Origin of the sequence: Streptomyces sp. NPDC060002, assembly GCF_042737245.1 — a bacterium.
GTDB lineage: Bacteria > Actinomycetota > Actinomycetes > Streptomycetales > Streptomycetaceae > Streptomyces.
Map to the genome: position 1 here is coordinate 1 of NZ_JBHWUW010000018.1, position 55,035 is coordinate 55,035.

At 71.1% G+C, this 55,035-nt stretch carries 56 protein-coding genes and 2 pseudogenes (1 of these 58 only partly in view); 20 read left to right on the top strand and 38 right to left on the bottom strand.

The annotated features are described in order from the left end of the window. The first annotated feature begins 186 nt into the window (after positions 1–186). From ACFWBD_RS17930 to ACFWBD_RS17940, 3 genes are all read left to right on the top strand, one after another. A complete protein-coding gene (locus tag ACFWBD_RS17930) occupies positions 187–2,424 on the top strand; it encodes an MMPL family transporter (RefSeq protein ID WP_385667702.1) in 2,238 nt (745 codons plus the stop codon). A 136-nt stretch (positions 2,425–2,560) separates the two neighbouring features. Next, positions 2,561–4,231, top strand: coding sequence for an NAD(P)/FAD-dependent oxidoreductase (locus ACFWBD_RS17935; protein ID WP_385667537.1), 1,671 nt, complete (start codon positions 2,561–2,563; stop codon positions 4,229–4,231). A 29-nt stretch (positions 4,232–4,260) separates the two neighbouring features. Then, positions 4,261–4,707 carry an ester cyclase gene (locus tag ACFWBD_RS17940; RefSeq protein WP_385667538.1) on the top strand — a complete coding sequence of 149 codons (447 nt, stop codon included), beginning with the start codon at positions 4,261–4,263 and terminating at the stop codon, positions 4,705–4,707. On the opposite strand, the gene ACFWBD_RS17945 is transcribed toward ACFWBD_RS17940, so the two are convergent. The 3 genes from ACFWBD_RS17945 to ACFWBD_RS17955 form a co-directional block, all read right to left on the bottom strand. Next, entirely contained in the window at positions 4,685–5,326 is a 642-nt protein-coding gene (locus ACFWBD_RS17945) for a response regulator transcription factor (protein ID WP_385667539.1), read from the bottom strand. The genes ACFWBD_RS17940 and ACFWBD_RS17945 overlap by 23 nt on opposite strands. A 195-nt stretch (positions 5,327–5,521) precedes the next feature. After that, positions 5,522–6,592 (bottom strand): methyltransferase, encoded by a 1,071-nt coding sequence (locus ACFWBD_RS17950; RefSeq protein WP_385667540.1) that lies wholly within the window; start codon positions 6,590–6,592, stop codon positions 5,522–5,524. Positions 6,593–6,603: 11 nt separating this feature from the next. Beyond that, on the bottom strand, positions 6,604–7,869 hold the full coding sequence (locus ACFWBD_RS17955; protein WP_385667541.1) for an acyltransferase family protein: 1,266 nt from the start codon (positions 7,867–7,869) through the stop codon (positions 6,604–6,606). Positions 7,870–8,103: 234 nt separating this feature from the next. Here ACFWBD_RS17955 and ACFWBD_RS17960 point away from each other — a divergent pair, with 234 nt between their 5' ends. Both ACFWBD_RS17960 and ACFWBD_RS17965 read left to right on the top strand, forming a co-directional pair. Further along, positions 8,104–8,898 carry an SDR family NAD(P)-dependent oxidoreductase gene (locus tag ACFWBD_RS17960; protein WP_385667542.1) on the top strand — a complete coding sequence of 265 codons (795 nt, stop codon included), beginning with the start codon at positions 8,104–8,106 and terminating at the stop codon, positions 8,896–8,898. 2 nt (positions 8,899–8,900) lie between these two features. Continuing rightward, positions 8,901–9,350, top strand: a complete 450-nt coding sequence (locus ACFWBD_RS17965; RefSeq protein ID WP_385667543.1) for a nitroreductase family deazaflavin-dependent oxidoreductase — start codon at positions 8,901–8,903, stop codon at positions 9,348–9,350. A 102-nt stretch (positions 9,351–9,452) separates the two neighbouring features. On the opposite strand, the gene ACFWBD_RS17970 is transcribed toward ACFWBD_RS17965, so the two are convergent. The 14 genes and pseudogenes from ACFWBD_RS17970 to ACFWBD_RS18035 form a co-directional block, all read right to left on the bottom strand. Continuing rightward, on the bottom strand, positions 9,453–11,159 hold the full coding sequence (locus ACFWBD_RS17970) for an NAD(P)/FAD-dependent oxidoreductase (RefSeq protein ID WP_385667544.1): 1,707 nt from the start codon (positions 11,157–11,159) through the stop codon (positions 9,453–9,455). A gap of 178 nt (positions 11,160–11,337) precedes the next feature. Continuing rightward, a complete protein-coding gene (locus ACFWBD_RS17975; RefSeq protein ID WP_385667545.1) occupies positions 11,338–11,883 on the bottom strand; it encodes a cupin domain-containing protein in 546 nt (181 codons plus the stop codon). Positions 11,884–12,036: 153 nt separating this feature from the next. Continuing rightward, positions 12,037–12,870, bottom strand: coding sequence for an SDR family NAD(P)-dependent oxidoreductase (locus ACFWBD_RS17980; RefSeq protein WP_385667546.1), 834 nt, complete (start codon positions 12,868–12,870; stop codon positions 12,037–12,039). Between the two features lie 88 nt (positions 12,871–12,958). After that, a complete protein-coding gene (locus tag ACFWBD_RS17985; protein ID WP_385667547.1) occupies positions 12,959–13,423 on the bottom strand; it encodes an anthrone oxygenase family protein in 465 nt (154 codons plus the stop codon). Between the two features lie 9 nt (positions 13,424–13,432). Then, positions 13,433–14,668 (bottom strand): FAD-dependent monooxygenase, encoded by a 1,236-nt coding sequence (locus ACFWBD_RS17990; RefSeq protein WP_385667548.1) that lies wholly within the window; start codon positions 14,666–14,668, stop codon positions 13,433–13,435. A gap of 14 nt (positions 14,669–14,682) precedes the next feature. Next, positions 14,683–15,003, bottom strand: a complete 321-nt coding sequence (locus tag ACFWBD_RS17995) for an antibiotic biosynthesis monooxygenase family protein (RefSeq protein WP_385667549.1) — start codon at positions 15,001–15,003, stop codon at positions 14,683–14,685. Then, a complete protein-coding gene (locus ACFWBD_RS18000; RefSeq protein ID WP_385667550.1) occupies positions 15,000–15,323 on the bottom strand; it encodes an antibiotic biosynthesis monooxygenase family protein in 324 nt (107 codons plus the stop codon). The genes ACFWBD_RS17995 and ACFWBD_RS18000 overlap by 4 nt, the downstream gene beginning before the upstream one ends. A 20-nt stretch (positions 15,324–15,343) precedes the next feature. Further along, on the bottom strand, positions 15,344–16,090 hold the full coding sequence (locus ACFWBD_RS18005) for an SDR family oxidoreductase (protein WP_385667551.1): 747 nt from the start codon (positions 16,088–16,090) through the stop codon (positions 15,344–15,346). Continuing rightward, complete coding sequence (locus ACFWBD_RS18010; RefSeq protein ID WP_385667704.1) at positions 16,087–16,581, bottom strand: SRPBCC family protein; 495 nt, start codon at positions 16,579–16,581, stop codon at positions 16,087–16,089. The genes ACFWBD_RS18005 and ACFWBD_RS18010 overlap by 4 nt, the downstream gene beginning before the upstream one ends. Positions 16,582–16,590: 9 nt before the next feature. After that, positions 16,591–16,803: pseudogene (locus ACFWBD_RS18015) on the bottom strand (acyl carrier protein); the annotation flags it as partial. Between the two features lie 50 nt (positions 16,804–16,853). Then, entirely contained in the window at positions 16,854–18,104 is a 1,251-nt protein-coding gene (locus ACFWBD_RS18020; protein ID WP_385667552.1) for a ketosynthase chain-length factor, read from the bottom strand. Beyond that, positions 18,097–19,374 carry a beta-ketoacyl-[acyl-carrier-protein] synthase family protein gene (locus ACFWBD_RS18025; RefSeq protein WP_385667553.1) on the bottom strand — a complete coding sequence of 426 codons (1,278 nt, stop codon included), beginning with the start codon at positions 19,372–19,374 and terminating at the stop codon, positions 18,097–18,099. The genes ACFWBD_RS18020 and ACFWBD_RS18025 overlap by 8 nt, the downstream gene beginning before the upstream one ends. Beyond that, positions 19,371–19,775 (bottom strand): cupin domain-containing protein, encoded by a 405-nt coding sequence (locus ACFWBD_RS18030; protein ID WP_385667554.1) that lies wholly within the window; start codon positions 19,773–19,775, stop codon positions 19,371–19,373. Before ACFWBD_RS18030 ends, ACFWBD_RS18025 begins: the two co-directional genes overlap by 4 nt. Before the next feature lie 90 nt (positions 19,776–19,865). Then, positions 19,866–20,192, bottom strand: a complete 327-nt coding sequence (locus ACFWBD_RS18035) for a TcmI family type II polyketide cyclase (protein ID WP_385667555.1) — start codon at positions 20,190–20,192, stop codon at positions 19,866–19,868. Between the two features lie 436 nt (positions 20,193–20,628). On the opposite strand from ACFWBD_RS18035, the gene ACFWBD_RS18040 reads away from it, so the two are divergent. The 3 genes from ACFWBD_RS18040 to ACFWBD_RS18050 all read left to right on the top strand — a co-directional run bounded on the left by ACFWBD_RS18040 (position 20,629) and on the right by ACFWBD_RS18050 (position 22,258). Next, positions 20,629–21,159: a flavin reductase family protein gene (locus ACFWBD_RS18040; protein WP_385667556.1), complete on the top strand. Its 531-nt coding sequence runs from the start codon at positions 20,629–20,631 to the stop codon at positions 21,157–21,159. Beyond that, positions 21,156–21,995 (top strand): BTAD domain-containing putative transcriptional regulator, encoded by an 840-nt coding sequence (locus tag ACFWBD_RS18045; protein WP_385667557.1) that lies wholly within the window; start codon positions 21,156–21,158, stop codon positions 21,993–21,995. The genes ACFWBD_RS18040 and ACFWBD_RS18045 overlap by 4 nt, the downstream gene beginning before the upstream one ends. A gap of 104 nt (positions 21,996–22,099) precedes the next feature. Then, positions 22,100–22,258: a DUF6059 family protein gene (locus tag ACFWBD_RS18050; RefSeq protein WP_385667706.1), complete on the top strand. Its 159-nt coding sequence runs from the start codon at positions 22,100–22,102 to the stop codon at positions 22,256–22,258. Between the two features lie 36 nt (positions 22,259–22,294). On the opposite strand, the gene ACFWBD_RS18055 is transcribed toward ACFWBD_RS18050, so the two are convergent. Beyond that, positions 22,295–22,807, bottom strand: a complete 513-nt coding sequence (locus tag ACFWBD_RS18055) for an anthrone oxygenase family protein (RefSeq protein WP_385667558.1) — start codon at positions 22,805–22,807, stop codon at positions 22,295–22,297. Positions 22,808–23,097: 290 nt separating this feature from the next. On the opposite strand from ACFWBD_RS18055, the gene ACFWBD_RS18060 reads away from it, so the two are divergent. Further along, a complete protein-coding gene (locus tag ACFWBD_RS18060; protein WP_385667559.1) occupies positions 23,098–24,537 on the top strand; it encodes an MFS transporter in 1,440 nt (479 codons plus the stop codon). A 102-nt stretch (positions 24,538–24,639) separates the two neighbouring features. On the opposite strand, the gene ACFWBD_RS18065 is transcribed toward ACFWBD_RS18060, so the two are convergent. The 5 genes from ACFWBD_RS18065 to ACFWBD_RS18085 all read right to left on the bottom strand — a co-directional run bounded on the left by ACFWBD_RS18065 (position 24,640) and on the right by ACFWBD_RS18085 (position 31,051). Next, positions 24,640–26,856, bottom strand: coding sequence for a bifunctional serine/threonine-protein kinase/ABC transporter substrate-binding protein (locus ACFWBD_RS18065; protein WP_385667560.1), 2,217 nt, complete (start codon positions 26,854–26,856; stop codon positions 24,640–24,642). Then, positions 26,856–29,087 carry a bifunctional serine/threonine-protein kinase/ABC transporter substrate-binding protein gene (locus ACFWBD_RS18070; RefSeq protein ID WP_385667561.1) on the bottom strand — a complete coding sequence of 744 codons (2,232 nt, stop codon included), beginning with the start codon at positions 29,085–29,087 and terminating at the stop codon, positions 26,856–26,858. The genes ACFWBD_RS18065 and ACFWBD_RS18070 overlap by 1 nt, the downstream gene beginning before the upstream one ends. Then, the gene (locus ACFWBD_RS18075; RefSeq protein ID WP_385667562.1) at positions 29,087–29,941 is read right to left on the bottom strand and encodes a hypothetical protein; all 855 of its coding nucleotides are present in this window, start codon (positions 29,939–29,941) and stop codon (positions 29,087–29,089) included. The genes ACFWBD_RS18070 and ACFWBD_RS18075 overlap by 1 nt, the downstream gene beginning before the upstream one ends. Before the next feature lie 100 nt (positions 29,942–30,041). Then, complete coding sequence (locus ACFWBD_RS18080; protein ID WP_385667563.1) at positions 30,042–30,452, bottom strand: MazG-like family protein; 411 nt, start codon at positions 30,450–30,452, stop codon at positions 30,042–30,044. Positions 30,453–30,505: 53 nt separating this feature from the next. Further along, positions 30,506–31,051 (bottom strand): DoxX family membrane protein, encoded by a 546-nt coding sequence (locus ACFWBD_RS18085; RefSeq protein ID WP_385667564.1) that lies wholly within the window; start codon positions 31,049–31,051, stop codon positions 30,506–30,508. A 197-nt stretch (positions 31,052–31,248) separates the two neighbouring features. Here ACFWBD_RS18085 and ACFWBD_RS18090 point away from each other — a divergent pair, with 197 nt between their 5' ends. Beyond that, positions 31,249–31,575, top strand: coding sequence for a nuclear transport factor 2 family protein (locus tag ACFWBD_RS18090; RefSeq protein WP_385667565.1), 327 nt, complete (start codon positions 31,249–31,251; stop codon positions 31,573–31,575). A 387-nt stretch (positions 31,576–31,962) separates the two neighbouring features. Here ACFWBD_RS18090 and ACFWBD_RS18095 read toward each other — a convergent pair whose 3' ends face one another. Beyond that, a complete protein-coding gene (locus tag ACFWBD_RS18095) occupies positions 31,963–32,655 on the bottom strand; it encodes an ABC transporter ATP-binding protein (protein WP_385667566.1) in 693 nt (230 codons plus the stop codon). A 59-nt stretch (positions 32,656–32,714) separates the two neighbouring features. Next, on the bottom strand, positions 32,715–34,190 hold the full coding sequence (locus tag ACFWBD_RS18100; protein ID WP_385667567.1) for an ABC transporter permease: 1,476 nt from the start codon (positions 34,188–34,190) through the stop codon (positions 32,715–32,717). Positions 34,191–34,413: 223 nt separating this feature from the next. On the opposite strand from ACFWBD_RS18100, the gene ACFWBD_RS18105 reads away from it, so the two are divergent. After that, positions 34,414–35,601: a D-alanyl-D-alanine carboxypeptidase family protein gene (locus ACFWBD_RS18105; RefSeq protein WP_385667568.1), complete on the top strand. Its 1,188-nt coding sequence runs from the start codon at positions 34,414–34,416 to the stop codon at positions 35,599–35,601. Positions 35,602–35,910: 309 nt separating this feature from the next. Here the strand turns inward: ACFWBD_RS18105 and ACFWBD_RS18110 are convergent, their stop codons facing one another. Beyond that, positions 35,911–36,726, bottom strand: coding sequence for an SDR family oxidoreductase (locus ACFWBD_RS18110; RefSeq protein ID WP_385667569.1), 816 nt, complete (start codon positions 36,724–36,726; stop codon positions 35,911–35,913). 158 nt (positions 36,727–36,884) lie between these two features. Between ACFWBD_RS18110 and ACFWBD_RS18115 the strand changes: the two genes are divergently transcribed. Further along, a complete protein-coding gene (locus tag ACFWBD_RS18115; RefSeq protein WP_385667570.1) occupies positions 36,885–38,525 on the top strand; it encodes an alkaline phosphatase D family protein in 1,641 nt (546 codons plus the stop codon). A gap of 21 nt (positions 38,526–38,546) precedes the next feature. Here ACFWBD_RS18115 and ACFWBD_RS18120 read toward each other — a convergent pair whose 3' ends face one another. From ACFWBD_RS18120 to ACFWBD_RS18130, 3 genes are all read right to left on the bottom strand, one after another. Next, positions 38,547–39,533: a small ribosomal subunit Rsm22 family protein gene (locus ACFWBD_RS18120; RefSeq protein ID WP_385667571.1), complete on the bottom strand. Its 987-nt coding sequence runs from the start codon at positions 39,531–39,533 to the stop codon at positions 38,547–38,549. 262 nt (positions 39,534–39,795) lie between these two features. Continuing rightward, positions 39,796–40,962 carry a serine hydrolase domain-containing protein gene (locus ACFWBD_RS18125; protein WP_385667572.1) on the bottom strand — a complete coding sequence of 389 codons (1,167 nt, stop codon included), beginning with the start codon at positions 40,960–40,962 and terminating at the stop codon, positions 39,796–39,798. Continuing rightward, on the bottom strand, positions 40,917–42,224 hold the full coding sequence (locus ACFWBD_RS18130) for a multidrug effflux MFS transporter (protein WP_385667573.1): 1,308 nt from the start codon (positions 42,222–42,224) through the stop codon (positions 40,917–40,919). The genes ACFWBD_RS18125 and ACFWBD_RS18130 overlap by 46 nt, the downstream gene beginning before the upstream one ends. 87 nt (positions 42,225–42,311) lie before the next feature. Between ACFWBD_RS18130 and ACFWBD_RS18135 the strand changes: the two genes are divergently transcribed. The 3 genes from ACFWBD_RS18135 to ACFWBD_RS18145 all read left to right on the top strand — a co-directional run bounded on the left by ACFWBD_RS18135 (position 42,312) and on the right by ACFWBD_RS18145 (position 44,859). After that, entirely contained in the window at positions 42,312–43,313 is a 1,002-nt protein-coding gene (locus ACFWBD_RS18135; RefSeq protein WP_385667574.1) for a Gfo/Idh/MocA family protein, read from the top strand. Between the two features lie 45 nt (positions 43,314–43,358). Further along, positions 43,359–43,991, top strand: a complete 633-nt coding sequence (locus ACFWBD_RS18140; protein ID WP_385667575.1) for a TetR/AcrR family transcriptional regulator — start codon at positions 43,359–43,361, stop codon at positions 43,989–43,991. A 130-nt stretch (positions 43,992–44,121) separates the two neighbouring features. Further along, positions 44,122–44,859: a bifunctional DNA primase/polymerase gene (locus ACFWBD_RS18145; RefSeq protein ID WP_385667576.1), complete on the top strand. Its 738-nt coding sequence runs from the start codon at positions 44,122–44,124 to the stop codon at positions 44,857–44,859. Between the two features lie 143 nt (positions 44,860–45,002). Here ACFWBD_RS18145 and ACFWBD_RS18150 read toward each other — a convergent pair whose 3' ends face one another. The 6 genes and pseudogenes from ACFWBD_RS18150 to ACFWBD_RS18175 all read right to left on the bottom strand — a co-directional run. Next, entirely contained in the window at positions 45,003–46,028 is a 1,026-nt protein-coding gene (locus ACFWBD_RS18150) for a hypothetical protein (RefSeq protein WP_385667577.1), read from the bottom strand. After that, positions 45,967–46,860, bottom strand: coding sequence for an iron uptake transporter permease EfeU (gene efeU / locus ACFWBD_RS18155; protein WP_385667578.1), 894 nt, complete (start codon positions 46,858–46,860; stop codon positions 45,967–45,969). Before efeU ends, ACFWBD_RS18150 begins: the two co-directional genes overlap by 62 nt. A 3-nt stretch (positions 46,861–46,863) precedes the next feature. Then, on the bottom strand, positions 46,864–48,111 hold the full coding sequence (gene efeB, locus ACFWBD_RS18160; RefSeq protein WP_385667579.1) for an iron uptake transporter deferrochelatase/peroxidase subunit: 1,248 nt from the start codon (positions 48,109–48,111) through the stop codon (positions 46,864–46,866). Between the two features lie 15 nt (positions 48,112–48,126). Next, complete coding sequence (efeO, locus tag ACFWBD_RS18165; RefSeq protein WP_385667580.1) at positions 48,127–49,266, bottom strand: iron uptake system protein EfeO; 1,140 nt, start codon at positions 49,264–49,266, stop codon at positions 48,127–48,129. 189 nt (positions 49,267–49,455) lie between these two features. Continuing rightward, positions 49,456–49,779: a hypothetical protein gene (locus ACFWBD_RS18170; RefSeq protein WP_385667581.1), complete on the bottom strand. Its 324-nt coding sequence runs from the start codon at positions 49,777–49,779 to the stop codon at positions 49,456–49,458. Between the two features lie 169 nt (positions 49,780–49,948). After that, a pseudogene (locus ACFWBD_RS18175) lies at positions 49,949–50,143 on the bottom strand (iron chelate uptake ABC transporter family permease subunit); the annotation flags it as partial. A gap of 45 nt (positions 50,144–50,188) precedes the next feature. Here ACFWBD_RS18175 and ACFWBD_RS18180 point away from each other — a divergent pair. Further along, the gene (locus ACFWBD_RS18180; protein WP_385667582.1) at positions 50,189–50,833 is read left to right on the top strand and encodes a PhzF family phenazine biosynthesis protein; all 645 of its coding nucleotides are present in this window, start codon (positions 50,189–50,191) and stop codon (positions 50,831–50,833) included. A 123-nt stretch (positions 50,834–50,956) separates the two neighbouring features. Beyond that, on the top strand, positions 50,957–51,181 hold the full coding sequence (locus ACFWBD_RS18185; protein ID WP_351753031.1) for a hypothetical protein: 225 nt from the start codon (positions 50,957–50,959) through the stop codon (positions 51,179–51,181). Between the two features lie 68 nt (positions 51,182–51,249). Here the strand turns inward: ACFWBD_RS18185 and ACFWBD_RS18190 are convergent, their stop codons facing one another. Then, a complete protein-coding gene (locus ACFWBD_RS18190) occupies positions 51,250–51,897 on the bottom strand; it encodes a heme oxygenase (biliverdin-producing) (protein WP_385667583.1) in 648 nt (215 codons plus the stop codon). 113 nt (positions 51,898–52,010) lie between these two features. After that, on the bottom strand, positions 52,011–52,868 hold the full coding sequence (gene map / locus ACFWBD_RS18195; protein ID WP_385667584.1) for a type I methionyl aminopeptidase: 858 nt from the start codon (positions 52,866–52,868) through the stop codon (positions 52,011–52,013). 57 nt (positions 52,869–52,925) lie between these two features. On the opposite strand from map, the gene ACFWBD_RS18200 reads away from it, so the two are divergent. Next, on the top strand, positions 52,926–53,159 hold the full coding sequence (locus ACFWBD_RS18200; protein ID WP_385667585.1) for a hypothetical protein: 234 nt from the start codon (positions 52,926–52,928) through the stop codon (positions 53,157–53,159). A 190-nt stretch (positions 53,160–53,349) separates the two neighbouring features. Here ACFWBD_RS18200 and ACFWBD_RS18205 read toward each other — a convergent pair whose 3' ends face one another. Further along, positions 53,350–53,946 (bottom strand): hypothetical protein, encoded by a 597-nt coding sequence (locus ACFWBD_RS18205; RefSeq protein WP_385667586.1) that lies wholly within the window; start codon positions 53,944–53,946, stop codon positions 53,350–53,352. Positions 53,947–54,049: 103 nt separating this feature from the next. Between ACFWBD_RS18205 and npdG the strand changes: the two genes are divergently transcribed. Continuing rightward, positions 54,050–54,778, top strand: a complete 729-nt coding sequence (gene npdG / locus ACFWBD_RS18210) for an NADPH-dependent F420 reductase (protein ID WP_385667587.1) — start codon at positions 54,050–54,052, stop codon at positions 54,776–54,778. A gap of 77 nt (positions 54,779–54,855) precedes the next feature. Continuing rightward, on the top strand, positions 54,856–55,035 hold the 5' portion of the coding sequence (locus tag ACFWBD_RS18215; protein WP_351753012.1) for a hypothetical protein. 39 nt of this gene lie beyond the right edge of the window; 180 of the gene's 219 nt are visible here — the first part of the coding sequence; the start codon lies at positions 54,856–54,858; its stop codon lies beyond the right edge, outside the window.

Genomic DNA, 55,035 nt, shown 5'->3' on the forward strand with positions numbered 1-55,035 from the left:
CTCCTTCTACGGGTGTCACCCCCGCCGGGGGCTCGCGGCGTTCCCGCAGTTTGTTCCGCGCCAACTTCCCTTTACGGAAGCCGGTTTGGTGTTGCGGTCGCCGTGGCGGGAGGCTACGTTGGCGTTCAATATGTAGCGTGGCTACATAGTAGCGTGTCTACAGGAGGAGGAGTTGACGTGGAGCGCATGACGCGATGGGTGCTCGCCCATCGGCTGCCCGTGGTCCTGGTCTGGGTGGTGCTCACCTTGGCCGGGGGTGCCATGTCCGGCAGCACGATCGACAAGCTCTCCTTCGAGTCACGGCTCCCGGACAAGTCCTCCCAGGCGGCGAACGACTCGCTGGCCCAGCGGTTCTCGCAGACCGGCGGCAAGAACGCCCCCCTGCTGCTCGTGGTGACCGTGCCCGAGGGCACGACCCTCGACAGCGACGACGTACGCAAGCAGTGGGGCGACCTGATCACCAAGATCACCCCGCAGGGCGGCCGCAGCGTCTCGTACGCGACCAACGGCGGCGACTCGCTGGTCTCCGAGGACAAGCGCACCACCGTCGCACTGGTCTACCCGCCGGCCAATCGCTCCAACGTGCCCTACGAGCAGTCGCTCCCGGGGATCAAGACGGCCGTCGAGCAGGCGAAGATCGCCGGATCCCAGGTCGAGTTGACCGGTCAGCCCGTTCTGTCGGGCCGGGACAGCGGGGCCCAGCGCAGCCCGATCTACGAGACGCTGATCGGAGCCCTCGGCGCGCTGGTCGTCCTGACTCTCGTCTTCGCCAGCGGCCTCGCCATCGTGCCCCTGCTGATGGCCCTGGTCGCCATCCCCACCACGTTCCTGCTGGTACGCGGAGTCACCGCGGTCACCGACGTCTCCTTCATCGTCCAGTACCTGGTGGCGCTCATCGGTCTGGGCATCGCGATCGACTACGCGCTGCTCGTCGTCACCCGCTGGCGGGAGGAGCGTCAGAAGCCCGGAGCCGACGGACCCGACCCCGAGGCGCGCAGGCAGGCTGTCGTACGGGCCGTCGCCAGTGCGGGCCATGCCGTCGCGCTCAGCGGCGCCACGGTGGCCATCTCCCTCGCCGCGCTCGTGGTCCTGCCCGTCCCGTTCCTGCGCAGCGTCGGATACGCGGGTCTGCTGATCCCGATCGTCAGCGTCGCCGTCGCCCTGACCCTGCTGCCCGTCATGCTGTACGCCTGGGGCGACAAGCTCGACCGGCCGCGCCGTGCCCATCGCCCGGACAGCAAGCTGTGGGGCCGGATCGCCGGGCTCACCACGCGTCGTCCCGCGCTGTGCGCCGTCGTCAGCGGCGCGGTGCTGCTGGCCCTGGCCGCGCCTGTGCTGGCCCTGCGCCTCGGGCAGCCGGCCACCGTGACGCTCGCTCAGGGCGGCCGTCCCGCGGCCGCGTTCCAGCACATCGTCGACGCGGGCTTCGGCGAGGGCATCGCCCGTCCGCTGGAGGTGCTGGTGCAGGCGGACGGCGGTGACGCCATGAACAGCAGGCTCGCCGGCCTCGAAGGCGTCGCGGGCTCCGTCGCCCCGGCCGAGTGGGCGCGCGGCGGACAGCGCATCGTCGATGTGTGGACCGAGGCCGACCCGTCCAGCAGCGACGGCCGGTCCACGGTGACCGGCATCATGGACGTCGCGAAGGAGACCCCCGGCGCGCTCGCCGGCGGCGGGCCGGCGCAGGACGTCGACTTCATCGACGCCGTCTACGGCTCCCTCGGGCTGATCCTGATCGTCGTGGCCCTGCTCACCTTCATCGTGCTCGCCCGTACCCTGCGCTCGGTGGTCCTGCCCATCAAGGCCCTGATCCTCAACGCGCTGTCCACCTGCGCGGCCTACGGCGTGGTCGTCCTCATCTGGCAGAAGGGCTACGGCAGCGAGGCGCTGTTCGGGACCCCGGCGATCGGGGCGGTGACCATCTGGATTCCCATGGCGGTCTTCGCGTTCCTGTTCGGACTCTCCATGGACTACGAGGTGTTCATCCTCCACCGCATCCGCGAGACGCACCTGGAGCTGACCGCGAAGGGGGAGCGGGACACCGTGATCCCCTCCGTCGTGACCGGCATCAGCCGCACCGGCAGGCTCGTCACCTCCGCGGCGCTCATCCTCTTCCTGGCCTTCACGGCACTGGCCAGCATCCCGATCACCGACGTGAAGGTGTTCGCCACCGCGCTGGCGGCCGGCATCATCATCGACGCCACCGTCGTCCGGGGCTTGCTGACCCCGGCCCTGGTCACCCTCCTCGGGCGGTCCAACTGGTGGTTCCCACGCTCCTTGGGCCGGTTGCTTGTCACCACCCCCGGACAGGCATCCGGCCCGAGGTCCAACCCGGACGGCGACGATCCGGCAGGTTCCGGTGAACAGCCCGCAAAGCGGGCCGCCGAGGGCCCCGCCACCACGGAAGCCCCGCAGCGCAGCGCCTGATCGTGCAGGTCACCGCGCCGTGACGCGGTGACTTGCACGTGCTTTCTCACGCCTTCATCGGCGTGCGCAAGGGTGGTCACGCGGACGCCGATCGCTATGCGGCGTGCGAGACCGGACGACTGCGAAGGGAACGACAGTGTCCACACAGACGCCTAGCCACGACGTGGTGATCCTGGGTTCGGGAATCGCCGGATCCACCCTCGGCGCGGTACTGGCCCGCAGCGGAGCCAAAGTACTGATCGCCGACGCCGGTACCCATCCCCGCTTCGCGGTGGGGGAGTCGATGATCCCCCAGCTCGTCTCCTGGCTCCAGGTGCTCGCCGAGCGCTACGACGTGCCGGAGTTCGAGGCCCTGACCGACGTGACGGCCATCAACACGAAGGTGAGCAACACCTTCGGCCGCAAGCAGCACTTCGGATTCATGCTGCACCGCCCGGGGCAGGAACCCGACCCGACGCAGGCGCACCAGTTCGTCATCCCTGACGCCCTGACGTCCGCGAGCCACCTCTTCCGGCAGGACAGCGACGCCTATCTGTTGCGCGTCGCGATCGGATACGGCTGCGACACCCGTCAGCAGTGGCGGGCCGAGAAGATCGACTTCGACGACGACGGCGTGACCGTGATCGGGACCGACGGGCACGAGGTCAGGGCCCGTTACCTGGTGGACGCGAGCGGCTTCCGTTCGCCGCTGGCGGACCACCTCGGCCTGCGCGAGGAGCCCGCCCGGTTCAGGCACCACTCCAGGTCCCTGTTCACGCACATGATCGGCGTGCGGCCCTTCGACGACGTGCTGGAGGTACCCGAGGCGAACCGGCCGCCGGTGCCGTGGCACAACGGCACCATGCACCACATCTTCGAGCGGGGCTGGTTCTGGATCATCCCGTTCGACAACCACGAACTCTCCCGCAACCCGCTGTGCAGTGTGGGTGTCACGCTCGACCCGCGGCTGTACCCCAAGCCGGAAGGAATCGGCGCGGAGGAGGAGTTCACCCGGCTGCTGAGTCTGTTCCCCGCGGTGGAGCGGCAGTTCGAGGGGGCCAGGAAAGTCAGGGAATGGGTGTCCACGGGGCGGCTCCAGTACTCGTCCCACAAGACAGTGGGCCGGCGCTGGTGCCTGATGTCACACGCCGCGGGCTTCCTCGACCCGCTGTATTCGCGTGGCATGTCCAACACCTTCGAGATCATCCACGCCCTGGCTCCGCGCCTTCTGGGGGCGTTGGCGGACGACGACTTCGAAGAGGAGCGCTTCCGCCACGTCGAGGAGCTCGAACAGGGCCTGCTCGACTACAACGACACCCTCGTCAACTGCTCGTTCATCGCCTTTTCGCACTTCCGTCTCTGGGATGCCGTATTCCGTGTCTGGGGCAGTGGCAACACCCCCGGTACTCTCCGGATCAACAACGCCCTGCGCAACTTCCGTACGCACCGCGACACGAGCGTCTTCGACGCCCTGGAGAGGGCACCCCACACCGGCCTGTGGTGGCCCGACAACGACGCTTTCAAGGCCCTGCTCGAGGGAACGGCCGAGGCCTGCGCGAAGTACGAGGCGAAGTTGATCGACGGTGACCGGGCAGCGGACATCATTCTCGGACTCATCGAGGAATCCGAGGCGGTGCACCCGGGGTTCGGCTGGAAGGATGTGAACCAGCGCTTCATCCACCCGGGCGGAGACCAGATCGCGGATTTCCTGCAATGGGCCGCGCGCTCACCGATTCCGGCACTGAGCACCATCGGCCGCGAGAGCCTCGACGCGCTGCGCGCGGCAGGTGCCGCACCGGCGTCCCCCGCTGTGGGGACGGACCGGTGAACGGCGGGTCCGCACACGGGGAATCGAGCGTGCAGGAGGCCAACAAGGCCCTCGCCCGCCGCTGGTTCGACGAGGGCTGGAGCCGGGGCGAGCTGGACCTGGCCGATGTGCTCTTCGCCCCCGAATTCCTGTTGGGAGGGGAAAGGGTCGGCCCCGAGGGTCCCAAGCGGAGCGTACGGTCGAGGCGTGCCGCGTTCGCCGGACTCACCGTCGACGTCGGTCTTCAGGTGGCCGAAGGGCCCTGGGTCGCGAGCTGGTACACGACCCGGGGTACGCATGTGGGGGAGTTCGCCGGCGTGGCACCCACTGGACGGGCGATCTCCTCCGAAGGCATCCAACTGTGGCGGGTGGAGAACGGACTTGTCGTCGAGGACCGGAATGTGTTCGACGTGCGACGGGTCCTCGCTCAGCTGCTCGCACCGGAGGGAAGGGATTCCGGGCCGGCCCGATTCGCTACAGGTGGCTCGCGTGGATGATGTTGTTCTCGTAAGCGAAAATAACGGCATGCACGCGATTGCGAAGACCGAGTTTTTCCATTACCTTCTGGATGTGGGATTTCACTGTGCTTTGACTCAATGACAACTCCGCCGATATTTCGGCATTGCTGTATCCGCGCGTCATGAGCCGGAACACCTCGACTTCCCGGTCCGTAAGCTGTTCGAGCGGGGACCCGCCCGAATCCTCCCGGGCCCGGGGAATGAGCAGGGACCGGCCGGTGGCCATGATGCGGACCGCGGCGGCGAGCTCCTCGGAGCTGCTGCCGCTGGACAGCAGGCCCTTCACACCGCACCGCAGCACTCGGTCCATCGCGGCGTCCACATCGTCGACCAGGACCAGCGTGTTGGGCGCCGAGAGTGGCGACCGGGCCCTGGACAGCGCGTTCACGCTGTCGAGGGCCTGTGTGGCGTCTTTGTGCGAGTTGACGACGACGACGTCGGGCCGCAGCTCCTGGTACCGGGCGACCGCGGTGTCGTCGTCCATGGCGACGCCGACGACCCTCAGATCGGGACAGCTGTCGAGAATCGTGCGCAGCCCCGTCAGCGAGATGGGATGCGAATCGATGAGCAGGATGCTGATATGTGCCGAGACCGACATCTATACTCCCCGAGGTGCATGGCCTTTTCAGTCATCGGCCAGAATAGCGCAGCCGCTGTTGCCCAGATACGAAGATTGCACCTGCCCCGCACCGGCCCCGAAAAGCCGGGAACGATGCTCGGACCACTGAGATTGCGGGTGCGATGAACACCCGCTCCTGGGTCATGACCGGGTAGCGGGTGTTCATCGCTTGCGTCAATTCTTGCGGCCGATCACCGCTGTTGTCAGGGCGGGCAGCCTCACGACCCGCTCGACCGTGAAGCCCGCGTCCGTCATCCACGCGCCGCACTCGGCCGGCGAGTAGCCGCCGGCCTGCGCGGACTGGAGCATCATGATGAGGCTGAGCATCAGGCTGTCCGCGTGCTGCCGCTCGTCGTCGAGCATCGTGTCGTACACGACCAGCGACCCGCCGTCGTGGACGGCGTCGTGCGCCTTGCGCAGCAGCTCGGCACGCTGCTCCATGGGCCAGTCGTGCAGCACACTGCCGAGGATCAGGACATCCGCGCGCGGCAGTTCGGCCGTGAGGAAGTCGGCGCCCACGAAACGCAGTTGCTTCTCCACGCCGCGCTCGGCCACGAGCCGGTCGAAGTGCTCCGCCATCGACGGGCGGTCCAGCACGGTGCCGGTCAGCCCGGGATGAGCCGCGGCGAGATGCGCCGCCAGGTTGCCGCGGCCTCCGCCCACATCGCTGAACGTCGCATGGCACGACCAGTCGAAGACCTGCGCCAGCTCCTCGGCCACGGCCCCGCTGAAGCTGTCCATGGCGGACAGGAACTGCGCCAGCCGGGACGGATCGTGGAAGATCTTCGTGAACGGAACCTCGCCCCCGGCGCCCTGGTTCCGGGCGGTGCCGTGGCGCAGCAGCCCGGTGAGGGAATTCTGGTCGCTGCCCATCAGCTCGGTGGTCATCTGGAGGAAGCCGCCCACGAACCCCTCGCGGTCCGGCAGCAGATGACGGAGTGTGCCGGGGCTGTTGCGAAAGCGGCCGTCCTCCCGCAGCAGGAGGCCGATGGAGGCCAGCGCGTCGAGGAAGTCCCGGGCGCCGCGCGGGTGCAGGCCGGTGCGGCCGGCCAGCTCCTCGGCGCCGAGCGATCCGTCGCCCAGCGCCGAGAAGACTCCCAGGTCCATCGCCGCCGTCAGGAGCCGGCTCCGGAAGAACGACCACCCGACGAACATCACGTCGAAGGGGTCCTGCAGTGGCCGCTCCCTGGCCGCACGGGGCTGCCCGGAGGCGGCCCCGTTCGTGACGGGTCCTGGCATCGTCATGCCTGTCAACCTCATTCCATCGATGCGGAGCTGCTTTCGGAGCGATGCCTCTCAGTGGAGGTCGCCTGAATTCCGGGCGTCGCGGCGTGGGTGGCGCGCCGGCCGATCCGGGCCCGCAGCCACCGCTCCGAGGGCCGTTCGAAGAACTGGTACAGAAGGGCGCAGGCGACGATGGTGACCGCGAGTGCGAGGGCCGCCCATCCCGCATTGGACCAGCTGGCCTCAGCCGGACGCATATAGAATTCGATAATGCTCTTCCTGTCGAAAACAGCGGACGAGATCTCGAAGAGCACGGTGAAATGCAGAAGGTAGAAGGCGTACGACCATTCACCGAGCGCCACCATCGGCTTCGTCTTCAGCCACGACGCGCCGCCGGCGAGGTCCCGCTGGGCCACGGCGACGACCAGGAGGGCGTACAGCGGGGCGGAGACCTGGCTGAGCGCGTCGTAGGCGACGTACTGGCGCCAGGTCTCCGCACGCAGCAGCCACAGGACGAAGAACCCGGCGGCGAGCAGCGCGGTGGCCGACTTGACGCCGAGCGGGGAGCGCCAGCCCTTGCGGACCGCGGCCGCCGCGACCATCCCGAGGAGGAATTCCCAGACCCGGGCGATGGGCGAGTAGGTGCCGAAGATCAGGCCGTCCACACCGGTGAACGCAGGTCGCGGCGAGGGCGGGTAGGCGTCCCAGAGCCACAGCTTGATGCCCCAGCCCACCAGCACCAGGGCGACAGCCGCACCGCCGAGCCAGCGCAGCGATCGGCGCACCGTGTACTTCGCCACGAACGGGAAGATCGCGTAGAAGAACGCCTCGCAGGCGAGCGACCAGGTGACGGGGTTCGTGCTGCCCAGGATGTAACTGGGCACCCATGCCTGGTACAGCAGGACGGCGGAGAGAGCCATCAGCAACAGGGTGTCGGACTGGCCCGGCATGGCGTCGGGCAGCTGAAGGAACAGCGGGATCAGCACGCCGATCGCGAGCATCGGCCAGATGCGGGCGAACCGGCGGCCGTAGAACGGCCCGGTTCTGTCGCCGGCCATGTACGTCCAGGTGAGGACGAAGCCCGAGAGTACGAAGAAGAACGTCACGCCGGAGGAGCCCAGCACGAACACCGTCTTCGTGCCCGGCAGCGGCAGCAGGGTGCTGACGTGCGAGAAGAAGACGGCGAGGGCCGCGATCCAGCGCAGGCCGGTGAGGGAGTGCAGCCGGGAGGCCGGGCCGCCGTCGGGTGTGCGGAGTGGCGCGGACGAGGATTCCCGCTTTTGTGCGGAGGAACTCATGAGAGCAACCAGCCATTTCAACGGGGACGGGGCGGAGTACAGGTGGCGGACCAGTGAAGTCCAGCCAATCGTGCAGCCGTATTTCACCATCGATCGATGAACCCTCGCTTAAGCCAAAATAAACCGACCCGCAGGGCCTTCGGTGCTATCCATTCGCTGGCTCATTCTCGGCCGTTGGGGCTAATCTGTTCGGAACGTATGCAGTTGAATTGTCGAAGAGATTCGAGGAATGTCATGCGGCGATTTCCGTACGGCTCGGCCATGGTGACGGGTGCGTCGAGTGGGATCGGTGAGGCATTCGCCCGGCTGCTCGCCCAGGAGGGTGTGGACCTCGTCCTCGTGGCGAGGCGGGGCGAACTGCTCAAACAGCTCGCGAGCGAGCTCGAGTCCGGGCACGGGGTGAACGTGGAGGTCCTCCAGCTCGACCTCACCGACGAGAGCCAGGTCCTGGTCGCGGAGAAGCGGCTCACCGACCCCGAGCGGCCCGTGGAACTCCTGGTGAACAACGCCGGGTCGAGCGGTTCCGGGTACTTCGCGGAACTGCCCGCGGAGCGCGAGCTGCACACCGCGGTGCTCAACGCGCTAGTGCCCCTGAGGCTGTCCCACGCCTGCCTGCCCGGCATGATCGCCCGTGGCGCGGGCGGCATCGTGAACGTCTCCTCGCTCGTCGCCGTCCTGCCCAAGCCGCGCTCCGCGACCTACGCCGCCTCCAAGGCCTTCCTGTCCTCGCTGGGCGAGAGCCTGGCCATGGAGGTGGCCCGGCACGGCGTCCATGTCACCACCGTGCACACGGGGCTGACCCGCTCCGGGTTCCACGCGGCGGCCGGGGTGTCGGCCGAAGCCCTGCCTCGCATAAAGTGGTTGACGAGCAATCAGGTCGCCCGTGCGGGCATGGACGCGGTGGCGGCCGGGCGTTCGTCCACGGTGCCGGGCCTCGCCTACCGCATCAGGATGCCCCTCATGCGAGCGATGCCGCGATCGGTGGTCAGGGCCATCACACGACGCGTCCACGAGAAGGGACAGTCATAGTCATGACCACGCGAGCCTCCGTCTCGCCCCGGCACAGGGCACGCAACAACATCGTCATCGTCCTTCAGCGCCTGGGGCTGCCCTTCGGCCCCATGCACCTGCTCACGGTCCCCGGCCGCAAGAGCGGTCTCGCCCGCACCACTCCGGTCGCCCCGGTGGTCGTCGACGGCACCCGCTACATCCTCCAGGCGTACCCGCAGTCCGACTGGGTCAAGAACGCCAGGGCCGCGGGACACGGTGTGCTTGCCCGTGGCCGGCGGGCGCAACCAGTGGAGCTCGTCGAGCTCCCCGAGCAGGAACGGGGCCGTGTTCTGCGGGAGTTCCCCGTTCAGAACCCCAGGGGCGTCGGCGCCTTCGTACGCAACGGGCTGGTCGAATCGGGCTCCCCGGAACACTTCGAGGCGGCCGCGGCGCGCTGCCCGGTCTTCCGGGTCGTACCCCTGCCGCGCTGAACCAGGAACCCGCGGCGCACCCACCGGCCCGCGACACAACGCGAGCGGGCGGCTCCCACCCATCGTGGGAGCCGCCCGCTCCGGTCGTCCCGTGACCCTTCGTCAGTGCGGCAGGCCCATCTCGTCGTCGCGATCCGCCTGCAGTGGCACGCCGTGCACGTCGACACCGGTGGTGAGGTAGCGCAGCTCGGCCGGGCCGTCGTGGCGCAGCCAGTTCGCCATCCGCCGCAGGTCGTCCGGCATGGGGTAGACGAACCGGCACTCGGGGTCGCGCAGTCCGAGATGGTCCAGCACCACGGGGGAGTTCACCACCGTCTTCAGCAGCTCCGCGCCCGCGTCCGAGGCGGTCCGCTCCCCGCGGTCGACGGCCTCGCACACCCGCACCATCTCGTCGAACAGCGCCTTGTAGCCCGCAGACCCGGGTACGGGAAGCCCCGGATAGTCCGCCTCCTCCCACGCGCGGAGCACTCCGTCGTCGCCGGAGTCCGTGAAGCGCTCGGTGAACCGGTCGAAGCGCAGGTTGATCGGCACTTCGGCCGCGCACCAGACGCGGTAGACGGCGTTCCACAGGGAGTGGTCCTGGAAGGAGATGAACGAGCAGTTGACGAGCTCGTCGTTGTAACGGATCAGCCCCTGCTGAAGTTCATCGACGTACCGGAAGCGCTCCTCGTCGAAGTCGTCCTCGGCGAGCGCGTCGAACAGCCGCCACGCCAGCGAGTTGACCACTTCACCGGTGTTGGTGAGGCCGCGCGAGTACAGCGGGTCGATGAAGCCGGCCGCGTGCGACATCAAGCACCAGCGGTGACCCACGGTCTTGGTGGACGTGTACTGGATCCGGTCGGCCGACACCCACGGCCGTACGGTCTTGGCGTCCGCGAACAGCCGCTCCACCGCCGGGAAGCGCGCCGCGAAGCTCCGGAACTCCTCCTCCGGGGTCAGGTCGTGGTTCCTGGGGTAGAGGCGCTCGTCGAAGGTGAGCCCGACACTGACCAGGGGGTTCTTCGATCCCGACGCGTTGTTGAACGGGATGGACCAGAACCACCCGCGGTCGAAGAGGTGGTGCATGGTCCCCTCCACCCAGGGGATCGGCGGCGCGTCCTCGGGCCCCACACGCAGGCACTCGTCGGTCGGCCGCACCCCCAGCATGTGGGTGAACATGGAACGGGAGTGGTGCTTGAGCGACTCCGGCGGCCTGCGCAGCGCGAGCTGCTTCGCGAGCGGGGACCGGAAGCCGCTGGCGTCCACGAGGTAGCGCCCCTCGTACCGCTCGCCGTTCTTGCCGACCACGGCGACGTGGTCCTCGGCCAGCTCCAGGTCCTCGACGTGGAACGCCTGCCGGACGTCGCAGCCGTAGCCGATGGCCGTGTGGAAGAGGTACGCGTCGGTGTCCTGGCGGAACAGGTGGCCGGTCTGAAGCGCCTTGGACGGCGGGCTGAACTGGAGGAACTCGGCAGGGTCGGGCTCCTTGCCCTCCTCGTGCCGGATGAAGCCGAAGTGCCGCTTGGTGCCGGACGTCGGGGCGATCTCGTCATGGATGCCGTCGTAGGAGGTCAGCGACTCGAGCTCGGGAATGCCGTAGCGCCGGGCGAGCAGCCGGAACACCTTCAGGGTGTAGAGCGTCGTCGACTCGCCGACGGCGAAGCGCGGGTGCGTTCCGCCGTCGAGAAGCAGCACCGAGACGCCCTGCTTGGCGAGGATGGCGCCCAGAGTCGACCCGGCGATGCCGGAACCCAGAATGATCACATCGTGGCGGCGGGGCGGCGTGGCGGCCCGCAGGCCGACGGGGTTGCCGGAGAGGTGTCCGGGCATGGTGTCCTCCTGGTCGGACGGGAGCGAGTGGAGCGGCGCCTGAGTGCGCCGAAGCGGAACGGGACGGCCGGGGCACCGCGGACCACCGCGCTGCCCCGGCCGGGGACCTGCGAGCCACGCGGCGCAGGAAGGGGCCGGTGGCGGAAGGTGAACGGGCCGCCGGCCCCGGGGCGGGGTGTCAGCCCCGCGCTCCGTGCGCGGCGGCCGGACCACCGGCGCCGCCGTGGATTGCGGCCGGCGGGCCGCCCAGGTCACCGCGGGCTCCCGGCGGCGGCTGGAATCCGCGCATCTGGTTCTCGTTGGCGAGCTGCTGCATCTTGCCCCAGTCAGGGGCGCCGCCCCCCGAGACGAGCTTCGACAGACCGATGAAGAAGTTCTCGACGCCACCGGGGGTCGCGATCACCAGCAACTGGCCGGGCTCGTCACCGATGTTGAGGAAGCGGTGCGGCACTCCGCGCGGCCCGTAGATCACGGTGCCGGCGGTGATGGTCTCGGTGACCCCGCCGACCTCGAACTCGTAGGTGCCCTTGTTGACGAAGAACGCCTCGTCGGCAGCCTCGTGGACGTGCAGCGGGGGGCCGCTGCCCGGCCGGGTGGTGATCTGGTAGAAGCTGTACAGGCCGCCGGTGTCCTCCTTACGCAGCAGGAACCGGCCTTCCTCACCAAACCAGCAGACGGGCTCGACATCGTCCCGGCTGACAACTTTTCGTTCGGGATTCGACAAGGTCTATTCCTTTCGCTCGGGGCGTCCGGTGACGGACGGCAGCCGTTGGACAGGCAATCAGCGGCTGCAAAAGGGCTGATAAAGAAGGGGAAAAGAGCCCGCCGGCGGGGCCGGTCGAGCGACCGGCCCCGAAGCGGCCGGACGGCGGGGTGATCAGGCGAGCGCCGTGCCGCCGTCCGCGACCAGGCAGCTGCCCGTGAGGTACGAGGACCGCTGTGAGGCGAGGAACGAGATGACCTCGGCGATGTCCTCCGGGGTTCCGTTGCGCCGCAACGCGGCCCGCTCCGCGGCGGCCCGGCGCTGCTCCTCCGGGATGAAGCGGGCGAGTTCGGTGAGGATGAGATTCGGCTCCACCGCGTTGACCCGCACACCGTGCGGGCCCACCTCCAGCGCCAGGGTGCGCACCGCGGCCTCCACCCCCGCCTTGGCCACGGTCAGCGGCAGGAAACGTGGTGCCGGCCGGCGGGCGAGCGCCGCCCCGACCGCCACCACCGAGCCGCCGCCCCGGGCCACCATGCCGGGAAGCACGGCCTGCGTCGTCAGGAACAACGCCTTGAGCTGCTGGGTGACCACATGCTCCAGGTCCTCCCAGGTCAGGTTGGTCGCGGGGGCGATGCGCGCCTCGTGGGCGCCCAGGCCGGCGGCGTTGAGCACCAGGACGTCGATGGGGCCCAGCTCGGCGCTGGCCGCCTCGACCAGGGCGGTCACCTGGTCGGGGTCGGTGACGTCGCCCTGGACCGCCGTCGCCTCGCCACCGCGCTGCCTGATCGAGTCCACGACCTCCCGGGCCCGGTCCTCGCTCTTGTGGTAGTTGACCGCCACTCGGGCACCTCGGGCCGCCAGGATCCGCGCGGTGGCCGCGCCGATGCCACGACCGGCGCCGGTGACCAGGGCGACCCGGCCCGCGAACTCCGGTGGCTCGGGCGGCTGCCCGGCGGCCTGGGGGGCGGAGCGGCGCGAGTCGCGCTCCTCGTCTGCCGGATTCACTGGACCAACTCCTCGACTCGGGTACGGATCACGTGTGGTGCCGGTACGGAAGCGGCCGCGAACGCGGTCGCCACAGCGACGGGGGCGCTCACGCCCACAGCCGCCAGCAGCCGCCGAGCGCGGCACAGAACGCCAGGCCGGCGAAGGCCGTACGCAGCAGGTTGGCGCGGGCCCACCGGGCGCGCAGGGTGTCCCACCCGCTCGGGATCTCCCCGGCTTCGGCCCATGCGTCGATCCGCCGGTTCATCCGCACGTTGCGCAGCTCCGACACCAGGGCGACGCCCACGACCCCGGCCAGCGCGGTCGCGAAGGCGGCCTTCGCTCCGGCCCCCGGAGCCAGCAACGCGAGCCCCAGGCCGGCGGCCAGTGCCACCTTGTTGACGGTCGGCATCAGCGGGTCGAAGCCGGGGTCCAGCAACCGGTGCACCTCCGACCATGTCTGCCGCGGCAACCGCATCAGCATGGGCACGACGGCTCGTTCCACCGCGACGAGGGCGCCCGCGAGGACCCCGGTGCACAGGACGAACACCACGGCCAGAAGGGTGACCAGCATCGGGCGTGCTCACCCCGCCCCGTGGTCGAGCGCTCCGGCCGTCCGCAGCGGAGCCCGCTCCAGCCGGTCGTCCAGCATCAGGGAGTAGTTCTGGGTCCGGGCGACCGAGTCGAAGAACGTGTACATCGCGAGGTCGCGCAGCCGGCACAGCGCACCACTGTGTGCCAGACCCAGCGTGCCGATGCGCCACGACGTCGTGACCATGTCGGCGGCCCGCGCCCGACGGGCGTCCTCGAACGCACGCAGGGTCTCGGGCACGGCGTCCGGCTCCGAACGCCCCAGCATGTCGGCGAGCACCACGCCGCTCTCGATGGCCTGCCCGGCGCCCTGGCTGAGGTTGAGCGTCATCGGATGGGCGGCGTCGCCGACGAGCACGACCCGGTCCTTGCTCCACCCCCCGCCCGGCGGCCGGTCGTGAATGCTCACCGGGAGGATCGCCTCCTCGTCGGTCGAGGAGATGATCGTGCCGATGGGGTCCGGCCAGTCGCGGTACGCGTCCGCCAGCGCCGCCCCCCGCGTGAAGCGCAGGGTGTCGATCCCGGCGGCCGCACGGTCACTGGTGATGGCGTCCCAGTAGACCTCCTTCTCGTTCAGCCGGCAGTACAGGAAGCGCAGTCCTCCCTTGCCCCACAGATTGAAGAACGTGCCGGTGGGCACCAGCGACTCGCCCGGCAGCCGGGTGATGGCCTGCCAGGCCGTGTAACCGGCGTACCTGGGCGGCGGCTCGAAACCGTTGCGCATCGCGGCGCGCACGGTGGAACGCAGTCCGTCCGCACCGATCAGCACGTCCCCGCGGGCCGTGGACCCGTCGTCGAACCGCGCGGTGACACCGTCGGCATCCTGGGTGTAGCCGGTGAGCCGTCTGCCCAGCCGAATCCGCTGCTCGCCCACCGCCTCGGTGAGCACCGTGTGCAGAGTGGAGCGGCGCAGAGCGCAGGCGGGCGCGCCGGCCCGCTCCGTCGGACCGTCCAGGCGCCACCGGGCCAGGCGCCGTCCGGAGTCGGAGCGGAACTCGTGGAAGCGCATGTGTACGGAGTCGGCCGCGACGGCCTCGTCGAGCCCCAGCCTGCGCAGCGACAGCAAGGCGTTGTGCCAGAGCATGAACCCGCCACCCGTCAGCAGTCGTCCCGGCGTGGGGCGGGCCTCGAAGACCTGCGTCTCGATGCCCTGCCGCAGCAGGCCTGCCGCCGTGGTGAGCCCGCCGATGCCGGCACCGATCACCAGAGCCTTGCGGATGTTCGCCATGGTGGGGAACCCGCTCAGACGTCGGACGGCACGCTGTCGAGCCGCGCCCGCAGATCGAAGATCCGCCGCTCGATCTCGCCGCCGCTCCAGTAGGGGAACATGGGTGCCGCCATCTCGCGGTGGGACGGGGCGTCCTCCCAGGTGCGGAACGCCTCCTCGCTCTCCCACTCGGCGAGCAGGATGTAGCGGCCGGCCTGCTCCGCGTCGCGCAGCAGCTCGTCGCGCAGATGCCCGGGGGTCCCCCTGACAACGGCGGTGACCTGGCGGTAGGCCTCCTCGAAGGCCTCCTGGTCCTTCTCCTCGACACGGGCGGAAACCATGATGCGTACGGTCACGACGGATCACCTTTCAACGGTGGGGTGCCCGGCACGTGCTGAACGACCTCGAGCACGCGCTTCCGGGCGGATTCACGGAACGGCTCCAGCCGGGCGCTGAGCCGCTCCCTCTCGGGGCTGCTCTGGAAGCCCTCCAGAGCGGCCCGGTCGGCCCAGTCGGCCATGATCAGATGCGTACGGGGGTGGCGCGGATCGCGCAGCAGCGACTGGGCGACGGAGCCCGGCAGCCGTGCGGCGGCCTCTGCGGTCTGTAGCCAGGCCGCGCGGAACTCGTCCTCGCAGCCCTCCCGGACCGTCATTTCCAACACGGTGCGCAGCACGGCGCGCGGCCTCCTTCGGGTCAGATGCCGCCGTCGACGTCGAGCGTGGCGCCGGTGACATAGCGGGCGGCGTGCGAGGCGAGGAAGAGCACCACGTCGGCGATCTCCTCCGGCCGGCCGAGCCGGCCCAGCGAGATCATCTGCTCGTAACGGGCCCGTCCCTCGGCGGTGACGGCCTTCATCTGGTCCGTCTCGACCAGGCCCGAGGCGATGCAGTTGACGCGGATTCCCAGCGGCCCCAGCTCCTTGGCCAGGGCCCGGGTCAGACCCATCACACCGGCCTTGGACGCCACGTAGTGGGCGGCGCCCGGCATGCCGTGGTGGGCCACCGCGGAGCTGATGTTGACGATCGAAGCGGACTCGGCGACGTACGGCAGCGCCCCGCGAATCACGTGGTACATGCCGGACAGGTTGGTGTCGAGGATGCGGTGCCATTCCTCGGGAGCCATGTCCTTCAGCGGGAGGTGGCTGATGACGCCGGCGTTGTTCACGATGGCGTCGATGGCCCCGTACCGCTCATGGGCGTCGGCGGACAGCCGGGCGGCCTGGCCGTGGTCGGTGATGTCGCAGCGTCCGAGGAAGCCCCGGGCGCCTTGCTCCTCCAGTTCCGCGCGCAGCGACTCGACCTGCTCGCTCTCGTTGACGTAACAGGCCGTCACGGAGGCACCCTGCGCGGCCAGTGCGAGCACCGTGGACCGGCCGATACCCCGGGCGCCGCCGGTGACCAGGACGTGCTTGCCCTTGAGCCCGAAGTCGATGTGGGTCATCGGGCCACCGCCGCTCCGGCGCCGGCCGCCGCCTCCACCCGCTCCTTGATGAGCGCCATCTGGACCCTGGTGTTCTTGTTGATGCGCTCGGTCATGGCCCGGTCGTCCACCGGGGCGTCCGGCTTCATGTGGAACTCCTGCACCCAGCGCATCTCCACACCGCCGTCGGTCCGCGTGTAGGACCAGTGGATGTTCATGTAGGCGAAGGGGCCGGTTTCGACCCGACGCGCCGTGACGGTCCCGTTCTCACGGTCCGTGACGCGTTCGGAGACCCAGCTCCAGACCTTGCCGTCGGCCTCCGGATGGAGTGCGAGGCGGAACCGCACGGTGTCGCCCTGCTGGTCCAGGATCTCGGCGGACGCGTACTCGCTGAACAGGTTCGGCCAGCCGGCCACGTCGTTGGTCATGTCCCACAGCAGATCGAACGGCGCGTCGACGACGATGCTGTTCTCGGTGCGAGCACCCGTCGGCTTCGAGCGCTGCTCGTTGATCAGCGCGTGGATCTCCGGAAGGCGGGTGAGGCCCTCGGCGTCCAGGCGGATCTCATAGCGGTTCTCCACCTCGGTGAGGACGTTGATCAGACCCAGCGAGTCCACGCCCAGGTCGTCGATGGTCACGGTCGGGTCGTCGGTCTGGAGCGTTTCCACCGGAACTCCGGTGCACCGCTGGACGATGGTGAGGAATTCGTCGTACGCAAGGGGCGCCGTGGTCATGAAGAGCGGTCCTTTCGATATCGCAGGGGCAGGGCCGGACAGGTGCGCCGTCACGGTGCGGCCGCCCGGACGACGAGGGCGGAGTTGAAGCCGCCGTGGCCGCGGGCGAGCACCAGGGCGGTGCGCAGCCGCGCCTGACGGGGCTGGGTCACGAGGTCGATCCGGTGCGCGGGGTCCGCGACGGCGGCCGGGCCGGTGGGCGGGATCACCTGCTCACGCAGGCTGAGCAGCGCGGTGACGACGTCGAGCGGCGCGCCGCCCGCGTACAGCCGTCCGTAGCGCGCTTTGGGCGCCGTCACCGGCACCCCGTGCGGCCCGAACACCTCGGCGAGGCAACGTGCCTCGGCACGGTCCAGCTCGGGTGTGCCGGCCGCGTCGGCGAAGACGACGTCGACCTCCTCCGGCCGGACGCGCGCGTCGGCGAGGGCGAGCAGGACGGCCCGCCGAAGGGACGTGGGGGACTCGGCCGCCGGGATCCCGGGAGCCGGGTCGAAGGTCGCCGCGTAACCGGCGATCTCACCGTACGGAGCCTCGACGCCGCGCTCACGCGCACTGTCCTGGCCCTCCAGTACGAGGATCGCTCCTCCCTCACCGGGTACGTGGCCGCACGCGGCCCTGTCGAACGGCAGGTAGGCGCGCTCCGGGTCCGCGCTGGTGCTCAGCCGCCCGGAGGTGGTCTGGCAGGTCAGCGCGTACGGGCTCAGCGGCGCTTCCGTGCCGCCGGTGAGAACGACCTTGGCGTCGTTGTGCAGCAGCGCGCGGCGGGCCTGCCCGATGGCGTCGAGGCCGCCGGCCTGCTCGGCCACGGTGACACCGCAGAGTCCCTTCATGCCGTGCCGGATGGAGAGCTGGCCGGTCGTGGCGGCGTAGAACCAGGCGATCGACTGGTACGGACCGACATGCCGAGGCCCTTTCGACCACAGGGCCGCGATCTCGCGCTGGCCGAAGGCGTTGCCGCCGGAGGAGGACGCGGTGACGACCCCGAGGTCGTACGGCGAGAAGTCCTCCGGCCGCACTCGGGCATCGGCCAGCGCCTCGTCGGCCGCCAGCAGCGCGAACTGGCTCCAGCGGTCGGTCTGCACCGCCAGCCTGGGGTCCACCCCGGGCAGCGTGCCGTCGTCGAAGACCTCGCCGACCGTCCGCACCGGGAAGCCGTCGGCTTCGAAATGCGTCACGGGTCCGAGGCCGCTTCGTCCTTCCAGCACGGCGTCCCAGAACGCCTTCGTCCCCAGGCCGCTCGGCGCCACCGCCGAGATCCCGGTGACCACCGCACGGGGCGTGGCCGTCGTGGCGTCAGACATGGGCCACCGCCTTGCCGGGCGCGGTCAGCACCATCGCCGTCTGGAAGCCGCCGAAACCGCTGCCCACACTCAGTACGGTGTCGGTCCGCTGCTCGCGGGCCGTCAGCGGAACGTAGTCCAGCCCCAGTTCGGGGTCCGGGTTCCTGAGATTGGCCGTCGGCGGGATCGTGTTCATCTCGATGGCGAGGGCGCAGGCGGCGACCTCCAGAGCGCCGATCGCGCCCAGCGAATGACCCACCATCGACTTGATCGAGCTCACCGGCACGCGGTGGGCGTGCTCGCCGAGCGACACCTTCAACGCGGAGGTCTCGTGCCGGTCGTTCTGCCGGGTGCCGGACCCGTGGGCGTTGACGTAGTCCACGGCGCCGGCCGGCATCCGGGCGCGGTCCAGGGCCACCCGCACCGCCTCGGCCAACTCCTTGCCGTCCGGGCGCAGCCCGGTCATGTGGAACGCGTTGCCGCGCTGCCCGTACCCCGCGATCTCGCAGTAGACGTGGGCCCCGCGGCGACGGGCGGACTCCTCGTCCTCCAGCACCAGTACGGCCGCGCCTTCGCCGAGCACGAAACCGTCCCGGTCCCGGTCGAAGGGACGGGAGGCGTGTGCGGCGTCGTCGTTGTTGGGCGAAGTCGCCTTGATCGCGTCGAAACAGGCAACGGTGATCGGTGAGATCGGCGCATCGGTGGCACCGGCCAGGACCATGTCGGCCGACCCGTCCTCGATGAACTGAGCACCCTGCGCCACGGAGTCGAGACCGGAGGTGCAGCCCGTCGACACCACCCGGACCGGTCCCTGCGCCCCGGCCGTCCACGCCACCTCGGCGGCGAGCGTGCCGGGGACCAGAGCTCCGTACAGATGGGGATACGGGTCCGAGGCGTCCACCACCCAATGGCTGCCGCCGTCGCTGACCCGGACGTACTGCTGTTCCAGCGTGATGGTGCAGCCCACCGCGCTGCCGATCGAGACACCGATGCGGTGGGGCGGCGCCGCGCCGGTCTCGACACCGCTGTCCGCGAGTGCCTCCCGCGCGGCGACCACGGCGAACTGCGCGGCACGGTCCATGCGCAGGACCTCTTCGGGTGACAGTCCACTCGCGGCCGGGTCGAAGTCGCACTCCGCCGCGATTCGGGAGCGGTAGGCCGACGCGTCGAAGTGCGAGATGGCACGCGTGGCCGTACGGCCGTCGGTCAGCAGCTTCCAGAACGCCTTGGCGCCGATGCCACCTGGCGCCACCACTCCGACCCCCGTGACGACGGCCCTGCGGCGACTCACGCCTGCTCCTGGCCCGGAAGGGGCTCGGTGTCGACGTGGCCGAGCTCGGGACGGGGGGCGAGCGGACCCAGCTGGAAGACCATGAAGGCCGGCTCCGTGCCGTGGTTCTCCAGGCGGTGGCGGACATTGATCTTCAGATGCAGCGCCTCACCCGCGGCGAGCGGGACCGGCTGCCCGTCGATCCGCGCCAGGATCTCCCCGCTGACGAGGTACAGGAACTCCTCGGAGTAGGGGTGGTAGTGCTCGGTGACGACCTCGCCGGGCTCGAGGGTGAGCACCCCCATGAAGCCGGCGGTGGCCTTCGCGGTGACGGGGCTGAGCAGTGTGCGCAGATCCCCGCCCCGGCGCCGGTTGGACTCGACGTCCTTCGCCGCGATCTTGGTCATTCGTTCGCTGGTCACGCCAGCCTCCTCTCGTCGTCCCGCACCGGCGGTGCGGTTCGCCCGACCGGCGACGTTCTCGTCGCCGGAGTGTGCGAGCGTGGAGCTGCCTCAGCCATCCGCGCGCCAGGTGTAGAACTCGTGGGCCATGGCGTCCTGGGGACCGCGCCAGGTCTCGGGGTCGTAAGCCGCGATATGCGGGCTCAGCCTCTCGCTGACGTCGACGAAGAGGTCGTGACCCTTCATGTCGGAGATCGGGCCGCGCACGTCCTCGTCGGACGCCATGTAATGCAGATAAAGATCGTGGAAGCGGAAAAGCCTGCGTTCCTTCACACCGATCAGGTTGGGGAGTTCGCCGGCGTCGGATTCGGCGAAGATGCGCTTCACGTCAGCTGCGGCGGTCGGATTCATGCGGGCCACGATAAGAGTGCTGCGCATTCACTTTCCTTCCGTTCCGGGTTCGGTCGCTCGGTGAGCGGCCAAAACAGCATCACCCGATGCGATAAAGCGTCAATGAGGGCGGGGAAAAGTCCGCCGGAGAAAGGTGATCGATCGGCGACCTGTCGTACGGGACCGGGCCGCCGCAGTGGCGCCCGGCCGGCGGCCAGGCGCTCCCGGCTCTCCCAGATTGCCCAGTCAAGGCTGCTGGACCAGCCTGCCCGCCTAGCCTCCACAAGTCCTTGACCAGGCCTTGAGCGGCTCGATGCGGTGCTTTGGTACCGGCACTTCGGACGAAAGTACGCCCCGCCTCGTCCTTTGGGCCGAAGGTGGCCGCAACGTCACCTTGTTAGGGTCGGGTATCCGCACCGCCCCGTTCCCAGTGCCCGTTCATTCACTGGCGAGGGGTGAGCGCGGTCTTTTCTAAGGGGGACGTGTGGAAAAGCTGACTGTTTCCGATACCGGCGGACAGGGAAATTTCGCCGTGGAGGCGCGTACGCTCCGTGAGGTATGCGGTCGATATCCGACCGGCGTTGCGGTGATCACCTGCCTCGGCAGTGAGGACGAGGAGCCGGTGGGTGTCACGGTGAATTCATTCACCTCGGTCTCGCTCGACCCCGCCCTGGTGCTCTTCTGCGTCCACCGGGAATCGAGGGCGCTCGAGGCCGTTCGCGCCAGTGGCGCCTTCGCCGTCAACATCCTGGCTTCGGACCAGGCCGGTCTGTGCCGTGCCTTCGCCCGTCGCGACACAGCCGGCTTCGGCGGCCTGCCCCACGGACCCGGCAGGACCGGCTCCCCGGTCCTCGGTGACGCGCTGGCCTTCCTCGACTGCGAGCTGCACAGCACGTTCCCGGGAGGGGACCACGTCATCATCATCGGCAAGGTCGTCGACCTCGGCCTGCTGCGCGAGGAGCAGCCGCTGACGTTCTTCCGCAGCGCCCACCCTCGGCTGGAGGTCCTGGCATGACCGTCACCGAAACCCAGCCCGCGTACGGTGTGCAGGACATCACCCCGCGCAGGGTCGCTCTGAGGCTCCTCGGTCCGCTGGAGATCGTGGCGGGATCCGTCGAAGTCCCGTTGCCGCAGCGTAAGTTGCGTCAGCTCCTGGCCACTCTCCTGATCCGGCCCAACGCGACCGTGTCCAACGAGGCCCTCATCCGCGAACTCTGGGGCGACCGGCCGCCGGCCACCGCGCTCGCCGCTCTGCGGGTGTACGTCTCGCAGCTGCGCAAGTTCCTGATCCGGTACGACCTCGACGGCCGCTGGTGCACTCTGCGCACCCGTCCGCCGGGCTATCAGCTTCAGGTGAACGACGGCATCCTCGACACCGTGTGCTTCGACCGGCTGTCCGCGCTCGCCACGGAATCGGCGGACGCGGGCAACCATGAACTGGCGTCGAAGCAGTACCGCGAGGCACTGGCGCTGCGTCGCGGCCCGACCCTGGAAGGGCTGCGGGAGAGCTCGGCGCTCTCCGGTACCGCCCTGCAGTACGACGAAGCGTGGATGACCGTGCTCAAGCGGCGCATCGATCTGGACCTGCTGCTCGGCCGTCATCTCGAACTGGTCGGCGAACTCAGCCGGCTGGTGGCCGAGAACCCGCTCAGCGAGGGGTTCTGTGCCCGGCTCATGGTGGTGCTCCACCGCAGCGGTCGCAGCGGCGACGCCCTCGCCTCCTACCGTCGCACCCGCGCGCTGCTCATCGAGGAGCTCGGCATCGAGCCCGGGCTGGAGCTGCGTATGGCCCACCAGACCGTCCTCGCCGATGACGCGGTGTTCCACATTCCGGCGAGGGTCTCGGCCTGAGCGCCGGGCGAGGGCCGGGCATGACGAAATTCCGGCTTTATCCGGGCTTTTGCGTGACCGGCCACGATGGTTCCATGCGGTCTTTCTTGAGTCGTCTGCTGCGCATGTGCGCGAACGCGCTGATTGCCCACGGCCAGCTGTACTTCGTCATCCCCTCGCCGGACTTTACGGAACCCGTGCGGGGGCACCCTGAACACGTGGCCTGTAATCGGCCGTTGACGGATACGGAAAGGGCTCTCGCCCGCCAGCTGGAAGACCTGTAAGGCAACATCGGCCATGGCTGGTAATCGCTGTGCCTCTCAGGCCTCGGCCTCCTCGCGCCGCGCGTCGTCCGGCTCGGAAGGCGCCGAGACGGCCGGCTGCCGGCCGTCGGGCGATCCAACGGCCGTGATGACGAGCAGGACGAAGGCGGCCAGGGCGGTCCCGGTGCGCATCCGGTTGAACAGGTCCCAGCGGTGCAGGATCTCGACGGCGTCGGCCGGCGCCGAGGTGCCGGCCCACACCTTGATCTGTGCGTTGATCGGCACGTTTCCGAAGCGGGTGATCAGGAAGGACGTTCCCGTCAGCAGGGTGGCGCCGGCCGCGAGCAACTGCTCGCGGCCGCGGGTCTGCAGGGACAGCGCCAGCGAGCTCGCCGCGGCCGCCCCCATCGCGGTGAGCATCACCGGGGAGTTCATCTTCATCAGTTCGGCGTGGAAGGACAGCCGCGTTTCCATCGGCACCTCCCAGAAGGTGGGCGCGAGGTTGACCGCTCCATAGCCGAACGCACCGGTGAGCAGTCCGGTGGCGGTGACGGCAATGCCCTTGGTCACGCGAACAAGCATTGTTTTTCCTTTCGTTGGGTCGTCATGACCTTGCCGCGCAGTCTTCGCGCGGGCAAGGATATTCACGGTAGTGGCAACAGAACCGGCGGCGCGTACCGGCCCCGGGCGGACCGGAACAAAGGCAAGAAGAAACGGCTGAAAACAGCCACACGCAACGTTGCGCTGGGGTCTCCCGGATTGCGCGCCTGCGTCTCCCCTCTGGAGGTCCCATGTCATTAGGAGCACAGACCGAATCGGGCGCCGGGACGGCAGGCCCAGCGGGAATCAGCCGTCGTCCGGTGATCGCTCTGCTGGTCATCGCCGCGGCGGAGCTGATGGTGGTGCTCGACGCCACCATCGTGAACATCGCCCTGCCGAGCATCCAGAGCGGGCTGAAGATGTCCGCCGGCGACCTGGCCTGGGTGGTGAACGCCTACGCGGTCACCTTCGGTGGGCTGATGCTTCTCGGCGGCAGGGCCGGCGATCTCTTCGGCCGCCGCCGCGTGTTCAGGTTCGGCATCGTGGTCTTCGTCCTGGCCTCGGTGCTCGGTGGCCTGGCCCCCAACTCCGGACTGCTCGTCTGCGCACGGGTGCTCCAGGGCGTCGGCGCGGCCGTCGCGGCGCCCACCGCGCTCGCCCTGATCGCCACGAACTTCCCTGAGGGCAAGGAGCGCAACCGCGCCATGGGCACCTATGCCGCCATGGCCGGCGTCGGGTCGACCGTCGGCCTGATCCTCGGCGGAGTCCTCACCGAGTACCTCGACTGGCGCTGGGTGTTGCTGGTGAACATCCCCATCGGCATCACCGTGCTGGCCGGAACCACCGTACTGGGCGAGGCCGACCGCTCCCACGGGAAGCTCGACGTCTCGGGCGCGGCGGCCGGCACGGCCGGTCTGCTCTGCCTGATCTACGCGGTGACCCGAGGCGGACAACAGGGCTGGGCCGACTGGCTCACGCTCACCTGCTTCGCCGTCGCCGCGGTACTGCTCACCCTGTTCATCGTGAGGCAGGCGCGCATCGAGCACCCCATGCTGCCCCTGCGCATCTTCAAGGACCGCAACCGCGCGGGCACTTACGCCACCCTGTTCCTCGTGGGCCTGGGCATGTTCGCGACCTTCTACTTCCTCACCCTCTACATGCAGCACGTGCTCGAGTACGGCGCGGTCAGGACGGGGCTCGCCTACCTGCCGTTCAGCGCCGGCATCGGCATGATGGCCGCGATCGGCTCGCGGCTCGTGGTCAAGCTGCCGCCGCGCCTGGTGGCAGCACCCGGCCTGGTCGTCGCCGCGGCGGGGATGCTCTGGCTGAGCCGGCTGACGCCGCACTCCTCCTACCCGGGCGCGCTGATGCCCGCCATGTTCGTCACCGCCGCGGGACTGGGCTCTTCCTTCGTGCCGCTGACACTCGGCGCGGTGCGTGGCGTGGCGGAGAGGGACTCGGGCAGCGCGTCAGGAATGCTCAACACCGCCCAGCAGATCGGCGGAGCACTGGGCCTCGCCACCCTCGCCACCCTGTCGACGTCGTTCGCCGACAACCGTCTGCCGCGCGCCGACGAGGCCTACTTCTCGGGTCTGAGCAGGCACGACGGCGCACTCGTGGCCCAGGCGCAGGAGGCCATGACGTACGGCTACACCAGGGCGTTCATCGTGGGGGCGCTGGTGTTCGCGGTGGCCGCGCTCATCATGGCGGTGGTCGTCAACGCCGGTAGGCAGGAGGCTTCCACGGGTCCGGAGAGCTGAGCGGCGACACGCAAGGATCGCGGGACACGCTGTGCGGTTGTCGGACGCGGTCGGTGTCGGGCGTCCTGTTTCCGCCAGGCCGGTCGCGGCCGCGCTCACCCCTCAGGAGACCGCCGCCTCCAGATACTGACCCAAGTACCGGAACCCGCCGTTCGCCGCCCGGAACAGGAACATCGCGTCGTGGTTGTAGCCGTATCCCTGCTCGTACTTGACGGTCCTGCTGATGCCGGAGTACGTGATCTCGGGCATCCGGCGGGCGATCGCGCCCCGTTCCGTCACCGCCGAGCCGTCCTTCGTGCAGGCCTCGGCCAGGAACATGACGGCGTCGTAGGCCTCCGCCGCGTACCAGCCGGGGGCGGTGCCGTACCGGGCGCGATAGGCCTTGGTGAAGGCGCGGGCCGAGGGGCGGACCGTCGGGTCGGTGAAGGAGGTGGCGAAGACCCAGTCGCTCGCGGCGGCGCCGGCCGACGAGAGGAACAGCGGGGCGAAGGCGCGTTCCGTCGCCATCCGGGTTCCGGTGAACCGGGCGGCCCGCAGCGCCGATGCGAGTTCGGCGCCCCGGGCCGCGTCGCCGGTGAAGACGACCGCGTCCGCCCGGGCGGACATTACCGCGGCGGCGAGGGACGCGTAGTCGATCTTCGTGGCGGCGACGCTCGTCACCGTGGCCTCCCGGCCGGCCTGCTCCAGTGCCTGTCGGGTCTGGTCGCACAGGGACCAGGCGAAGTCGCCCTGGGCCCGGTCGTCCACGAGGAACACCTTCTGCGCGTCGACGTGGTTGCTGAGGTAGCGGCTGCAGGGGGCGGCGAGGAGCGGGTCGGTGACGCGCAGCGCCGCATGGGAGTGGTAGACACTCGTGCCGATCTGCGAACTCTGGGTGTCGGTGCCCACCGAGACCGACACGACGGGCATCACCGCCTTGGTGTACGTGACCTCGCTCGCGAGGAAGCAGGCGTCGGTGGTGGGTCCCAGCACGGCGAGCACGTCGGCGTCCTTCGTCACCCGGACGGCCAGGTCGGCGGCCCGCTTGGTGTCGCCGCCGTCGTCGTACGTCGGCAGCTTCAGCCGGAAGGGGCGCCCGCTCTCGGCGTTGAGCTGCTCGACTGCCAGCCGGGCCCCGTTGAGCTGGGCGTTCCCGGTCTCCTTCCGGGCCCCGGTCAGATCGCCGTGGAACGCCACGACCAGTTCGGGACGCGTACCCGCCCCGGCCGAAGGGCCCGCACCCGACTTCGGCCGGGTGCTCCACCACCAGGCCCCGCCGCCGCCCGCTGCGAGGACTCCCGCCGTCGAGCCGAGGCGCAGGAAGCCGCGGCGGCCGAAGGCGCGGGTGGTGGGCCGCGTCGCGGTGACGGCCGTCAGCGTCGCGGCCTCCGGTGACACCGTGCTCGCCGTCGCGGACACGGACACCTGGGTCGGCTCGATCGTGCCGAGGGTGAGCACGGCGGCGGCCCGGTCGTTGATCAGCCGGGTGACCGGCGCGGGCAGCCAGTCCGACCGCCCGGGGGAGTCGTCCTCCGTGCCGTCCCCGAGCTCCTCGCGGAGTCGCGCGAGACTCGGGCGGCCGGGCGGATCCTTGTGCAGACAGCCCCTCAGCAGGAGCGACAGACTGTCCGGGACCGCCGCCGGATCCGGTTCCTCGTAGACCGTGCGCAGCAGCATGCCCGCCGCCCCTCCGCCGCCGAACGGCCGGATGCCGGTCGCGGCGAACGCGAGCACGCACCCCAGGGAGAACACGTCACTCGGCGGGCCGATCTCCCCGCCCCGAGCCCGGGCCTGCTCGGGCGACAGGAAGCCGGGCGAGCCGACGATCACGCCGCTGGAGGTGAGCGCGGTGGCCTCCGGCGCGCGGGCGATACCGAAGTCGATGAGCCGTGGCCCGTCCGGGGCCAGGAGGATGTTCCCCGGCTTCACGTCGCGGTGCACGAGACCGGCGCCGTGCACCGCGTCGAGCGCCTCGGCGAGCCGCAGGCCCAGCATCCGCACGGAGGCGAGCGACAGCGGCCCGAAGGTGTCCACCGCCTCGGTGAGCGAGGGCCCCGGCACGTACGAGGTCGCCAGCCACGGCGTCTCCGCGTCGGCGTCCGCGTCCAGCAACGGGACCACCCACGGGCTGCGGACCTGCCGGGCGGCCTCGATCTCGCGGCGGAAGCGGGTCCGGAAGCCCGCCTCGTCGGCGTACGAGGACCGGACCACCTTCACCGCGGCGATCGCTCCGCCCGGCGCGCGGGCCAGGAAGACCACCCCCATGCCGCCGGCGCCCAGCCGCCGCAGCAGACGGTAGCGGCCGATCCGGGACGGGTCGCCGGTGCGCAGGGGCTCCATCAGACGCTGGTCGGCGCGGGGCCGCCGTACACGAAGTCGCCCTGCTCGACCTGCCAGAGGAAGCCACCGGTGCCGTCGATCACCATCATGCCGGTCTTCTCGAAGGCGAACGTCTTCGTGATGCCCTGGTACTTGGCCGCCCGCACGGCCGCGAGCAGGTTCGCCCGGGTGCGGCTCTTCGCGGGCAGTCCGGACAGGGCCTTCAGCAGCATCCCGGTCACGTCGTACGCCTCCGCCGCGTACCGTGGCGGCGCCTCCTTGAAACGTTCGCGGTAGGCGGCGGCGAACTTCCTCGCCTCGGGCTTGCGGGTCGCGTCGATGACCGGGGCCACCATCACCCAGCCCTCCGCCGCCTCTTGAGCCCGCGCCAGGAATCGTCCGTCGAGGAGCGCCGGGCCGGACACCCGCGCACCCTGGAAGGCGCGCTCGCGCAACGTCGCGGCGATCAACGCCCCCCGGTCGGGCAGGCCGGCGAAGAAGACGGAGTCGGCGCCGGCGGAGAGCACCGTGTCCACCGCGCTGCCGAAGTCGCGGCGCATCGCGCTGACCACTTCGGGCACCGACGGCTGTTGCACGTTGTTGAGCTCGTTGCTGAGGGAAGTGGCGAGCTGCGCAGCGTAGTTGCCGGCCGGGCGGTCGAGGACGACAGCGATCTTGCGTGAACGGGCCGTCGCGCGAAGGTAGTTGCTGACATAGATGGAAAGCACCGAGTCGGGCAACCGCCCGAGCAGGAACGAGCGGAACCCCTGGAGGACGAGGATGATCCCGCCGGGGGACACAGCGACGACCGGCAACAGTCCGGCGTCGTACTTCGCGAGCGCCGTCTGCGCCGTCGCATCGGTGGTCGGGCCGACCACGGCGAGGACCGCCGGGTCCTCCGCGAGTTCCGCGGCGAGCCGGGCCGAGGCCACCGGATCACCCCCGTCGTCGACGGCCCTGACCTTCACGGTGAACGGGGCGTCGCCGCGTGCGTTGAACTCCGCTACGGCGAGCCGCAGTCCGCGCTCCTGGGCCCGGCCCGTTTCCCGCTGCGGGCCGCTGAGGTCGCCGTGCAGCGCGACGGTGTGCACCGGTCGCCGCGAGGACGCGGCGGCAGGGTCGGCGCCTCCCGCGTCGTCGTCCCGGGTGACCGCCCACCAGGCCCCGCCGCCGCCCGCCGCCAGCGCCAAGGCTCCACCGGCGAGCAGCAGGAAAGGGCGTCGGCCGGCCGGGCGGGCATCCTGCGGTTCGGCCGGCCCGGACGTCTCGCGCGTGTCGGGTTCCGTCGGCCAGGGTTCCGCAGAGCCGGGATCAGCCGGCGCGTCGGACGGCGCGAGCGTGTGCTCGATGTCCGGCAGCGCGAGCGCGGCGGCCGATCGCTCGGCGATCAGCCGGGTCACCGGCTCGGGCAGCCACTCGGCCGTCTCCGCGTCCTGAGGAGCGCCGTCGGCCGCCAGTTCCCGCACCAGTTCCCCGGCATCCGGCCGCCGGGCCGGGTCCTTGTCCAGGCAGCGCTCCAGCACCGCCAGCAGCTCCGAGGGCACCCCGTCGAGGTCCGCCGGATCGTGCACGGCCCGGTACAGCAGTGCGTCGACCGCTCCGCTGCCGAACGGCGCCCGGCCGGTCGCCGCGAACGCCAGGACACACCCGAGGGAGAACACGTCGCTCGCGGGGCCGATGCCGTCCCCGCCGCGGCCCTCGGCCTGCTCGGGCGACAGATAGCCGGGCGTACCGACCACCATCCCGGTCGCCGTGAGCGTCCTGTCCTCCGGTGCCCGGGCGATGCCGAAGTCGATGAGCCGCGGCCCGTCATGGGCGATCAGCACATTGCCCGGCTTCAGATCCCGGTGCACCAGCCCGGCCCCGTGCACCTCGCTCAGCGCCTCCGCCAGCCGGGCGCCGAGCAGCCGCAGCCCGCGCTCGGTCAGCGGCCCGTACGCGGCCACCGCCTCGCCCAGCGAAGGGCCGGGGACGAACGCCGTCGCCAGCCACGGTGCCTCGGCGTCCGCGTCGGCGTCCACCAGCGGTACCACCCAGGGGTTGTCGACCCGTCGGGCCACCTCGACCTCACGGCGGAACCGCTCCTTGAAGCCCGGCTCCTCGGCGTACTCGGCGAGCAGCACCTTCAGCGCCACCAGGGCGCCGCCCGGCGTGCGGGCCAGGTACACCACTCCCATGCCTCCGGCGCCGAGTCGCCCGAGCAGGCGATGGTCCGCGATACGCGCGGGATCGGAAGAACGCAACGGCTCCATCAGTTCTCCACTCCGAGCTCGGACTTCACGCGGCCGAGCATCGCGACGAGGGCGTGCGACGAGTACTGCGTCAACTCGTCGTCCGAGTAACCCTTGGCGCCCTTCACCGACGTGGTCACGACCACCGTGCCGATCCGCGCGACCTGCCAGCGGTACGTCTGCTTGCTGTTGCCGGTGAGGTAGGAACCGATTTCCAGAACGTCGTCATCGGCGTAGTTGTTGCTGCCCTGGCCGTAGGGGGTGGCGAGCGACATGAGCCCGGATATCCGCTCGTCGCTGCGGACCTGCTGCTCTCGGCAGCGCAACGGTTCCTCCAGCGTGGTGGACAGCTGGTCGTCGGCGTCGAGCACAGTGGCGTGCACGGTCACCGCCGCGGTCACCTTGATCTTGCCCTTACCCGCGGTCGCGGGAATCTCGCTGTAGCGGGACAGCGAGGCCAGGACGCCCTGAGGGAGTGCCCCCCGCTCCCACCGGCATTGTTCGTCGAGCACGGCGGCGGTGCCGGGGGTGCTGGCGGCCGGCTGCTGGGCCCTGAAGTCCGCGCCCCATGCCTCGGGTTTCAGTGCGACGGCCGCCGCCAGCGCCTCGGCCTGGCTCTTCGTCCTGGGCACCTGCGCGGGGTCCGCCTCGAACGGCGTCAGCGACGACGCGCCACCACCCGACGGTGACGCCGAAGGAGAGCCGGACGAGGTCGCGGCCGCGGACCCCGAGGCTGCCGAAGGGTTCGGCTCGTCCGCCTTGTCGTCGTCGTTGTCTCCGGAACCGCAGCCGCCGAGCAGCACGGCCACCCCGGCGACCGACGCGGCGACTCGCCATGGCCAAGCCACCCTGCGTCCACCGGTGTTGTCGTCCATCCACGCCCCCTCCGCCTACGGCCCCCGCCTCGCGTGCGGTGATCGTACAGAGGGACGCGAGTGGTGGTCGGACGGTTCGCGGAAGAGGGGGCGGGTGGGCTCAGTGCACGCCTGCCCCGTCCTCACCCGCGCACCCCACGGACCGCTCCGCCACCCGTGCCAGATGCCCCGCGAACACCGTCTCCGCCTCCGGGGTCAGCGTCCGCAGAGCCACCAGCGCGGTGATGGCCACGTCGCACAGTTCGCCCTGCACGTCCTCCCACGTGTGGGTGACGCCCTTGCGGGGGTTCTGGCCGGTCGCGCCGATGACCGCCTGCGCGACCTCGCCGACCTCCTCCGACAGCTTCAGCATGCGCAGCAGCAGGCCCTCGCGGCCGCCGTGCGCTCCGTGGCTCTCCAGCCAGGTCCACAGGGCGTCGACGGTGGCCCAGGGCTCGGTGGGAGCGGCAGGGCCGACCGATGCTGCGGGTTCCGTGGACGGGGTCTTCGCAGGCCGGGGCTGAGTGTTCATCAGCGAAGCCTGCCAGGTCACGTCCGGCACCCGGCACCCGGCAGCCCCCGGGGCTACTCCTCGAACAGCGCCTCCTGCTCGCCCTGCTCCTGCCTGCGCAGCCGCTTGTTCCGCATGCCGATGATCACCGCGGTGACCGCCGCCGTCGCGCCGAGCGCCGCCGGGACCATCCAGCCGCGGTCGACCGTGTGGCCGAGGGCGTGGTCGAGGGAGAGGCGACCCGGGCCGGTGATGGCGAGGCCCGCGGCGGCCAGGCCCAGGGAGGCCGCGTGCTCGTAGCCGCCGCTCTGCGCGAAGAAGCCGTTGGGGACGTGCACCGCGGACGCGCCCGCCATCGCGCCGGCCGCCGCCGCGCCCGCTGCCGGGGTGGCCAGGCCCAGTGCCAGCAGCGTGCCGCCGCCGGCCTCCGCCAGGCCCGCCGCCGTCGCGCTGGCCTTGCCGGGGGCGTAGCCGACGGACTCCATGAACTGGCCGGTGCCCTCCAGGCCGTGTCCGCCGAACCAGCCGAACAGCTTCTGCGCGCCGTGGGCCGCCAGCACTCCGCCGGTGCCGAGCCGGAGCAGCAGCAGTCCCAGATCACGACGGTCGTAACAGGTCATGGTGACTCCCTGAGCAGAGAACGGCGGACGGAGGGGAACAGAGCAGGACAGAAGCAGGACAGAAGCAGGACAGAAGCAGGACAGGAACAGGAACAGCCCCCTCCGCGTTTCCACCGTCGCACCCCTCACACCCGTCCGGCCCGTCCTGGGCGCCGTTCGGGTGGCGGGGCCCGGAGCGCGGTGTGAGGGTGACCTGTATGGCGATCCAGACCGACAGACTCAGCGACCCGGCCGTGCGGGCCTTCGTCGCCGCCGTCAACGCCCATGACGAGGAGACGTTCCGCAGCCTGCTCACCCCCGACGCGACCATGGCGGACGACGGCTCCGACCGTGACCTCGGCCAGTGGATCGACCGGGAGATCTTCTCCTCCCACGGCCACATGGACGTCACCAAGGAGTCGGCCGGCGGGCGCGCCCTCATCGCCGACTACCGCAACGACACCTGGGGCGAGATGCGCACCAGGTGGAGCTTCGTCGTCGAGGACGACGGCCGGATCTCCCGTTTCGAGACCGGCCAGGCGTAGCGCCGGCAAGCGGCCACCGACTACCGGTGACCGCCACCGCCACCGGCGACCGCCTCCGGCCACCGGCGGGCGCCTCCGGCCACTGGCGGGCGCCTCCGGCCACCGGCGGGCGGCGACTGGCCAGCGGACCACCGGCCCCCGGCAAAGGGCCACCGGCGAGCGGCGACCGGCATCGGCGACTGGCCGGCGGACCACCGGCCGACCGGCCACCGGCGAAGGGTCACCGGGCAACCGCGAAGGGCCACCGGCCACCGGCGAAGGGCCACCGGGCAACCGCGAAGGGCCACCGGCCACCGGCGAAGGGCCACCGGGCAACGGCGAAGGGCCATTCACCGCCGGGTAGGCGGGCAACGGCCCTTCGTACTACTGGAGTTCACTTGCGGGGGTTCACCAGGAGCGGGCGGCAGCCTGTTCCGTCAGCGTGAGCTGTCCCGCCTTGATGGTGGCAAGGCGCGGGGCCCGGCGGGCGATCGACGAGTCGTGGGTGACCATGATGAAGGTCAGCCCGTACTCGTGCCAGAGCCCTTCGAGGACCTCCATGATCTCGTCGCGCATGCCCTCGTCGAGGTTGCCGGTGGGCTCGTCGGCGAGCAGCACCTTCGGCTTCTTGACCAGTGCGCGGGCGATCGCGACGCGCTGCTGCTGACCGCCGGAGAGCTCCGCCGGGGCGTGCGTGAGGCGCTCGCCCAGGCCGACCGAGCGCAGGGCCTCCGCCGCCCGCTCGCGCCGTTCCGCGGGCTTCACCCCGAGCGGGACGAGCGCCGTCTCGACGTTCTCCTGCGCGGTCAGCGTCGGGATGAGGTTGAACGACTGGAAGATGATGCCGATCTTCTCGGCGCGCAGCCGGGTCAGCTTCGCCTCGCTGATGCGCGCGAGGTCGACGCCGTCCAGCTCGACGCTGCCCTCGGTCGGCCGGTCGAGGCCGCCGATCATCTGGAGCAGCGTCGACTTGCCGCCGCCCGTGGGGCCCTGGATGACGAGCTGGTCGCCTTCCGCGATCGTGAGGTCGATGCCGCGCAGCGCCTCGATCGTCTCCTTGCCGCGCGTGTAGCGCTTGGTGACGCCGGTGAGGTTGTACATGGGATCTCCGGGTTCTCCGTGTTCTCCGTGAGGGATGTGACGACTGGTCGGGACGCGGGTCAGGAGACGCTGCGCAGGGCGTCCGCCGGGCGCATCCGGGAGGCGCGCCAGCCGCCCATCGCGCCGGCGATCAGACCGCCGGCGACCGCCAGGCCCACCGCGAGCGCGATCGTGGTGACGGAGACGGGGGCCGAGAGGGCGATCTCCATCGTGTTCGACGCGGACTGCTGACCGGGACCGCCGCCGCCGGGGCCGCCCATGCCGCCACCGCCGCCGGTGCTGCCGAGCTCGGCGGTCAGCTTCGGGCTGATCGCGGTCACCGTGTAGGCGGCCGCCAGGCCCAGGCCGATGCCGAGGGCGCCGCCGAGGAGGCCGTTGACCATGGACTCGCCGACGACCTGCCGGGTCACCCGGCGGCTCGGCCAGCCGAGCGCCTTCAGGGTGCCGAACTCGCGCACCCGGCGGGACACGGCCGAGGAGGTGAGCAGCGCGGCCACCAGGAACGCGGCGACGAGGACGGCGATCGACAGCCACTTGCCGACGCTGGTCGCCAGGTTGGAGGCGGTGGAGAGGGAACCGGAGACGGTCTCCGCGAGGTCGGCGGAGGTCGTCACGGTCGTGCCGGAGATGTTCTTCTGGATCGTCGCCTTGACGGTGTCGATCTGCTGGGAGTCGGTCGCCTTGACGTAGATCGTGGTGACCTGGTTCGCCGCGTCGCCGAGGGTCTGCGCCTGCTTCAGCGGCAGGTAGACGTCCGTGGTGGAGTCGCTGCTGTCGGGGGTGGCGATGCCGATGATCTTGTACTTGGTGCTGGAGATCGTCAGCGTCGAACCGACCTTGTACGAGTTCTCCTTGGCGTACGACTTGCTGACGACGGCGACCTTGGCGTTGGCCTGCGCCGACGTGAACGTCACGCCGGAGGAGATCTTCGAGCTCGCCAGCGGGCCGAGGTCCTGGTTCGCGACGTCGACACCGGCCACGGCGTACGAGTTGACGTCGAAGGAGGCGCCGCCGCCCTGCACCTGCGGGGCCGCGGTGGAGCCGCCGCCGCTGCCGCCGCCGGGACCGCCCTGGCCGCTGTTGCCGCTGCTTCCGCTGGTGGAGCTCTGGGCCTTGCCCTGGGTGAAGGAGCCGTCGACCTTGGTGACGTTCAGGGTGAGGGCGCCGACCGCGGCCGCCACGCCCTTCTGGTCCGCGACCTGCGTGACGAGCGCGGCCTTCAGAACCTGACCGCCCTGCGTCGACACCCGGTCCGAGCTCTGCTCCGAGTCGTCGTCGTCCTCGCCCTTGGCGTCGAACTCGAATCTGGGGCCACCGGAACTGTTGGCCGTGGGTGCCGTACGGGCCTTGGTGACGGTCATGTCGGTGCCGAGGCCGTACAGCGACTGCAGGACCTTGTCCTGAGCCTGTGTCATGCCGGCCGACACCGAGTTGACGGTGATGACCAGCGCGATTCCGAGCGCCAGACCCAGTGCGATGACCAGGGCGGCCTTCTTGCGCCGGCCCAGTTCACGCTTGAGATAGATGCCAAACATCCCGTTCCCTAAGGTTCTTGGCGCCCGCTGTGGGCGCGGCCACAACCTAGGGAGAAACCTTTGAGTCATCCTGAGTAAAGGATGTGTAAGGACTGAGAATGCGGGCGGCCGGATCAGAATTTCTTGAGACAGCTGATTCCTAGGCTGTGGAGGGGATTTTCCCAGGTGACAGCGGTTGGGTGGGGATTTCCATTTTCCCCGAATCCCCTTGTACGGTCCCGCAGTGCACGCATTCTCGCGCCCCTTGCCGCGCCTGTCCCGGCGCTCCCTGCTGGCCCTCGCGGCCACCGCGCCACTGACCGCGGCACCGCTCACCGCGACACCGGCCGCGGCCGCGTCCGACGTGGTGGTCGGCGGCGCGCGGCTCGTCGCCGACGGCGTCCAGGTGAACGGGGGCGGCGCCCTGCCGGGGAAGCTCACCGCCCGGGCCTGGCTGCTCGCCGACCAGGACAGCGGCGAGGTGCTCGCCTCCTACCGGGCGCATCTGCGGGTCGCGCCCGCCTCCACGCTGAAGATGCTGTTCGCGGACACCCTGCTGGACAGGTTCGACCGCACCGAGCGCTGTCTGGTGACCGACGCGGACCTGGCCGGCATCCCGTCCGGCTCCAGCCTCGTCGGCGTCAAGGCCGGGGTCGCCTACACCGTCGAGCAGTTGTGGCAGGGCGTGTTCCTGCGCTCCGGCAACGACGCCGTGCAGGTGCTCGCCCGGATGAACGGCGGGGTAGCGAAGACGGTCGCCGAGATGCAGGCGAGAGCGGTCGACCTCCAGGCCCTGGACACCCGTGTGGTCAGCCCCGACGGCTACGACCACAAGGGCCAGCTGTCCTCCGCCTACGACCTCGCCCTCTTCGCCCGGCACGGTCTGCGCGACGCCGACTTCCGCGCCTACTGCGGCACCAGGGCCGCCCGGTTCCCGGCCGGGGGCGGGAAGACCTTCCGGATCGAGAACACCGACCGGCTGCTGTCGGGCACGTACGGGGTGACGCCGTACCCGGGCATGATCGGTGTGAAGAACGGCTTCACCAGCAACGCGGGCAACACCTTCACCGGTGCCGCGACCCGCGCGGGGCGCACCCTCGTCGTCACCGTGCTGCATCCGAAGAGCGGCCACAACGCCGTCTACGAGGAGACGGCCGCGCTGCTCGACTGGGGTTTCGCGCACGGGAGTTCGGCGCGAGCGGTGGGGACGCTGGTCGAGGCGTTGAGCGAGGGCGGGACCAGGGCGAGCGGGTCGTCGGCGGGGAAGGCGCCGCATGCCGGGGCGGAGGCCTCGTCGGCCGGGGACGGCGGCGGTCCGGACGGGTGGGGCGTGTTCGGCGGGGCCGCGAGTGCGGTGGCGCTGCTGGCGGGCGGGGCGTACGCGCTGCGCCGGCGTCGACGCCGTTGTGGCGAGCTGCCGCCTACGAGTTGATGGTGCGGCAGCCGTCCCACGGTGCCGGTGCGTACCTCGCGGTCCCAGCGAGGTCCACCCCCACCCGGTGCCATGGGACGGCTGCCCCTCCCCCTCGGTGTGGCTTGCGGTCGTCCGGTGCGGAACTGTCGTGCCTCAAGTGTGAAGTTCTCGTGGAGAAGAGTTGAGCATAAGTCCGTCATCGGCCGCAGTGGTGCGGACGGAGAAACTCCGCTTGTGCAGGTTGAGGAGTTGACGACCTGTGGGCGACCGGTGTGCCGCCCACGGCCCGCCCTCGGTGCGCCCACGGCCCGCCTTCGGTGTGTGCCCTCAGCCCCGTCCCACGTACGGCATCGCCGTCGCCAGTACCGTCGCGAACTGCACGTTCGCCTCCAGCGGCAGCTCCGCCATGTGTCGCACCGTGCGCGCCACGTCGGCGACGTCCATCACCGGTTCCGGCGCGGTCTCTCCGTTCGCCTGCAACGCGCCCGTCCGCATCCGTACCGTCATGTCGGTGGCCGCGTTGCCGATGTCGATCTGGCCGACCGCGATGCCGTGCGCCCGGCCGTCCAGCGAAAGGGACTTCGTCAGGCCGGTGAGGGCGTGCTTGGTCGCCGTGTAGGGCGCCGACAGGGGGCGGGGCGTGTGCGCCGAGACGGACCCGTTGTTGATGATCCGGCCGCCTCGGGGATCCTGCTCCTTCATCTGCCGGTACGCCCCCTGCGCGCACAGGAACGCCCCGTTGAGGTTGGTGTCCACCACGTGCCGCCAGGCGTCGTAGGGGAGTTCTTCGAACGGCACGCCACCCGGCCCGAACGTGCCCGCGTTGTTGAACAGCAGGTCCAGCCGCCCGAAGCGGTCACGCACGGCGTCGAAGAGGGCCGTCACCTCCTCCGGGCGGGAGACGTCCGTCCGTACGGCGAGACCCGTGCCCCCGGGCACCAGCGCGGCCGTCGCCTCCAGGGTCTCGGCGCGCCGCCCGGCCAGCGCCACCGACCAGCCCGCGCGCAGCAGTTCCACGGTCACCGCGCGTCCGATCCCGGAACCGGCGCCGGTGACGATCGCGATCCTCGTCGGTCCGGCGGACCGTCCGGCGGCCTGGGTGTCCTGGGTGTCCTGGGCGTGCTCGGCGTGCTCGGCAGTCATGGACCCGCAGCGTACGTGAGCCCCGCCGCTCGGATCCGGCATGCGGAAGACACACGTCCGACATCCGACTGTTGTGTACGCGCCAACCCGGCGACGCCGCCGAGCCGTCTCCGGCCACTCCAATGCCTCTTGTCGCCATTCTTCTGGGGAGGACCGGAATGACACCCGCAGCCCACCAGTCCCAGCACACCCCCGAACTACGCGCCACCGCGCGCCACTTGGGGCGCCGCCGTTTCCTCACCGGCACCGCGGCCGCCGCCGCGCTCGCGTTCACGGTGAACCTGCCCGCCGCCGGCACCGCGGCGGCCGCCGAACTCGACCCGGCACAGCTCACCGACGACCCCTTCACCCTCGGCGTCGCCTCCGGCGACCCGCTGCCCGGCTCCGTCCTCCTCTGGACCCGGCTCGCGCCCGCCCCGTACCAGGCGGACGGCGGACTGCCCGCCCAGCGGATCACCGTGCACTGGGAACTGGCCCGCGACGAGGCCTTCCGCCGGCCCGTCAGGCGCGGCACCGGCCTCGCGCACCCGGAGTTCGGCCACAGCGTGCACGTCCAGGTCGACGGCCTCGAGAACGACCGCGTGTACTACTACCGCTTCAAGGCGGGCACCTGGATCAGCCGCACCGGCCGCACCCGCACCGCCCCCGCCCCCGGCGCCGAGGCGGCCGCCCTCACCGTCGGCGTCGTCTCCTGCCAGCGCTACGACCAGGGCTACTTCACCGCGTACAAGCACCTCGCCGAGGACGACGTGGACCTCGTCCTGCACCTCGGCGACTACCTCTACGAGTACGCCGTCAGCGGTGTCGGCGGCGCCCGCGCCTACCCGGCCGGGACCGTGCCGGCCGTCTACGGCCACGAGATGGTGACGCTGGACGACTACCGCCTCAAGTACGCGCTGTACAAGTCCGACCCCGACCTGCTGGCCGCGCACGCCGCCCACCCGTTCGTCGTCACCTGGGACGACCACGAGACCGAGAACAACTACGCGGGCGCGGTGTCGGAGAACGACGACCCCGCCGAGGAGTTCCTCATCCGCCGGGCCGCCGCCTACCGCGCCTACTGGGAGAACCAGCCGCTGCGCCGCCCGCAGCTCCCCGACGGCCCCGACCTCAGGCTCTACCGGCGCCTGCACTGGGGCCGGCTCGCCCAGTTCGACGTCCTGGACACCCGCCAGTACCGCTCCGACCAGGCGTACGGCGACGGCTGGCGGGTCCCGGGACCCGAGTCGGAGGACCCGGCCCGCACCCTCACCGGCGGCGCCCAGGAGCGGTGGCTCATCGACGGCTGGCACCGCTCGCGCGCCCTGTGGAACGTGGTCCCGCAGCAGGTCACCTTCGCCCAGCGGTACAACTCCACCACCGCGCCCTCCCAGGTCTCCATGGACTCCTGGGACGGCTACCCGGCCTCCCGCGAGCGGATCCTGGCCGGCGCGCAGGCCGCCGGAGTCGAGAACCTGATGGTCCTCACCGGCGACGTCCATGTGCACTACGGCTTCGACATCAAGCGGGACTTCGCCGACCAGACGTCCAAGACGCTCGGCACGGAGATCGTCACCTCGTCGGTCTCCAGCGGCGGCAACGGCTCGGCGAAACCCGCCAACTGGGCCACCTTCATGGCCGCCAACCCGCACCTGAGGTTCTACAACGGGCTGCGCGGCTACGCGACCGTCTCGCTGGGCCGCGACCTCGCCCGCGCCGACTTCAAGACCGTTCCCTACGTCACCACGCAGGGCGCCCCCCTCACCACGGCCGCCTCCTTCGTGACGGAGGCAGGCGACCAGGGGCTCAAGCCCGCCTAGGACAGGCCCGGGCCACGAAGCTCACGGGGCCGGCGGCCAGGCGTCGCCCCAGTCGGCGTCCCGGGCCGCCCGGTACAGGTCGCCGTGCTTCTTCGTCACCGTCGTACGGCTCAGCCGCTCCTCGGCCTCGCACAGGTCGAGGAGCACCTGGCCCTTGCGGATCTGCGGCCGCCGGACCACCCGGGAGGAGACGGGGGAGACGGGGAAGCGGGCGGCCGCGACATAGCTGAACTTCTCGTCCTCGTAGGGCAGCGAGCCGCCCTTGACCTGCCGGTGCAGGGAGGAGCGGCTGACCCGCGCCGAAAAGTGGCACCAGTTCGTGCCGGGCACGATCGGACAGGCCGCGCTGTGCGGGCAGGGCGCGGCGACCCGGAACCCGGCGGCGATCAGCCGGTCGCGGGCCTCGATCACCCGGGCGTAGCCGTCCGGGGTGCCCGGCTCGACGATCACCACGGCCTGCGCGGCCGACGCGGCGGCGTCCACCAGCACGGCCCGGTCGGGGGCGGCCAGCTCGTTGAGGACGTAGGAGACGGTGACCAGGTCCGCGGGGTCCAGGGCGAGGGTCGTGCCGATGCGGGCGCGCTGCCAGCGGGCGTCGCGCAGCGCCGGGTTCGCGGCGGCGACCTCGCGGCCGAGGGCCAGGGCGGGCTCCGCCCAGTCGAGCACGGTCACCGGGCGCGTCCCGTCCCAGGCGGAACTCACCGCCCAGGTCGCGGCCCCCGTGCCGCCGCCGACGTCCACATGACTGCCCGGCGACCACTGCGGCACGGCGTCCGCGAACGCCTCCAGGGCCGACCGCACCGCCTCGAAGGTCGCCGGCATCCGGTACGCGGCGTACGCGGCCACGTCCGCCCGGTCGCGCAGGATGGGGGCGTCGGTGGGGGTGGCGCCCCGGTAGTTGGCGATCAGCCGCTCGACGGCCTGCCCGGCCTGCTTGGGCGGCAGCCCGTCGAGCAGGTCCGTCAGGGCGCCACGGAGGATCTCGGAAACGGATACGGAGACGTTCACCCCCGGATTTTCTCAGGTCCGGGCCACTGCCCTCACCGCAGTGCCCTCCCCGCACCACCTTCACCGCGGGCCTTCACCGCGGGCCTTCACCGCGGGCCTTCACCGCGGGCCTTCACCACGGGCCTTCACCACGGGGCCTTCACCACGGGCCTTCACCGCACGGCCTTCACCACGGGCCTTCACCGCACGGCCTTCACCACGGGCCTTCACCGCACGGCCTTCACCGCACGGCCTTCACCACGGCACCCTCACCACAGGGCCCTCACCGCACCGCCATCGCCAGTCGTGTCCCCACCAGAGCCCGCGGCCCGCTGTCCGGCGCCCGTCTCCGCGGATGCACCGTGTTCGCCAGCAACACCACGAACGTGTCCGTCGCCGGATCCAGCACCAGCGAGGTCCCCGTGAACCCCGTGTGCCCCGCCGCGCCCTCGCCCGCCAGCTCGCCCATGAACCACGACTGGTCCACCGCGAAGCCCAGCCCCGGCGGGGTCAGCAGGAGTTCCACGAAGTCGGGGCCGAGGATGCGGGCGGGACCGTACGAACCGCCCGCCAGCAGGGTGCGGCAGAACACCGCGAGGTCGTGGCCCGTGGAGAACAGGCCCGCGTGACCGGCCACCCCGCCCAGCGCCCAGGCGTTCTCGTCGTGCACCACGCCCCGCAGCATCCCCCGGTCCGCCTTCGCCCACGGCCGCCGCTGGTCCTCGGTCGCCGCCGCGCCGGGACACGGGCCGAAGTCGGTCGAGGCCATGCCCAGCGGCCGGGTGATCCCGTCCCGCACGAGGACGTCGAGGGTGCGGCCGGTCAGCCGCTCCAGGAGCTGCTGGAGCAGCAGCATGTTCAGGTCCGAGTAGACGTACGTGCCCGGTGCGCCGACGGGTGTCTCCGCGCGTAGCAGCTTCCACCGCCGGGTGTCGTCCGGGCACTCGTACAGGGGCAGATCGGGGCGCAGCCCGGAGGTGTGGGTGAGGAGCTGGCGGACGGTGATGCCGTGGGCGGCGGCCGCGTGGAAGTCGGGCAGATAGGCGCCCACCCGCGCGTCGATGCCGAGGGTGCCGCGCTCGATCTGCTGCACCGCCGCCACCGAGGTGAACAGCTTGGTGAGGGACGCCAGGTCGAAGGGGGTGTCGACGGTCATCGGGATCCGTGCCCCCGCCGGCAGTTCCACCCCCGCGTCGGCCGCCGGGTCGTACGCCGAGTACCGCACCGCCCAGCCGGCCGCCTCCCGCACGGCGATCACCGGGCCGCGCCCGGCGACCACGACGGCGCCCGCGGCCCAGGGCCGGTCGCCGGTGGTGAGGTCCACGACGTCACGGACGAGGAGCCGCGTCTCCGCCGGGTCGAGTCCGGCCCGTTCCGGTGTGTCGACGCGCAGTCTCGGTGCGCTCAGTTCCCTTCTCCCTCCGCGCCCGCCTTGGTCCAGGGACGGCACATTCCCACGAAGCAGGCCGCCGCCACCAGTGCGGCAGCCAACTGGACGACGGCCATCGGGACGGCCGTGTGCTCGCCGGCGATCCCGACGAGCGGCGAGGCGATCGCGCCGATGAGGAAGGAGGACGTACCGAGGAGCGCGGAGGCGGAACCGGCGGAGTGCCGGACCCGCATCAGGGCGAGGGTCTGCGCGTTGGGCAGGGTGACGCCCATCGCGGACATCAGGACGAACAGTGCGGCGGCCACCGGCACCAGCCCGACCTCGCCGAACACACCCGTCGTCATGAGCAGCAGGGCGGCCGCGGCCAGCACGACCACCCCGAGACCGACGGCCAGCACCCGGTCCAGCCGGACGCGGCCCACCAGCACCCGGCCGTTGAGCTGGCCGATCAGCACCAGGCCGACCGAGTTCACGCCGAACAGCAGGCCGAACGTCTGCGGGGAGGCGCCGTAGATCTCCTGCACCACGAACGGCGAGGCGCTGATGTACGCGAACAGCGCGGCGAAGGTGAAGCCGCCCGTGAGCATGTAACCGGTGAAGCGCAGGTCGCCGAGCAGCCGGCGCATCGAGCGCAGGGCCTCGCCGACCCCGCCCGCGTGGCGCTCGGCGGCGGGCAGCGTCTCCGGCAGCCGGGTCCACACCACCACGGCCAGCAGCAGCCCCACCCCCGTGAGGAGCACGAACACGCCCCGCCAGTCCGTCGCCCGCAGGATCTGCGCGCCGATCAGCGGCGCCACGACCGGGGCGACCCCGGAGATCAGCATCAGGGTGGAGAAGAAGCGGGCCATCGCCACGCCGTCGTACAGATCGCGTACGACGGCCCGCGCGATCACGATCCCGGCCGCGCCCGCGAGCCCCTGCACCAGCCGGCAGGCGACCAGCAGCTCGACGGTGGGCGCGAGGGCGCACAGAGCGGTCGCCACGACGTAGACGACGAGGCCCGCCAGCAGCGGGCGCCTGCGCCCCCACCGGTCGCTCATCGGGCCGACCACCAGCTGCCCCAGCGCCATACCGGCCAGGCACGCGGTCAGTGTGAGCTGCACGGTCGCGGCGGGCGCGTGCAGGGAGCGGGTCACCTCCGGCAGCGCCGGGAGGTACATGTCCATCGAGAGCGGGGGAGTGGCGGTGAGCCCGCCCAGGACGAGGGTGACGAGCAGCCCCGCCCGGCGCCGAACGGCCAGTGCCGGCCCCGCTCCCTCGCCCGTGCCCCGGTCCGTCACGGCCTTCGGCGCCGCGTCAGGTATCGCCCCGCCCTCCGGCATCCGGCCGCCCCTCCCTCTCCGACATCTGTGCCACCTATGCTCTCAGCTCGGACACACTGCTGGGACGGCACGAGGGCGGGGCAGGGTATGACGACGGACACGGTGCGGTGGGGGATCCTGGCGACCGGCGGGATCGCCGCCGCGTTCACGGCGGACCTGATCGACCTGCCCGACGCGGAGGTCGTCGCGGTCGCCTCGCGCACCGAGGCCTCCGCGAAGGCGTTCGCCGACCGGTTCGGCATACCCCGGGCCTACGGCGACTGGGCCGCTCTCGCCGCCGACGAGGACATCGATGTCGTCTACGTCGCGACCCCGCACGCCGCCCACCGCACCGCCGCCGGACTCTGCCTGGAGGCCGGGCGGAACGTGCTGTGCGAGAAGGCGTTCACGCTGAACCTGCGCGAGGCCGAGGAACTGGTCGCGCTGGCCCGGCAGCACGACCGCTTCCTCATGGAAGCCATGTGGATGTACTGCAACCCGGTCGTCCGACGCCTCAAGGCCCTCGTCGACGACGGCGCGATCGGCGAGGTCCGCACGGTGCAGGCCGACTTCGGCCTCGAAGGGCCCTTCCCGCCCTCGCACCGGCTGCGCGACCCCGCGCAGGGCGGCGGCGCCCTCCTCGACCTCGGCGTCTACCCGGTCTCCTTCGCCCACCTCCTGCTCGGCGCGCCCTCGGGCGTCGCCGCCCAGGCCGTCCTCTCCGCCGAGGGCGTCGACCTCCAGACGGTCCTGGCCCTGTCCTGGGACTCCGGCGCGCTCGCCGCCCTGCACTGCTCCCTCGTCGGCGGTACGGGCACCACCGCCTCCGTCACCGGCTCACGCGGCCGCATCGACATCCCGTCCGGCTTCTTCCACCCCGACCGCCTCGTCCTGCACCGCGACGGACGTGACCCCGAGGAGTTCGCCGCCGACCCGGCCGACGGACCCCGTGCGACGCTCCGGCACGAGGCCCGCGAGGTCATGCGCGCGCTGCGGGCCGGCGAGACCGAGTCCCCGCTGGTCCCGCTCGACGGCAGCCTCGCGGTCATGCGGACCCTCGACACGGTGCGTGAGCGGATCGGGGTGCGCTACCCGGGCGAGGACGCGTAACAGCTCACGAGACGTCCCGTCTCACCCGCTTGGTACCGTCGACCCATGGTCACCCAGTCCGGAAAGCCGGCCCCCGACACCACCCGCCGCAGCGAGCGGTCCCGGCGCGCCATCTACGACGCCGCCCTCGCCCTCGTCGCGGAGACGGGCTACGCGAAGACCACGATCGAGGGCATCGCCGCCCGCGCGGGCGTCGGCAAGCAGACCATCTACCGCTGGTGGGGGTCGAAGGCCGACGTCCTGCTGGAGGCCTTCCTCGACCTCAGCGAACAGGCGGCGCGGGACGCGGGGGCGTCGCAGGAGGAGCCGTACGCCATCCCCGACACCGGCGACCTGGCCACCGACATCAAGGCCGTCCTGCGGGCCACCGTCGACCAGCTCACGGACCCCAGGTTCGAGGCGCCCTCCCGGGCCCTGGCCGCCGAGGGCGTGGTCAACGAACAGGTCGGCCGCGAGTTCACGGCCAAGCTGATGGAGCCGTCCATCCTGCTGTACGCCGACCGGCTGCGCGCCGCCCAGCAGGCCGGCCAGGTCCGCGCCGACCTCGACCCGCGCATCGCCCTCGAGTTCTTCATCTCCCCGCTCGCCCAGCGCTGGCTCCAGTACACGGGTCCGATCTCCTACGAGTACACCGACACCCTCGTCGACTACGCCCTCCACGGCCTCGCCCCGCGCTGACCCCGCACCACATGGGTCACTCTGGCCCCACCCGTCCCACCTGCCCCGATTCACGGCTAGGGCCCCCCGATGCGCAGGATGGTGGGACCATGAGGCATGCTGTCCGCACCACAGCGAGGCGAGGGGACAGATGAGCGCGGAGTTCGGCGGCCGGACCGGCCTGTGGGGCAAGATCTCGGAGTGGCTGCGCACGAGCGGCCCGACGGAGGCCGCCGAGGGCGGTGACCGTGAGGCCCTGCTGCTGGCCGCCGCCGGAGCGGGGCTCCCGCTCGCGCCCGCCGCGCACCCGGCCCCCGGCTACGGCTGCTCCTGCGACCGGGTCGGCTGTCCGACCCCCGCCCGGCACCCGGTGTCCTTCGCCTGGCAGACGCAGTCCACCACCGACCGCGCGCAGATCGAGCGCTGGGCCCGCCACCAGCCGCAGGCCAACTTCATCACCGCCACCGGCATGACGCACGACGTCCTCGACGTGCCGCTGGAGGCGGGCCGGCAGGCCCTGGAGCGGCTGCTCGGCTCCGGCATCGAGGTCGGCCCGGTCGCCGAGAGCGACGAGGGCCGCCTGCTGTTCTTCACCCTCACCCGCGGCACCCCCGAGGACGAGGACGAGTGGTGGCCGTGCGAGCTGGACTGCCACCCCGAGACCATGGACGAGCACCCCGGCCTGCGCTGGCACTGCCGCGGCTCCTACGTCCTGGTACCGCCCGCCCGGCTCCCCGGCGACGACGGCCGTTGCGTGCACTGGCTGCGCGGACCCGAGCACGAGCTGCCCGACCCGCTGACCCTTCTCGAAACGCTCACGGACGCCTGCGCCCGCCACGTCGGCCAGGACTCCGACCACGCGAGCACGGCCTGGCCCTCGCGCCCGTAAGGGGCGCGGGGAGGTCGGGGCGCGGTGGCGCCCCGAAAGGGGCGCGGGGAACTGCGCGCTCTGCTGCGACGCACCCGCGGTGCACGACGCACCCGCGGTGCACGACGCACCCGCAGGTGGCTCACCAGGCTTCCCGCGGAGCGCTACGCGCCCTTCGCCGCCGTCAGGCCTTCCAGGCGGCTGAGCATCGACACCTTGCCCGTCCCCGAGCCCTTCGCCGGGGCCAGGGCGACCTCGTTGGCGACGAACTCCATCGTCAGGGACTGCTTGATCTCACCGGTCGTCAGCGCGGCCACGTTCTTGTTCGGGGTGGGCACGGCGGCGCCCGTCGCGGCCGTCTGCTTCATGTAGTGGTGCGTGGTGAAGAAGACGAGCGCCCCGCCGTCCGCGGTGCGCAGCGCCAGCGGCGCGTAGTCGCCACCGGTCAGCGGCTCGTCGATGTACTGCGTGGCCAGGCCCGGCTTGGTCGCGTTCTTCGCCCGGGTGGCGCGCAGCGTCTGGGTGTACGCGCCGTCCGCGAAGGCGCCCTTGCCGCTTCGCAGGTACGCCGTGTAGTCCTTGCTCAAGTCCTCGGGAGCGACGGCCAGTTCGGCGGAGTCGGCCGGCAGGGCCTCGGCGTGGCCGTCCTTGCCCGCCTGCTCGAACTCCGGTACCGAGCCCGGCGCCACCAGCGTCAGATACGTCGCCTGCCACGGCTCCGCCCGCTCGCCCCGGGTGAAGACCATCAACCAGCGTGAGTCGCCGCCCTTGTTGCCCTTCGCGTCGGCGACGAACCAGCGCGGCCAGCCCGCTTTCTCGACGATCGTGTACTTCACGTCCGACAGCACGAGCGGTGTGTGCTGGGGGTTGCCGTCCGGGTTGTTGACGCGGCCCGCCTTCAGCCGCGCCTCGTCGATGATCCCGAGGGCACCGGTGGTGTAGTCGGCGTCCAGGGAACTGTCGTACGCAGCGTCGGCCTTGTTGTACGCGACGGTGAACCGTTCGATCGCCTTCGCGGCCTCCGCCTTCGTGGCCGCGGGGAGCAGTTCGAGCTCCCCGTGGACCACCACGCAGCCGCTCGCGAGGAGCGAGACGGCGGTGAGTGACGCCGCTACGAGTGCGTACCGGTCACGTGCGCGGAGCCTTCGACTGCGCGGAACTCCGGTCGTCAGGCTGCGTTCCCTGCTCATCAGGCGACTTCACCTTCCCCTTCCCGGAGGCGAACCCTACCGGGGCGAGGAACAGCGCGAGCGTCGGGACGAGGTACAGCAGCCACACCGTGACCTGGAGAACGGTCGGATCGGGCTGGAAGTTGAACACGCCCTTCAGTAGCGTGCCGTACCAGCTGTCCGGCGGGATCGTGCCGCTGATGTCGAAGGCGAGGCTGTTCAGGCCCGGAATCAGGTCGGCCTCCTGGAGGTCGTGGACGCCGTACGCCAGCACGCCCGCGGCAACCACGACGAGCATGCCGCCGGTCCAGGTGAAGAACTTCGCGAGGTTGATTCTGAGCGCCCCGCGGTAGAACAGCCAGCCCAGCAGGACGGCGGTCGCCAGGCCGAGGGCCACGCCGATCAGCGGGCGCGGGGTGCCGTCGCCGGCCGCGTGTACGGACGCCCACACGAACAGGGCGGTCTCCAGGCCTTCGCGGCCGACGGCGAGGAAGGCGGTGGCGACCAGGGCGCCGGTGCCCATCGCGAGGGCCGCGTCCAGCTTGCCGTGCAGTTCGGACCTCAGGTGCCGGGCGGTGCGCCGCATCCAGAACACCATCCACGTCACCAGGCCGACCGCGAGGATCGACAGGGAGCCGCCGAGCGCCTCCTGTGCCTGGAACGTCAGTTCCTGGGAGCCGAATTCGAGGACGCAGCCGAAGCCGAGAGCGAGCGCGACCGCGACACCGATGCCGATCCAGATGGGCTTGAGGGCGTCCCTGCGGTCCGTCTTCACCAGGTAGGCGATGAGGATGCAGACGACGAGGCTGGCCTCCAGGCCCTCGCGCAGTCCGATCAGGTAGTTGGAGAACACGGGCTACGCCTCCTTGGAGAACAGCGTCCGGCCCCACCAGTCGTCCTTGTCACGGACGCCCGGCGGGACGGCGAAGACGGCCGAACCCACGTGCTGGATGTACTCGTTGAGCGCGTCGGAGGCGAGATTGCGCTGGACGCGGACGAACCCCTCGCGCACGTCGCGCTGGTAGGCGAGGAAGAACAGACCGGCCTCCAGCCGGCCGAGGCCGTCGGTGCCGTCGGTGAAGGAGTAGCCGCGGCGCAGGAGCGTCGCCCCGTGGTTGGAGTCCGGGTGCGCCAGCCGTACGTGCGCGTCGGGCTTCATCGCCTTCAGGAACGGCTCGTCGCGCTCCTTGGCCTTGCCGACCGGAGCGCCCTCGCCCTTGTCGCGGCCGAAGATGTCCTCCTGCTCCTGGAGCGAGGTGCGGTCCCAGGTCTCGATGTGCATGCGGATCCGGCGGGCGACGAGATAGGAGCCGCCCACCATCCAGTCGGGACCGTCCTTCTCGCCGACCCACACGAACTTCTTCAGCCGGTCGGTCTCGGTGCCCGCGATGTTGCGGGTGCCGTCCTTGAAGCCCATCAGGTTGCGCGGGGTCTGCGCGTCGGGCGTCGTGGACGAGGTCTTGCCGAAGCCGAGCTGCGACCAGCGGATGACGACCTTGCCCATGCCGATCCGGGCCAGGTTGCGGATCGCGTGCACGGCGACCTGCGGATCGTCCGCGCAGGCCTGGACGCACAGGTCGCCGTTGCTGCGGGCCGCGTCGAGCGCGTCCCCGGCGAACGTGGGCAGGTCGATCAGCGCGTCGGGCCGCCGGTCGGCGAGACCGAGTTTGCCGAACAGCGACGGCCCGAAGCCGACCGTCAGGGTCAACCGGGACGGCTTGAGCCCCAGGGCCTCGCCGGTGTCGTCCGGCGGTGCCTCGGCGAGACCGCCGTACGCGCCCTCGCCGACCGCCTTCCCCGCCGTCATCCGGCGGGCCGCCTGCGTCCAGTCCTTCAGGAGCTGGACGAACTCGGCGCGGTCCGTGGTCGTCACGTCGAACGCGGCGAAGTGCAGCCGGTCCTGCACGGGCGTGGCGATGCCCGCCTGGTACGCGCCGTGGAAGCCGACCGCGGCGCCCACGTCGGCGGCCGTCGGGTCGACGTCGTCGCCGGTGCGGGTCATGGCGACCGCGCCGCCGGCCGCGGCGGCGCCGAGCGCGAGCCCGGCACCGCCCCAGCCGATCAGCGACCGCCGGGACGGCACGCTGCCCTGGGTCTCGGTCATGTCCTGGCCCCTCGGTTACTTCGCCACGGCGGCGGCGAGCTTGGACAGCGGCTCGGCGAGCGCGTTGACCGCGTCGGACAGTTCCTTGCGGTCGGCGGCGCCGACCTTGTCGTACGCGGTGAACGCGTACGAGGTCGTGTTCGGGCGGTACTTGTCCAGCAGCGTGTTCAGCGCGGCGAACTGCTTGTCCAGCTCGGTGACCAGCGCCGCGTCGTTCTCCTTCGCGACCGGCTTGAGCAGCTCGTACGACTTCTGGGCGCCCTCGACGTTGGCCTTGAAGTCGACCAGGTCGGTGTGCGAGTAGCGCTCCTCCTCGCCGGTGACCTTGCCGGTGGCGACCTCGTCGAGGAGCTCCTTGGCGCCGTTGGCCATGGAGGTCGGGGTGATCTCGGCCTTGCCGACCCGCTTCTGCCAGTCGGTCAGGTCGGTGGTGAGCTGGTCGGCGAGGGTCTTCTCCGCGGCGGTGATCTTCTTGTCCTGCCAGAGGGCCTTCTCCAGCCGGTGCCAGCCGGTCCAGGTCTGGCCGGCCTCCAGGCCGTCCGCGCGGACGTCGACCTTCGGGTCGATGTCGCCGAAGGACTCCGCGACCGGCTCGGTGCGCTCCCAGCCGATGCGGGAGGGCGCGTAGGCCGCCTTGGCCGCCTCGAGGTCGCCGGCCTTGACGGCCGTCACGAAGGTCGCGACGAGCGGCAGCGTGGCGTCGGCCTGCTCCTGCGCGTAACTGCGGTAGGCGGCGACCGCCTTGTCCAGGCGCGGGTCACGCTTGGCGACCGAGCCGCCGGTGACCTTGAGGTCCTGGCGGATGCCGGTGCCCTTCATGCCGGGCTTGCAGGCGATCTGGTAGTCGCCGGCCTTCACCTCGGCGGTGACGCGCTGCTTGGTGCCGGGGCCGATGTTCTCCCGCTCGCTGACGATCCGGTCGTCCGGGAAGAGGATGTAGACCTCGGTGACCTTGGAACCCTTGTTCTCGATGGCGAGCTCGACGTGTCCGGCGGAGATCTCGTTCTTGGAGGTCACGCACTTGGCGTCGGTGGCGGTCACGCTGATGACGCGGTCGCCGTCTTTCGCGTCGCTCTTCGAGGTGCAGCCGGTGACGGCGGTCAGTGCGGTCACGGCGGTGACTGCGGTGACGACGGACAGTCTGGCGGCTCGCATTCGGGCTCCCAGCGATGGCTGAATAAGGGCGTGACGCGGCTCACAGAGTTTGGTGAGCCTCGCCTAACTTATCCAAGGCTTACCTGCGTGATACCCGTCCGTGCAGTGATTCACCTCTCATAGACGCCGTATGAGCACGAGCCGATCACGGTGACTCAAAACGGACCCCAAGAGATGGTCAAAGGAGATTCAAAGATTCCGCTTCGGAGTCACCGGCACGGCTCCCGTCCGAGGGTGCGGAAGCACCTCGACCGGCTGGTCGTAGACCTCCGAGAGCAGCCGCGCGGTGAACACCTCGCCCGGCGGACCGTCCGCCGCCACCTGCCCGGCGCACAGGATCGCGACCCGGTGTGCGTAGGCGGCTGCGAGCCCCGGATCGGGCAGCACCACGACCACGGCGCCCCCCTCACGCGCCCTTTCCCGGCACAGCCGCAACACCAACCCCTGGTGTTCCAGGTCCAGGGCGGCGGTCGGCTCGTCGAGGAGCAGCGGCGGCGCGCGCCGCGTCACCACCCGGGCCACTCGCCGCCGATCTGCCGGCCTCCGCGCGCTCCGGACGGCCGGTGGCCGGGGGCCGGTGGCTGGTGGGGGCCGGGGGCGCGGGGAACCGCGCGACCAGCCACAGCCGGCCGGCACCCGTGCGACAAGGGAGGGTCCGGGGCTGAGCCCAGGGAGGCGGAGTTCAAGCCCAACCCCCTTGACGGCGCCGTGTCCTGCGCAACAGCCAGAAGAAGAACGGACTGCCGAGCAGAGCGGTCAGGACGCCGAGCGGAAGCTCCGCCGGCACGGCGACCGTGCGGGCCGCGAGATCCGCCGCCAGCGACACCGCCGCCTCCAGCAACGCGCTGCCCGGCACCGGGAAGCGATGCCCCTGACCTTCGCCCGCCATGGATCGGTCGCCCGACGGTGCTTCAATTCCCCGGTGACTGATTACGACGTGCTCCGCGTCTTCTGTGCGCCGAACGGCGGCTACGGCAATGAACTGGGCGTTGTCCGCGAGGGTTCGGTGCTGCCGGACCGCGAGGACCGGCAGGACCTCGCGGCGAAGCTCGGCTTCGGCGAGACCGTGTTCGTCGACGACCCCGAGCGCGGGGTCATCGACGTCTACACGCCCACCCGGCGCCTGTCCTTCGCGGACCATTCGTGCGTGGGCGTCGCCTGGCTGCTCGACGTACCCGAACTCGTCACGCCGGCCGGCGCCGTGGGCACCCGCCTGGACGGGGAGTTCACCTGGATCGAGGCACGCGCGGAGTGGGCCCCGCCGTGCGTGTTCCACCGGTACACCACCGCCGCCGAGGTCGACGACCTGCCCGTGCCGCCGGCCGGCGACTGGGTCTACGCCTGGGCCTGGGAGGACGAGCCGGCCGGCCGGATCCGTGCCCGCGGCTTCCCCGGCCGCGGCGACGGCATCGACGAGGTCGAGGCGGCGGGCGCACCGGCGCTGCTGCTCACCGAGCGGCTCGGCCGCGCCCTGAACATCACCCAGGGCGCGGGTTCCCAGATTTTGACGGCCCCGCAGCCGTACGGATGGGTGGAGATCGGCGGCCGGGTGTTCCTGGAGCGCTGAACCTTAGGGCCGGTCGCGGGCGTTCGTAGACTTTTACGCGGCCGTACGGGTGGTGTGGCGTGTGCGGGCGGGGACGAACGGGGACCTCTGGGCGTGACCACTGAGCCCCGTGAGAGGAACGCCATGCGTATCCGTTCAGTCCTCGCCGCCACCGTCCTGGGCGTCGCCCTTGCCGCCACCGGCGCGACGGCCGCCACCGCCGACGAGGGTCCCCGCCAGCACCACGAGGACTCCCGCCAGCACCACCACTTCGGCGAGGACAAGGGTGTCTGCAGCCCGTACATCGGCGCGGTCGACACGGTCTCGGCCGACATCTTCTGGGCCGGCAAGCACTGCGACCGTTTCTGATCCGGTGCCGGGCCCCCACGCCGTGAGCGAGGGGGCCCGGCCCGTTTCCGTCCGTCCGCGAGGCGGGCTCACGCCGAGAGCGGGAACTCCTCGCCCAGGGCCCGGAAGACGTCGGTGTTCAGCGCGAAGGCGCGCTTGCACTCGCTCACGATCCGCTGCTTCTCCAGGTCGTCCGCGTGTACCCCGTCCAGCAGTTCCCGGTAACCCCGCTTGAACGCCGCCGGGTTGCCGATCTCCTCGAAGACGTAGAAGCGGACGCCGTCGCCCTTGCGCTCGAAGCCCCAGGTCCGCTCCGCCTTGTCGCGGATGATCTGCCCGCCGGAGAGATCGCCCAGGTAGCGCGTGTAGTGGTGGGCGATGTACCCGGCCGGCCACCGCTCGGCACACTCCCGCACCCGCGCCGCGTACGCCTCGGTCGCCGGCAGGGCCGACGCACCCGACCGCCATCCGGCGCCCCGCAGATGCGCGAGGTCCCGCTCCAGGGCCGGCAGCCGGAACAGCTCGGGCTGGATGAAGGGTCCGGCCGCCGGGTCCGCGGCCAGCCGCCCGGCGCCGGCCTCCAGCGCCTCGTAGACGAACCAGAGCTGCTCGGTGTAGCGCGCGTACGCCTCGACACCGAGCCGGCCGCCGAGAAGGTCACTCATGAACGTCGAGGTCTCGGCCTCCACGTGCTGCTCGTGGGAGGCCGTGCGGATGAGTGTCGAGAACGAGTCCATGCCCACATCCTTTAAGGTAAGGCTTACCTAAGTCAAGGGGTTTGCCGACGCCCTGTCGGTAAAAGCGTACAAGAAAAGACCCGCCCCCAGCAGGGAACGGGCCTTCGGTTCCGTTACGGCAGCGTGAGGATCTCCGTCCCCGTCTCGGTCACCACCAGCGTGTGCTCGAACTGGGCCGTCCGCCTGCGGTCCTTCGTCAGCACCGTCCAGCCGTCGTCCCACATGTCGTACTCGTGCGTGCCGAGGGTCAGCATCGGCTCGATCGTGAACGTCATCCCGGGCTGGATGACGGTCGTCGCGTGCGGGCTGTCGTAGTGCGGGATGATCAGCCCGGAGTGGAACGACGAGTTGATCCCGTGCCCCGTGAAGTCCCGCACCACGCCGTACCCGAACCGCTTGGCGTACGACTCGATGACCCGCCCGATGATGTTGATCTGCCGGCCGGGCCGGACCGCCTTGATCGCCCGCTCGAGGGACTCCCGGGTCCGCTCCACCAGCAGCCGCGACTCCTCGTCGACGTCCCCGACCAGGTACGTGGCGTTGTTGTCGCCGTGCACCCCGCCGATGTACGCCGTCACGTCGAGATTGACGATGTCGCCGTCGCGCAGGACCGTCGAGTCCGGGATGCCGTGGCAGATGACCTCGTTGACGCTCGTGCACAGGGACTTCGGGAAGCCCCGGTAGCCCAGCGTCGACGGATAGGCGCCGTGGTCGCACATGTACTCGTGCGCCACCCGGTCCAGTTCGTCGGTGGTGACCCCCGGTGAGATCAGCTTCGCGGCCTCCGCCATCGCCTGTGCGGCGATCCGGCCGGCCCGGCGCATCGCCTCGATCGTCTCGGGCGTCTGCACCTCCGGCCCGGTGTACGGCGTCGGGGCGGGCTTGCCGACGTATTCGGGGCGGCGGATGTTTCCGGGCACCGAACGGAGGGGGGACAGCTCCCCCGGGACGAGCAGCGACTGGCCAGACATGCCAGTGAGTCTAACGAGCGGCCATGGGGGAACATGTCGATGGCGAGAGGAGCCGTCATGCCCCTGTTCAAGAAGCGGACCGTCGGGAAACCGGGCGAGTGGTACTACTGCCTGGAGCACAAGAAGGTCGAGGAGGGGCCGGAGTGCCCGGCCAAGGACCGTTTCGGCCCGTACGCCACCCGCGCGGAGGCCGAGCACGCGATGCAGACCGCCCGTGATCGCAATCTCGAGTGGGAGAACGACCCCAAGTGGCACGACGCCCCGGCGGCCGGCGCCACGGACGACGACTGATCACCCGAGCGACCGCACGGCCGGTCACCCGACCCGTCACACGTCCACTGCCGGTGCGGCTGCCGACCTCTTGTCGTGCAGCCGCGCCGCGTGTCGCATCGTCGTCGGTCACGAGGGGCCGTGCCCGGGCGGGAGCGGCGCTCCGGGCAACTGCTGTCCGGCGACACCGGTGGGCAGGCGGGCGGGCAGGTCACCAGGGGGGAGGGGGCGGTGCCGTCAGCCGTTCGGCCAGGTGGGAGAGCCGGTCGGCGAAACGCCGGCGCCCTCTCGCCGGGGGCAGCGTCTCGCCGGCGGCCGCGCTCACCAGGTGCTGCACGGCGTCCAGGTCCAGCTCGGAGCCGTCCGGCACGGCCAGCGTCTCGTGCGCCAGGGCCGTCAGCTCACCCTCACCGGGACCGAGGGCCAGGATCACGACGCCGGCCCGCCGGGCGTCCGACACCCGGTCGAGGAGCGGTGCGTCCCCCGACGGCGACGCCACCAGCAGCGTCTCGCCCCGCCGGGCCGCCTCGATCCGGCCCAGGCCGACCGCGAGATGCGCCGGGTCGGAAGGACGCGCGTCATGCCGTACGAGGGTCGGCGCCAGCTCCGGCGTACCCGACCACGCGGCCTCGTCCACCAGATGCGCCGCGAGGTGCCAGGGCTCGTACGCCGCCGTGCCCACCAGCAGCAGCCCGCCTCCGTGCGACACGACCGACCCGCGCAGCACGCCGGCGAACCTCCGGGTGGCCCCCAGCCACTCGGTCCCGGCGAGCACTTCCCGCAGCAGCGCGACCCGTACGGCGTCCATGCGGCCGCATCGTGCCGCAACCGGCCGCCGCCCGCCCGGGGTTCGACCCTCGTTCACCCGACATGACGAAGGACCGCTCGGCACGCCCACGTAAAGTCGGCCCATGACCTCTACCGACAGTGCACAGAACGCCTCCGCGGCCGCCCCGGCGAAGGCCCCCGCCAAGGACCCGTGGGACCTTCCCGACGTCTCCGGACTGGTCGTCGGCGTGCTCGGCGGGACCGGCCCGCAGGGCAAGGGTCTCGCCTACCGGCTCGCCAAGGCCGGCCAGAAGGTGATCATCGGTTCGCGTGCCGCCGACCGTGCCCGGGCCGCCGCCGACGAGCTCGGGAACGGTGTCGAGGGCGCCGACAACGCCGAGACCGCGCGCCGCAGCGACATCGTGATCGTCGCCGTACCGTGGGACGGTCACGGCAAGACCCTGGAGTCCCTGCGCGAGGAACTGGCCGGCAAGCTGGTCGTCGACTGCGTCAACCCGCTCGGCTTCGACAAGAAGGGCGCCTACGCGCTGAAGCCGGAGGAGGGCAGCGCCGCCGAGCAGGCCGCCGCCCTGCTGCCGGACTCCCGCGTCGCCGCCGCCTTCCACCACCTCTCGGCGGTCCTCCTCCAGGACCCGGAGATCGACGAGATCGACACCGACGTGATGGTGCTGGGCGAGGAGCGGGCCGACGTCGAGCTCGTCCAGGCGCTGGCCGGCCGGATCCCCGGTATGCGCGGCGTCTTCGCCGGGCGGCTGCGCAACGCCCACCAGGTGGAGTCCCTGGTCGCCAACCTGATCTCCGTCAACCGCCGCTACAAGGCCCACGCGGGCCTGCGCGTCACGGACGTATGAGCGCATGGGGGACACTGGTCGTAGCCGGCCCGTAGGAGCCGGCCCAGCAGTGTCCCCCCGACAGGAGAACCGGACCCATGTCCCCCCTGCCCCCGCCCAGCCCGACCCGGCGGCTCGCCCTCTACACCCTCGTCGTCTGCGTACTCGCCGTGGCCGCGGCGGTCGTCTCCTTCGTCCAGGGCAGCTTCCTGGGCGTCGTGTGGGTGCTGCTCGCGGGCCTGTCCTCCAACATGACCTGGTACTACATGAAGCGGGAG

Bases quoted from the DNA above. Each gene is read 5' to 3' on its own strand.
- ACFWBD_RS17930 (WP_385667702.1), top strand. From the start codon at position 187: ATGACGCGATGGGTGCTCGCCCATCGGCTGCCCGTGGTCCTGGTCTGG.
- ACFWBD_RS17945 (WP_385667539.1), bottom strand. From the start codon at position 5,326: ATGTCGGTCTCGGCACATATCAGCATCCTGCTCATCGATTCGCATCCC.
- ACFWBD_RS17950 (WP_385667540.1), bottom strand. From the start codon at position 6,592: ATGACGATGCCAGGACCCGTCACGAACGGGGCCGCCTCCGGGCAGCCC.
- ACFWBD_RS17955 (WP_385667541.1), bottom strand. From the start codon at position 7,869: ATGAGTTCCTCCGCACAAAAGCGGGAATCCTCGTCCGCGCCACTCCGC.
- ACFWBD_RS17960 (WP_385667542.1), top strand. From the start codon at position 8,104: ATGCGGCGATTTCCGTACGGCTCGGCCATGGTGACGGGTGCGTCGAGT.
- ACFWBD_RS17965 (WP_385667543.1), top strand. From the start codon at position 8,901: ATGACCACGCGAGCCTCCGTCTCGCCCCGGCACAGGGCACGCAACAAC.
- ACFWBD_RS17970 (WP_385667544.1), bottom strand. From the start codon at position 11,159: ATGCCCGGACACCTCTCCGGCAACCCCGTCGGCCTGCGGGCCGCCACG.
- ACFWBD_RS17985 (WP_385667547.1), bottom strand. From the start codon at position 13,423: ATGCTGGTCACCCTTCTGGCCGTGGTGTTCGTCCTGTGCACCGGGGTC.
- ACFWBD_RS17990 (WP_385667548.1), bottom strand. From the start codon at position 14,668: ATGGCGAACATCCGCAAGGCTCTGGTGATCGGTGCCGGCATCGGCGGG.
- ACFWBD_RS18005 (WP_385667551.1), bottom strand. From the start codon at position 16,090: ATGACCCACATCGACTTCGGGCTCAAGGGCAAGCACGTCCTGGTCACC.
- ACFWBD_RS18020 (WP_385667552.1), bottom strand. From the start codon at position 18,104: ATGTCTGACGCCACGACGGCCACGCCCCGTGCGGTGGTCACCGGGATC.
- ACFWBD_RS18035 (WP_385667555.1), bottom strand. From the start codon at position 20,192: ATGCGCAGCACTCTTATCGTGGCCCGCATGAATCCGACCGCCGCAGCT.
- ACFWBD_RS18045 (WP_385667557.1), top strand. From the start codon at position 21,156: ATGACCGTCACCGAAACCCAGCCCGCGTACGGTGTGCAGGACATCACC.
- ACFWBD_RS18050 (WP_385667706.1), top strand. From the start codon at position 22,100: ATGTGCGCGAACGCGCTGATTGCCCACGGCCAGCTGTACTTCGTCATC.
- ACFWBD_RS18065 (WP_385667560.1), bottom strand. From the start codon at position 26,856: ATGGAGCCCCTGCGCACCGGCGACCCGTCCCGGATCGGCCGCTACCGT.
- ACFWBD_RS18070 (WP_385667561.1), bottom strand. From the start codon at position 29,087: ATGGAGCCGTTGCGTTCTTCCGATCCCGCGCGTATCGCGGACCATCGC.
- ACFWBD_RS18075 (WP_385667562.1), bottom strand. From the start codon at position 29,941: ATGGACGACAACACCGGTGGACGCAGGGTGGCTTGGCCATGGCGAGTC.
- ACFWBD_RS18080 (WP_385667563.1), bottom strand. From the start codon at position 30,452: ATGAACACTCAGCCCCGGCCTGCGAAGACCCCGTCCACGGAACCCGCA.
- ACFWBD_RS18085 (WP_385667564.1), bottom strand. From the start codon at position 31,051: ATGACCTGTTACGACCGTCGTGATCTGGGACTGCTGCTGCTCCGGCTC.
- ACFWBD_RS18090 (WP_385667565.1), top strand. From the start codon at position 31,249: ATGGCGATCCAGACCGACAGACTCAGCGACCCGGCCGTGCGGGCCTTC.
- ACFWBD_RS18095 (WP_385667566.1), bottom strand. From the start codon at position 32,655: ATGTACAACCTCACCGGCGTCACCAAGCGCTACACGCGCGGCAAGGAG.
- ACFWBD_RS18100 (WP_385667567.1), bottom strand. From the start codon at position 34,190: ATGTTTGGCATCTATCTCAAGCGTGAACTGGGCCGGCGCAAGAAGGCC.
- ACFWBD_RS18110 (WP_385667569.1), bottom strand. From the start codon at position 36,726: ATGACTGCCGAGCACGCCGAGCACGCCCAGGACACCCAGGACACCCAG.
- ACFWBD_RS18115 (WP_385667570.1), top strand. From the start codon at position 36,885: ATGACACCCGCAGCCCACCAGTCCCAGCACACCCCCGAACTACGCGCC.
- ACFWBD_RS18130 (WP_385667573.1), bottom strand. From the start codon at position 42,224: ATGCCGGAGGGCGGGGCGATACCTGACGCGGCGCCGAAGGCCGTGACG.
- ACFWBD_RS18135 (WP_385667574.1), top strand. From the start codon at position 42,312: ATGACGACGGACACGGTGCGGTGGGGGATCCTGGCGACCGGCGGGATC.
- ACFWBD_RS18140 (WP_385667575.1), top strand. From the start codon at position 43,359: ATGGTCACCCAGTCCGGAAAGCCGGCCCCCGACACCACCCGCCGCAGC.
- ACFWBD_RS18145 (WP_385667576.1), top strand. From the start codon at position 44,122: ATGAGCGCGGAGTTCGGCGGCCGGACCGGCCTGTGGGGCAAGATCTCG.
- ACFWBD_RS18150 (WP_385667577.1), bottom strand. From the start codon at position 46,028: ATGAGCAGGGAACGCAGCCTGACGACCGGAGTTCCGCGCAGTCGAAGG.
- efeB (WP_385667579.1), bottom strand. From the start codon at position 48,111: ATGACCGAGACCCAGGGCAGCGTGCCGTCCCGGCGGTCGCTGATCGGC.
- efeO (WP_385667580.1), bottom strand. From the start codon at position 49,266: ATGCGAGCCGCCAGACTGTCCGTCGTCACCGCAGTCACCGCCGTGACC.
- ACFWBD_RS18185 (WP_351753031.1), top strand. From the start codon at position 50,957: ATGCGTATCCGTTCAGTCCTCGCCGCCACCGTCCTGGGCGTCGCCCTT.
- ACFWBD_RS18190 (WP_385667583.1), bottom strand. From the start codon at position 51,897: ATGGACTCGTTCTCGACACTCATCCGCACGGCCTCCCACGAGCAGCAC.
- map (WP_385667584.1), bottom strand. From the start codon at position 52,868: ATGTCTGGCCAGTCGCTGCTCGTCCCGGGGGAGCTGTCCCCCCTCCGT.
- ACFWBD_RS18200 (WP_385667585.1), top strand. From the start codon at position 52,926: ATGCCCCTGTTCAAGAAGCGGACCGTCGGGAAACCGGGCGAGTGGTAC.
- ACFWBD_RS18205 (WP_385667586.1), bottom strand. From the start codon at position 53,946: ATGGACGCCGTACGGGTCGCGCTGCTGCGGGAAGTGCTCGCCGGGACC.
- npdG (WP_385667587.1), top strand. From the start codon at position 54,050: ATGACCTCTACCGACAGTGCACAGAACGCCTCCGCGGCCGCCCCGGCG.